At 63.0% G+C, this 57,671-nt stretch carries 51 protein-coding genes and 1 pseudogene (1 of these 52 running past the window's edge); 22 read left to right on the top strand and 30 right to left on the bottom strand.

Features of this window, described 5'->3' with window-relative positions; genetic code table 11:
- From BUB39_RS24310 to BUB39_RS24300, 3 genes are all read right to left on the bottom strand, one after another.
- A protein-coding gene (locus tag BUB39_RS24310) for a mechanosensitive ion channel family protein (protein WP_073058652.1) crosses the window boundary here: on the bottom strand, positions 1-925 show its 5' portion. 755 nt of this gene lie to the left of the window's left edge; 925 of the gene's 1,680 nt are visible here — the first part of the coding sequence; the start codon lies at positions 923-925; its stop codon lies off the left edge, out of view.
- A 541-nt stretch (positions 926-1,466) separates the two neighbouring features.
- Complete coding sequence (locus tag BUB39_RS24305; RefSeq protein ID WP_139251611.1) at positions 1,467-1,919, bottom strand: EVE domain-containing protein; 453 nt, start codon at positions 1,917-1,919, stop codon at positions 1,467-1,469.
- Between the two features lie 3 nt (positions 1,920-1,922).
- Positions 1,923-2,297, bottom strand: coding sequence for a VOC family protein (locus BUB39_RS24300; protein WP_073058650.1), 375 nt, complete (start codon positions 2,295-2,297; stop codon positions 1,923-1,925).
- A 110-nt stretch (positions 2,298-2,407) separates the two neighbouring features.
- Between BUB39_RS24300 and BUB39_RS24295 the strand changes: the two genes are divergently transcribed.
- Positions 2,408-2,812 carry a MarR family winged helix-turn-helix transcriptional regulator gene (locus tag BUB39_RS24295; protein ID WP_244540367.1) on the top strand — a complete coding sequence of 135 codons (405 nt, stop codon included), beginning with the start codon at positions 2,408-2,410 and terminating at the stop codon, positions 2,810-2,812.
- 213 nt (positions 2,813-3,025) lie between these two features.
- Here BUB39_RS24295 and BUB39_RS24290 read toward each other — a convergent pair whose 3' ends face one another.
- From BUB39_RS24290 to BUB39_RS24245, 12 genes are all read right to left on the bottom strand, one after another.
- On the bottom strand, positions 3,026-3,955 hold the full coding sequence (locus BUB39_RS24290) for a YihY/virulence factor BrkB family protein (RefSeq protein ID WP_244540366.1): 930 nt from the start codon (positions 3,953-3,955) through the stop codon (positions 3,026-3,028).
- 25 nt (positions 3,956-3,980) lie between these two features.
- Positions 3,981-4,265, bottom strand: a complete 285-nt coding sequence (locus BUB39_RS25600) for a hypothetical protein (RefSeq protein WP_175561945.1) — start codon at positions 4,263-4,265, stop codon at positions 3,981-3,983.
- 174 nt (positions 4,266-4,439) lie between these two features.
- Positions 4,440-4,619, bottom strand: a complete 180-nt coding sequence (locus tag BUB39_RS24285; RefSeq protein WP_073058647.1) for a hypothetical protein — start codon at positions 4,617-4,619, stop codon at positions 4,440-4,442.
- A gap of 119 nt (positions 4,620-4,738) precedes the next feature.
- Entirely contained in the window at positions 4,739-4,891 is a 153-nt protein-coding gene (locus BUB39_RS25595) for a hypothetical protein (protein WP_175561949.1), read from the bottom strand.
- Positions 4,892-5,196: 305 nt separating this feature from the next.
- A complete protein-coding gene (locus BUB39_RS24280; RefSeq protein ID WP_073058646.1) occupies positions 5,197-5,484 on the bottom strand; it encodes a hypothetical protein in 288 nt (95 codons plus the stop codon).
- A 334-nt stretch (positions 5,485-5,818) separates the two neighbouring features.
- Positions 5,819-6,658 (bottom strand): sugar phosphate isomerase/epimerase family protein, encoded by an 840-nt coding sequence (locus BUB39_RS24275; protein ID WP_073058677.1) that lies wholly within the window; start codon positions 6,656-6,658, stop codon positions 5,819-5,821.
- A 46-nt stretch (positions 6,659-6,704) separates the two neighbouring features.
- Positions 6,705-7,514: a sugar phosphate isomerase/epimerase family protein gene (locus BUB39_RS24270; RefSeq protein WP_073058645.1), complete on the bottom strand. Its 810-nt coding sequence runs from the start codon at positions 7,512-7,514 to the stop codon at positions 6,705-6,707.
- A 21-nt stretch (positions 7,515-7,535) separates the two neighbouring features.
- Positions 7,536-8,642 carry a Gfo/Idh/MocA family protein gene (locus tag BUB39_RS24265; RefSeq protein WP_175561948.1) on the bottom strand — a complete coding sequence of 369 codons (1,107 nt, stop codon included), beginning with the start codon at positions 8,640-8,642 and terminating at the stop codon, positions 7,536-7,538.
- 2 nt (positions 8,643-8,644) lie between these two features.
- Positions 8,645-9,544 (bottom strand): carbohydrate ABC transporter permease, encoded by a 900-nt coding sequence (locus BUB39_RS24260; RefSeq protein WP_073058643.1) that lies wholly within the window; start codon positions 9,542-9,544, stop codon positions 8,645-8,647.
- Positions 9,541-10,485, bottom strand: coding sequence for a carbohydrate ABC transporter permease (locus BUB39_RS24255; protein ID WP_084527957.1), 945 nt, complete (start codon positions 10,483-10,485; stop codon positions 9,541-9,543). The genes BUB39_RS24260 and BUB39_RS24255 overlap by 4 nt, the downstream gene beginning before the upstream one ends.
- Positions 10,486-10,505: 20 nt before the next feature.
- On the bottom strand, positions 10,506-11,813 hold the full coding sequence (locus BUB39_RS24250; RefSeq protein WP_084527955.1) for an ABC transporter substrate-binding protein: 1,308 nt from the start codon (positions 11,811-11,813) through the stop codon (positions 10,506-10,508).
- On the bottom strand, positions 11,788-12,927 hold the full coding sequence (locus BUB39_RS24245; RefSeq protein WP_073058640.1) for a LacI family DNA-binding transcriptional regulator: 1,140 nt from the start codon (positions 12,925-12,927) through the stop codon (positions 11,788-11,790). Before BUB39_RS24245 ends, BUB39_RS24250 begins: the two co-directional genes overlap by 26 nt.
- Before the next feature lie 554 nt (positions 12,928-13,481).
- Here BUB39_RS24245 and BUB39_RS24240 point away from each other — a divergent pair.
- The 10 genes from BUB39_RS24240 to BUB39_RS24190 all read left to right on the top strand — a co-directional run bounded on the left by BUB39_RS24240 (position 13,482) and on the right by BUB39_RS24190 (position 25,268).
- Positions 13,482-13,775 carry a YtcA family lipoprotein gene (locus tag BUB39_RS24240; RefSeq protein ID WP_073058639.1) on the top strand — a complete coding sequence of 98 codons (294 nt, stop codon included), beginning with the start codon at positions 13,482-13,484 and terminating at the stop codon, positions 13,773-13,775.
- Between the two features lie 51 nt (positions 13,776-13,826).
- Positions 13,827-14,828, top strand: coding sequence for a multidrug transporter subunit MdtN (gene mdtN, locus BUB39_RS24235; RefSeq protein ID WP_244540365.1), 1,002 nt, complete (start codon positions 13,827-13,829; stop codon positions 14,826-14,828).
- Positions 14,812-16,698: an FUSC family protein gene (locus BUB39_RS24230; protein WP_073058637.1), complete on the top strand. Its 1,887-nt coding sequence runs from the start codon at positions 14,812-14,814 to the stop codon at positions 16,696-16,698. Before mdtN ends, BUB39_RS24230 begins: the two co-directional genes overlap by 17 nt.
- Positions 16,695-18,206: a TolC family protein gene (locus BUB39_RS24225; RefSeq protein ID WP_175561947.1), complete on the top strand. Its 1,512-nt coding sequence runs from the start codon at positions 16,695-16,697 to the stop codon at positions 18,204-18,206. Before BUB39_RS24230 ends, BUB39_RS24225 begins: the two co-directional genes overlap by 4 nt.
- 30 nt (positions 18,207-18,236) lie before the next feature.
- Positions 18,237-19,355: a linear amide C-N hydrolase gene (locus BUB39_RS24220; RefSeq protein ID WP_073058636.1), complete on the top strand. Its 1,119-nt coding sequence runs from the start codon at positions 18,237-18,239 to the stop codon at positions 19,353-19,355.
- A 588-nt stretch (positions 19,356-19,943) separates the two neighbouring features.
- Positions 19,944-20,183, top strand: coding sequence for a hypothetical protein (locus tag BUB39_RS24210; RefSeq protein WP_244540364.1), 240 nt, complete (start codon positions 19,944-19,946; stop codon positions 20,181-20,183).
- Between the two features lie 99 nt (positions 20,184-20,282).
- Positions 20,283-20,588, top strand: a complete 306-nt coding sequence (locus BUB39_RS24205; protein ID WP_073058633.1) for a hypothetical protein — start codon at positions 20,283-20,285, stop codon at positions 20,586-20,588.
- Between the two features lie 93 nt (positions 20,589-20,681).
- A complete protein-coding gene (locus BUB39_RS24200) occupies positions 20,682-21,638 on the top strand; it encodes a class I mannose-6-phosphate isomerase (protein ID WP_073058632.1) in 957 nt (318 codons plus the stop codon).
- 12 nt (positions 21,639-21,650) lie between these two features.
- Positions 21,651-23,936 carry a glycosyltransferase family 4 protein gene (locus BUB39_RS24195; protein WP_073058631.1) on the top strand — a complete coding sequence of 762 codons (2,286 nt, stop codon included), beginning with the start codon at positions 21,651-21,653 and terminating at the stop codon, positions 23,934-23,936.
- 33 nt (positions 23,937-23,969) lie between these two features.
- Positions 23,970-25,268: a glycoside hydrolase family 130 protein gene (locus BUB39_RS24190; RefSeq protein WP_073058630.1), complete on the top strand. Its 1,299-nt coding sequence runs from the start codon at positions 23,970-23,972 to the stop codon at positions 25,266-25,268.
- A gap of 44 nt (positions 25,269-25,312) precedes the next feature.
- Here the strand turns inward: BUB39_RS24190 and BUB39_RS24185 are convergent, their stop codons facing one another.
- The 7 genes from BUB39_RS24185 to BUB39_RS24155 all read right to left on the bottom strand — a co-directional run bounded on the left by BUB39_RS24185 (position 25,313) and on the right by BUB39_RS24155 (position 34,531).
- Positions 25,313-26,287 carry a sugar-binding transcriptional regulator gene (locus tag BUB39_RS24185; RefSeq protein ID WP_073058629.1) on the bottom strand — a complete coding sequence of 325 codons (975 nt, stop codon included), beginning with the start codon at positions 26,285-26,287 and terminating at the stop codon, positions 25,313-25,315.
- Between the two features lie 43 nt (positions 26,288-26,330).
- Positions 26,331-27,050 carry an amidohydrolase family protein gene (locus BUB39_RS24180; RefSeq protein ID WP_073058628.1) on the bottom strand — a complete coding sequence of 240 codons (720 nt, stop codon included), beginning with the start codon at positions 27,048-27,050 and terminating at the stop codon, positions 26,331-26,333.
- Positions 27,051-27,061: 11 nt separating this feature from the next.
- The gene (locus tag BUB39_RS24175) at positions 27,062-28,045 is read right to left on the bottom strand and encodes an ABC transporter permease (protein WP_084527952.1); all 984 of its coding nucleotides are present in this window, start codon (positions 28,043-28,045) and stop codon (positions 27,062-27,064) included.
- A gap of 9 nt (positions 28,046-28,054) precedes the next feature.
- A complete protein-coding gene (locus BUB39_RS24170) occupies positions 28,055-30,592 on the bottom strand; it encodes an ATP-binding cassette domain-containing protein (RefSeq protein ID WP_073058626.1) in 2,538 nt (845 codons plus the stop codon).
- A 66-nt stretch (positions 30,593-30,658) separates the two neighbouring features.
- Entirely contained in the window at positions 30,659-31,705 is a 1,047-nt protein-coding gene (locus BUB39_RS24165; RefSeq protein WP_073058625.1) for a substrate-binding domain-containing protein, read from the bottom strand.
- Positions 31,706-32,156: 451 nt separating this feature from the next.
- Complete coding sequence (locus BUB39_RS24160) at positions 32,157-33,770, bottom strand: sulfatase-like hydrolase/transferase (RefSeq protein WP_073058624.1); 1,614 nt, start codon at positions 33,768-33,770, stop codon at positions 32,157-32,159.
- Positions 33,767-34,531, bottom strand: a complete 765-nt coding sequence (locus tag BUB39_RS24155; RefSeq protein WP_084527950.1) for a CDP-alcohol phosphatidyltransferase family protein — start codon at positions 34,529-34,531, stop codon at positions 33,767-33,769. The genes BUB39_RS24160 and BUB39_RS24155 overlap by 4 nt, the downstream gene beginning before the upstream one ends.
- Positions 34,532-34,816: 285 nt before the next feature.
- Here BUB39_RS24155 and BUB39_RS24150 point away from each other — a divergent pair, with 285 nt between their 5' ends.
- Positions 34,817-34,996, top strand: coding sequence for a hypothetical protein (locus BUB39_RS24150; protein ID WP_073058623.1), 180 nt, complete (start codon positions 34,817-34,819; stop codon positions 34,994-34,996).
- Positions 34,997-35,082: 86 nt separating this feature from the next.
- Here the strand turns inward: BUB39_RS24150 and BUB39_RS24145 are convergent, their stop codons facing one another.
- From BUB39_RS24145 to BUB39_RS25590, 3 genes are all read right to left on the bottom strand, one after another.
- Positions 35,083-36,618, bottom strand: a complete 1,536-nt coding sequence (locus BUB39_RS24145) for a serine hydrolase (RefSeq protein WP_210187130.1) — start codon at positions 36,616-36,618, stop codon at positions 35,083-35,085.
- Positions 36,619-36,917: 299 nt separating this feature from the next.
- Positions 36,918-38,342 carry an APC family permease gene (locus tag BUB39_RS24140; RefSeq protein WP_073058622.1) on the bottom strand — a complete coding sequence of 475 codons (1,425 nt, stop codon included), beginning with the start codon at positions 38,340-38,342 and terminating at the stop codon, positions 36,918-36,920.
- A 49-nt stretch (positions 38,343-38,391) separates the two neighbouring features.
- A complete protein-coding gene (locus tag BUB39_RS25590) occupies positions 38,392-42,630 on the bottom strand; it encodes an autotransporter domain-containing protein (RefSeq protein ID WP_073058621.1) in 4,239 nt (1,412 codons plus the stop codon).
- Positions 42,631-43,044: 414 nt separating this feature from the next.
- On the opposite strand from BUB39_RS25590, the gene BUB39_RS24130 reads away from it, so the two are divergent.
- The 7 genes from BUB39_RS24130 (at position 43,045) to BUB39_RS24095 (ending at position 49,600) form a co-directional block, all read left to right on the top strand.
- Entirely contained in the window at positions 43,045-44,616 is a 1,572-nt protein-coding gene (locus tag BUB39_RS24130; protein WP_175561946.1) for a winged helix-turn-helix domain-containing protein, read from the top strand.
- Positions 44,617-45,548: 932 nt separating this feature from the next.
- Positions 45,549-45,977: a YybH family protein gene (locus tag BUB39_RS24120; protein WP_073058618.1), complete on the top strand. Its 429-nt coding sequence runs from the start codon at positions 45,549-45,551 to the stop codon at positions 45,975-45,977.
- 231 nt (positions 45,978-46,208) lie between these two features.
- A complete protein-coding gene (locus tag BUB39_RS24115; RefSeq protein WP_073058617.1) occupies positions 46,209-46,712 on the top strand; it encodes a hypothetical protein in 504 nt (167 codons plus the stop codon).
- A 15-nt stretch (positions 46,713-46,727) separates the two neighbouring features.
- A complete protein-coding gene (locus BUB39_RS24110; RefSeq protein ID WP_073058616.1) occupies positions 46,728-47,093 on the top strand; it encodes a hypothetical protein in 366 nt (121 codons plus the stop codon).
- Between the two features lie 242 nt (positions 47,094-47,335).
- Positions 47,336-48,355 (top strand): DUF3616 domain-containing protein, encoded by a 1,020-nt coding sequence (locus BUB39_RS24105; RefSeq protein WP_073058615.1) that lies wholly within the window; start codon positions 47,336-47,338, stop codon positions 48,353-48,355.
- A gap of 95 nt (positions 48,356-48,450) precedes the next feature.
- Positions 48,451-48,996 carry a M15 family metallopeptidase gene (locus tag BUB39_RS24100; RefSeq protein WP_073058614.1) on the top strand — a complete coding sequence of 182 codons (546 nt, stop codon included), beginning with the start codon at positions 48,451-48,453 and terminating at the stop codon, positions 48,994-48,996.
- A 43-nt stretch (positions 48,997-49,039) separates the two neighbouring features.
- Positions 49,040-49,600 carry a hypothetical protein gene (locus BUB39_RS24095; protein ID WP_073058613.1) on the top strand — a complete coding sequence of 187 codons (561 nt, stop codon included), beginning with the start codon at positions 49,040-49,042 and terminating at the stop codon, positions 49,598-49,600.
- A 250-nt stretch (positions 49,601-49,850) separates the two neighbouring features.
- Here BUB39_RS24095 and BUB39_RS25840 read toward each other — a convergent pair.
- Positions 49,851-50,306: pseudogene (locus BUB39_RS25840) on the bottom strand (transposase); the annotation flags it as partial.
- Between the two features lie 202 nt (positions 50,307-50,508).
- Positions 50,509-52,350, bottom strand: a complete 1,842-nt coding sequence (locus BUB39_RS24080; protein ID WP_073058612.1) for a tetratricopeptide repeat protein — start codon at positions 52,348-52,350, stop codon at positions 50,509-50,511.
- A 216-nt stretch (positions 52,351-52,566) separates the two neighbouring features.
- Between BUB39_RS24080 and BUB39_RS24075 the strand changes: the two genes are divergently transcribed.
- From BUB39_RS24075 to BUB39_RS24065, 3 genes are all read left to right on the top strand, one after another.
- On the top strand, positions 52,567-52,815 hold the full coding sequence (locus tag BUB39_RS24075) for a hypothetical protein (protein ID WP_073058611.1): 249 nt from the start codon (positions 52,567-52,569) through the stop codon (positions 52,813-52,815).
- Between the two features lie 115 nt (positions 52,816-52,930).
- A complete protein-coding gene (locus tag BUB39_RS24070; RefSeq protein ID WP_244540363.1) occupies positions 52,931-54,595 on the top strand; it encodes an arylsulfatase in 1,665 nt (554 codons plus the stop codon).
- Between the two features lie 70 nt (positions 54,596-54,665).
- Entirely contained in the window at positions 54,666-55,706 is a 1,041-nt protein-coding gene (locus tag BUB39_RS24065; protein ID WP_084527940.1) for an HAD family hydrolase, read from the top strand.
- Positions 55,707-55,903: 197 nt separating this feature from the next.
- Here BUB39_RS24065 and BUB39_RS24060 read toward each other — a convergent pair whose 3' ends face one another.
- The 3 genes from BUB39_RS24060 to BUB39_RS24050 all read right to left on the bottom strand — a co-directional run.
- Positions 55,904-56,248, bottom strand: a complete 345-nt coding sequence (locus BUB39_RS24060; RefSeq protein ID WP_139251610.1) for a hypothetical protein — start codon at positions 56,246-56,248, stop codon at positions 55,904-55,906.
- Positions 56,249-56,546: 298 nt separating this feature from the next.
- Positions 56,547-56,939: a hypothetical protein gene (locus BUB39_RS24055; RefSeq protein WP_073058608.1), complete on the bottom strand. Its 393-nt coding sequence runs from the start codon at positions 56,937-56,939 to the stop codon at positions 56,547-56,549.
- A gap of 206 nt (positions 56,940-57,145) precedes the next feature.
- Positions 57,146-57,671 (bottom strand): Crp/Fnr family transcriptional regulator (locus BUB39_RS24050; RefSeq protein WP_073058607.1); only part of this gene is annotated, 526 nt, incomplete at its 5' end.

Here is a 57,671-nt window from a genome sequence, read left to right as displayed (position 1 = left end):
CCTGGATGGCGAGGACGAGGAAACCAATCACCTCCATGGGTAGTTCGAGAAGCCCGACGACGTTCTCGGCAAGGTTTTCGAACACCTCGGCCAGGGCGACGATGAGGATCAAGGCAACCGGCGTTCCGAAGCGAAGCCATGGGCTGGCCGAGCGTCGTTTTCGATCCCAGTTGATGCCAGCCCACATGATGAGCGGAACGAGCGGCAGGCATATGGCCATCAACACGGCCATAGCGATCCATTGCCAGACGGCATGGCCGGCGGCGACGAAGTTTGCCCATGCGGGCAGGGTGTCGCGGAAACGCTCGGGCACCCAGTCGCCGGGGCTCGACAGCACGTCCTCATAGATGCCCGCGAGCGCACCGGGCCGGTAGGGAACATCCTTCACCAGGTCGTAATAGGTGCGAAGCTCCGCGACCGTTTCCTTCGAGAAGAGATATTCGCCGGCGCGCGGACCTTCAGTGATCTTCACGATCTCGAGCTTGGTATTGGGGATCACCCAACGCGTGAGTTCGTTGTCCTTCCCCGTCGCGAGATCTCCGTCGCCCGGAACCTCCTCCAGGGGTGGGAGTTCGACCCGGTCGAGCACCTCGCTCAGAAGAGCCATGTCGATGAGAGTCGCGGCATCGTAGCCGAGGGCTGGGATCTCGCTGAAGTCGATGGTGTCACGTGCGCGCGCCAGCGCCCGGTCGATCACGTCGCGGCTCTCGCCACCCCGCCAGGCTTCAGCGCTGTTGCGGAAATCGCGGCGAAACGTGTCCAAGGTATCGCGAGGGCTGGACGTATCGGCGGCTCGAAGCGGGAAGGATTCGTCGATCGCGCTCGTCGGACTGGCCTGTGCCAAAGCGGCTGACGCACTGCCGAGAACAAGAACCCACACGATCATGACGCGGCAGAACAGTCGCAGGCAGTTCAAGCCGATCAAATTGATGTCCGATCTGGTGACTAGAGGACCTTAGGAAATCTCGTAAGCGTCGGCACGCCAAATGGTTCCAGCCGCTTATGGATACCGGTCTGGACGCATCGTTTAAGCCCCAATGACTACGATCAACATAGCTGCGGCAACTATAGATGCCAGCCCGATTTGATCGGTGTGGTGCCAGTGGATTTTCGGCGCCTTTTCCAAGGGAGCACGATCTCAATCCGCACGCGGTTGCGATCTCCATTAGCAATCTGCACCGCGGGACAGGCTGTGCAAGAACCCGGTTTGACAGGGACCGAATGCGGCCGATTCCAAGCCGGAACTGGCGCAGGACGGAAAGCGGCGATGGTCCGGGAGTCTGAGAGAACCGGCGGATCAACCACTAGGCTTCAAGGTCTCTCGCCCCCGATGAGCTCACCCTGGCCCGCCCGTTTCAACACACTCATTCCATATTGACTTCATCGGTCCGGCCGAAACTTGGGACGTCTCGGGGCCTCGCTATCCTTGACGGGACCTCGGGATGGGCGGCGGCCCGTGCGATTGTTCAGGGTTTCGGATGCCGGTTCTCGAAATCCGCCAGAACGCCCATCGCTTCCGCGATTCGCCGCATGTCTTCTTCATCAAGCTTGCGCTTCGGCCCGCGCACCACGATGCCCCAGTTGGAGGCGTGATCGCGAGTCAGTCGGAGGTCATTCAGAAGCGGTTTGATCGGAGCAGGCTTGGCGTCCGTCAGGTAGTCCACATTGACGCGATACGGATTGAAGTTCATCGCTTGCTCGGCCCGGTAAGGCGCATCTGACGTCACTTGCCCGATTGTCGTGAACGCCTGCACCGTTTGGCCTTCCCCCATGCCTTCGCGGGGGGAGTAGTAGACGATCCAATCGCCCTTCCTGAGAGACTTTACCGCTATATGCTTGCCGTGCCCGAGCTGTGCAAAGCCGCCGTCGCGTCCGCCGCGTGCGTGTTCTGCCGATGCGACACCCATCCAGAACGCCACGGCTTAGGTCTTCTCCTGCACGGTATGCGCGGTGATTGTGTAGCCAAACGGATCCTGGAAGGCGAAATAGCGCCCGAACGGCCCATCTTTCGGCGGGAAGGCGATCGGGACGTCGCGTGAGGCAAGGTGGTCGTGCAAGGCGTCGGCATCATCGCAGCCGAACCAGATGGCGATACCATGGCCGAGTATGTCGACGGCGTCGAGATCGACGACGGGCGTGCGCACCGCGAAGGGGATCGGCTTCGTGTCGAAAACCACGGCTCCGGGCGGTCCATTCGGAGCCGCCGTCAATCCGACGACCTCCGTATAGAACGTGCGAGCCGCATCAAGGTCAGCAACCTGGATGCCGATGAAGTCGGGTCCGATGAGGCGCGGCATTCCGGTTGTCCTTTCAGAGGGGAGATGCTAATATCAGGCGACTGATATAATGTAAGCCTCCTGATATGACAAGCCCCAAAACGACATCGATCCCCGTTGACCAACCCTTCTTGCCGCACGAAACGCTCGGCTATGCGCTGAAGCGCGCGCAGCAGGCGATGCGCCTGCATATGGACCGGCAGTTGAAGGAGATCGGGCTGAACGCGCCGCAATACAACGTGTTGGTGAGCCTCGAAGCCGAACCAGGCGCCTCGAACGCAAGGCTGGCACGGCGGGCGTTTGTGACCCCGCAGACCATGCAGGCCATGCTGGTGAAGCTCGAACAGTCAGGGCTGATCGAGCGGCGTCCTGACACGGAGCATGGACGCATTCAACGAACTGAGTTGACGGAGAAAGGCCGTTCGTCACTGGCGCAAGCACATCTGGCCGCTCAGAAATCGGAACGGCTGGCGCGTGAGGCTTCGACCCCGGATGCCGTCGAGATGCTCACAAGAGTTGCCGAGGCGCTTGAGTAGTTGGGTCGAAACAAGTGTAGAACGAGGCCGAGAAGAGCCGCGATCTGACATGAACAGTCGGTGGGTTGCGGCGCAGCTTCGAGAAGAATGGCCTCTTCTGGTTTGAGGCGGCAGGCCTACGACCCACCTCAACTGAATTTCAGGACGTCTGCTCAGCGGATCGTGGCTGTCGTGCCACCTCCAGGCTGGGTTTTTGCACAGGCTGGGGAGCGATCAATCCGCTTTGGCACCGATCGTATCGGCCATTTCTGCGCCCCGCTTGCCGAGAGGCTGGGGCGGACCGGTCGTCGAATCCCGCGCGGTCTGGTGCTCCATCTCGGCATTGATCTCGGCGCCCAGCAAAATGACCGTGGCTGACAGCCAGATCCAAGTCATGAACGCGATGATCGCGCCAAGCGGGCCATAGGAGCTGTCATAGCTGCCGAACCCGGCGACGTACCAGGAGAACAGGCTGGAGACGAGCACCCAGAGCAAGGCTGCGAGTGCGCTCCCCCATGTAACCCAGCGCCATTTCGGTTGCTCGCGGGATGGGCCGAACCGATAGAGTACGACAAGCGCAAACCAGACGGCAATGATCAGGACAGGCCAGCGGAGAAGCGAGAGCCAGAACTCCGAGCCGGTGTCCATCCGCAGGAACGAGAGCATGATCGGAACGGCGATCACCATGGCGATGGCGACAATGCCGGCGAAGATCGCGAGCATCGTAAAGGCAAGCGATTGCAGGTTCAGTGCTACGAAGCTGCGCCGTTCGCTTTCATCATAAGCGACATTCAAACCGTCGAACGTGGCCTTCATGCCGGAGTTCGCGCTCCAGAGGGCGAGGAGAACACTCAAGGCGAATTTGAGCCCGAGCGCGCCGCTTGAAGCCTTGATCCCGAGGTCGACCTGCGCGGCGACGAGATCGTAGGCACCGGCGGGTAGAATAAAGGCGAGCGATGATAGGTGCTGACCAATCGTGGAGTTGTCAGCGAAGAGGCCATAGAGCGCCACCAATGCGCTCAGGCCCGGAAACAGTGCCAGCAGCGTGAAGAAGGCCATACTTCCGGAGACCGAGAGGATGCGATCCTCGTTGGTCTGCTGCCATACGCGCCAGAAGATGTCCCGCCAGCCGCGTTTGGGGATTTCGCCAGGGCCCTTCGCCAATCGGCCGCGACCCGGCTCGCTCTTTTCAATCGATGTTTCGATTGCGCTCTCCTCGTGACTGCCGGAGGAGGCCGACAACACCCCATTTCTCATTCTTCACCCCTTGCAGCTTCAGCAGCGTCGGCCATCCTTGTTGTTCGCTCCTGATCATGCAGGATCGAGAAGTCGCGACGGGTCGGAATCCGGACGGAAGCAAACGGACGATCTTGACGGATCTGTCGACCTCCAGCCGTTCGTGCAGTCGGATGCGCACGGCTTCGTTCGCAAACGCGGCAACGGGGAGATCGATCCGATGAAGATCGAGCCGCATGCGGCAACCAGAGTCGTTCTTCGCCAACGAAAAGGCGCGCGCTGTAACACGTGTCGCCACCGAAATTCGCAAAGCGGCGGGCCGGCATTGGACGCGCTGGCGGCGCCAGAGAACCGCTACAGCGTGCGGCTTGCTCGGATCGTCGGCCGCGGCGCAGAGCAGGGCGGCGCTCGGTCAGTGAACCGGCGTGAGACGTTCCAGCGGCACGTCGATCGTGGGAATGCTTGGCTCCTGGACCGGTACGCAGCCGACCATGACGGTGCCGCTCGGCGTGGTGATGACAGTTTTGACGATCATCAGCGGTCCTCCGGTGATCATGCGGACGAGGTCGCCAACCTTCGGTATGTCTGCCATTGCAGCCATTTCTCCAGAGCAGATTTGTCGAGCTCTTCGACGGCGATCGCCCGGGGCGCGCTACCTGTTAGTGCCATCGTAGGAAGAGGATCAGACGGACCTTTGTCGAGGCAATCTCGTTAAGGCCAGAGTTCCATAATTTCGTTCGACAATTCATCGATCGCGCGAGCCGCTTCGGCAAACAAAACTGAAACCTCTTCCGAGGACATCGTCGCCGCGACCGGTGCTGCCTCAGTCAAACTGAGAGCACTGTCCTTGAACGCTGTTCCCATGCGCTGCTCCTCAACTGAATGGGAGGAGAGCTGCGAGGGCCCTTGCGGGCAAAGGATCGAGTGGGCTCGCCCTCTCGGTCTCTCTGGGGGGCAGCTAGACCACCTCGCATCCAGATATTGCCATGCACAACGCTTGCTGCAAAGCAAAATATGATCGAGATCTAGACGATATGCGGCTGGTCATCTTGGCGATGCCGCAGGCAGCGCAGCTCTGACGATATTTGATGGCGTAACGGCGCGGCGGGCGACAGCGGTGTCGCGCTTCTACGCGGATGCATAGGCGAACGACGTCGCGATCAGTCTCATCAAGCTGCGAGTTTCTTCGCGTTCAGCGTCAGTGTGACGATGACGCCTTCGCTCGACCAGTCGGTCACGATCATGCCGCCGAGTTGGCCGGTCACGCTGCGATTGATGAGCCTGCTTCCATAGCCTTCATCCTCTGGGGGCTGCACGGAAGGGCCACCGCGCTCCGTCCAGGCAATGCAAACCTCGCTGTCCGTGCTTGTGCCCGAGACGTCGAGCAGCCCGGAATCGACAGAGAGCGCTCCATATTTCAGCGAGTTGGTCGCCAGCTCATGAATTACCAGCGCCAATGTCGTGGCGGCCTGTTCGCCTATCCCATGCGTGGGACGGCAACGCGGATGCGCCCGCCAAAGGCCCCTTCATCATCATAGGGTGTCAGGAGCCCGCAATCGCTAATCACCGCGATGTGCGATCCCGTCAAATACGATCACCGGCAATCTTTCGACGACGTTTGTTCGCGACGGCGGGCTGACCGACGCAGCACGAACGATGCAGTCTGCGATGAGGGAACCGCCGCGCATCCGGTTCTCGTCGCACCCTCCGGCCGCCGCAACTGCCGGAGGGCACCGATGTATGTGGCTCAACCCGCTGCCGCGACTCTGGAACGCGGACCAGGCGGCGCGCTCAGGCGAGCGCCGCGCGAAGGTTCCCTAGAGCGACGCGATGGCCTTCGCGCCGGGCATCGAGGTCCTTCTTCGGCCAGCCGAAGTCGTTGTCCTCATGCTCGATCGAGATGATGTCGTCGAAGCCATCGGCGCGTGCCTCAGCCAGGAACGCCTTCCAGTCGAGCAGGCCGCGACCGGGCAGCACATAGCGGAACCAGGGATTGCCGGCGGCCTCGATGATCTCGCGATTGAGAACCGTGTCCTTGCCATGCAGGATGGCGATACGGTTGGCGAACTCTTTCCGGGCTGCCATCGGGTCGATGTCCTGCCAGATCAGATGCGAGGGGTCGAATTCGAGGCCGAGGCGCGGGTCCGGGACCAGTGAGAACAGCTTGCGCCAGCCGACCGGGTTGACGGCGATGAACTTCTTGTCCGGGCCCGGCCAGTTCTCGAGCACCAGCCGGATCGGCGAATCCTCCGTCGAGCGGAGCAGTTCCTTGGTCCAGTCGGCGAAGTCCCCATAGTTCTCGTCTTCGGAGATGTCGGGATTGCGGCCGGCGAAGAATACGAAGACGGGAACCTTCGCGTCCGCCGCCGCGCGGAGGAATGCCTTGGTGGTCGCCCGGAGTTCGGCACGCGACTCGGCATTGGGTTCGAGCTGGTTGCCGAACAATGTCACCGAGGAGACAGTAAGCCCCTTGGCGCGCGCTTTCTCGACAATCGGGCCCAGCTCGGCCGGCGAGGGGATATGGCTGCGGATGTCGATTTCGATCGCGTCGAAACCCTCGTCAGCCGCGAAATCGATGACTTCGTCGATCGGGCGGTCCCCGAGCGTTGATGTATAGAATCCGATCTTCATGTGATTATCTTCCACCCTTTGTGCGCTCCGGCGGGCCGGATTGTCCTCAGCGCCCGAGCCATCGGTCGAGCGCATCCTTGGTGTCGCGAACGACTTTCTCCACCGGTTCGGCCCAGTACTCCTCCCGGAAGATTTCGACCGAAAGATAGCCGTCATAGCCGATCTGCTGCCAGAGCTTCATGTCATGTGCGAGCGGCAGGATGCCGAGACCGACATGCAGACGGTGGCCATCTCGCAACTCCTCGACCGGCCGGTCCTCGCTGTCATTGACATGCACGATCAGGAGACGATCCCTGGGGATTGCGAGGATGTCTGCGTCTGAAATGCCGCCGCGGTAATAATGGAACGTGTCCATCATGACGCCGACATTCGGTCTACCGGCCCGGCGCATGATCTCCAGCGCCTCTGATGGCCCGCCCATCAGCGCCGTCCGTCCGATCGGCTCCAATGTCACGGCTACAGGCGCGACGGCGTCGGCAAGCTTCGCCGTCCGCGCGGCGGCTGCATCGAGCGCCGAGTCCTTGCTCATGCCCTCGGGGATCGCCTCGGCGCAATAGGTCAGCAGCATCGGTGCACCGAGTGCCTTAGCGACCTCGCCGCCGCGCCGATAGCGATCGAAGGCATCCGTCCCGGCCTCGAATGGCGCGAGATTGAAGGCCATCACGGAGGCTGGCGCGAGCTCCAGGCGGTCGAGCATGGCCTTGAGGCCGGCGAGCCCGCCGATGCGCGGCAGCGCCGGTTCGATGTGCCGGAGATCGAGTTCGACGCCGTCGAAACCGACGGCGCTGCAGGCGGCGAGGATGTCTTCGAGCCGTCGGTCGAGACCAGCGGTGATCGTATTGAAGCAGGTCTTCATGGGAATGTTCCGGTCCAGCACTCAGGCGGCGATGTAATGGCGATAGATGTCTTCGAGAATCGTCGCATCGTTCAGCGCGATTTCGCCCGGCGAGCCGAAGGGCGTTCGGTCGCGGACGGCTTCGAGGAAGTGGCGCGCTTCTTCGCGGAAGTGCCAGGCAGCGATCGGCTGCGCGATCGGCGTCCGGTAGGACGGCGTGTCGCCACCCTCATAGATCTCGATGCGCGGATTGCCTGGATTGGCAAAGAGCATCGGCGACCAGGCGTGCACCCAGCCGCCCTCAAAATAGACCTGCGTATGCTCCTCCCAGGCGTGGAACTTCGTCTGGGCGCTCTCGACCGTGACGCGCACGCCGCCGAGTTCGAGGATCACCACACCAGTGAGGCCGTCCCTGTCCAGCTCGACGGCCTTGACCACCATCGCCGCAGGATCGGTGACATCGAGCATGAACATCGCGAGATTGATGTTGTGGGTATATTGCTGGAGATACCCGATATATTTGCTGGCATATTCAGGCGGCAGCCATTCGGGCAGCAATCCATCACGTGGCACAGGCGGCATCGGCTCGTCGCTGGAGATGATCGTCGTACGGTCCCTGCCGGCGGTCCAGTTGCCGCAGAACCCATGGGCGCGCAGATAGAGCAGCCGACCCTTGTCGCCGCTGGCGCGCCAGTCGCGCACGGTCTGACGCATCAGGATGTTGGTCGGGTCGAACCGCTTCATATAGCCGACCATCAGGCGGCCACCGCCCTCGTGTTCGGCGGCGAGGATCGTCTCGGCCTGCTTCACGGAAACCGCCATCGGCTTTTCCATGAACACGTCCTTGCCGGCGCGCAGCAGATCCGCAGCGATCGCGCCTTGCAGCGCATAATCGGCCGAGACGGCCACCGCCTCGATGTCGGGATCGGCAGCGAGTTCGAGATGCGAGCTGTAAAGGCGCGGAATCCGATAGTGCTCGGCGACCGCCCGGCCAAGCTGCGGGCGGACTTCGGCGAGGGCCAGGAAGTCGCATTCCGGCAGGCTTGCGAAGTTTGGCAAGTGAATGTGCTGGGCGATGAAGCCGCAGCCGACATAGCCGAGACGGACCGGCCTTTGCCGCGCGGCCGTTTCGGCGGACGTGGTCGACATGATCATCCTTTCATGGCTCCGCCGGCCAGTCCCGAAATGAACTGCCGCTGCATCAGGAGGTAGATGACGATCATCGGCGCCATGCCGATGGTGATCGCCGAGAAGAGAAGGGGGTAGTTGGTCTGGTATTCGCTGATCGCGAAGACCTGCATGCCGAGCGGCAGCGTCTGGATCGACGCGTTCTGCAGGAAGACCAGCGCGAGAAAGAACTCGTTCCAGGCGCTGACGAAGGTGAAGATGGCGACGGCCCCGATCGCCGGACGCGACAGCGGCATGACGATGCGCCAATAGATGCCGAAGCGGCTGCAGCCGTCGAGGCGCGCGGCCTCGGAAAGCGCGGCCGGCAATTCAAGGAAGTAGTTTCGAAACAGCACCAGCGCGAGCGGCATCGCCGCCGCCGTGTAGGGCAGGATGACGCCGAGCCTTGTATTGACGATCGAGAGATTGATCGCGATCACATAGAGCGGGATGATGTAAATCTGGACCGGGATGGTCAGCATCACCAGAATGCTCAGCAAGATCACGTTGCGGCCGCGGAAGCGGAATGTGACCAGGCCGTAGGCCATCATCGAAGTCAGGATGATCGTCGCCGCCACCGTCGCCAGCGAAACCACAAGGCTGTTGACGATGAGCACGCTCATATTCGCCTTCTGCCAGGCCTCGATATAGTTCCCGAACGCGAACTCCGTCGGCCAGCCGATCGGATTGCCGAGGAAGTCGCCGTCGGTCTTGAGCGAATTGCCGAGGAAGATCACGATCGGGAAAATGACGCCTGCAGCCGCCATCACCAGGATGACGAGGCGCACGAGGTTGAGATGCCACGGCAGAACGCCGCGCTTGCGATAGAGCCGCTGCGGACGGGATGCGGCGGGGCTCGAGACCGCGCTGTTGGTCAGCGTCATCGGCTCTCCTCCTCGTCCTCGGGACGGCGCGACAGACGCATCACGACGATCGACACGATCGCGATGATCGCGAGCAGCACGGTCGCCTGCGTCGACGCATAGCCGAGGCGATGGAACTGAAAGGCCTGGAGATAGACCTGCATCATCGCAACCTGGGTCGAGCCGAACGGCCCGCCCTGCGTCATCACATAGATGAGGTCGAACACGCTGAAGGCGCCGAGCGTCGCGATGATCACATTGGTTGCGGTATAGCGCGAGAGCAGCGGCAGCGTGATGTGGACGAGCCGCTGCCACGCAGTGGCCCCATCGACCGAGGCGGCCTCCGTCAGGTCCTTCGGCAGGGCCTGCAGACCGGCGAGGTAGATCACCATGTGGAAGCCAGTCCATTTCCAGATATCGACCACCACGATCGACCAGAGCGCGAAGCGCGGATCGCCGAGCCAATCCTCGATCAGGAAGTTCAGGCCGAGCCGCGCCAGCATCTGGTTGATGGCGCCGAACTCGAACTGGAACATGAAGCCCCAGATCACGCCGATGGCGACAAAGGACAGAATGACGGGCAGGAAGAAGATGGTGCGAAAGATGTTCTGCCCGATGAAGGCGCTGTTGAGCGCCAGCGCCAGCATGAGGCTCAGCACCAACTTGCCGACGACGGTCGCGATCGCGAACTGGATGTTGTTGAGGATCGACGCCCAGTAGTCGACATCGGCCAACAGCGTCCTGAAATTGCCGAGACTGATGAAGCGGAGCCCTTCGCCGCTGCCGGGCACCCCGCTCGCGAAGCTCATGGCAAGCTGCAGGATAATCGGCAGATGCACGAAGACGAAGAACACCAGGAGGCCCGGGCCGATCCAGAGGAGCGGCTCGATCTTTTGAAAGAGGGAGGAGAGCAACGGCGGAGTATACGCCGCCCTCTGCTGTTCCATCGCAGCCCGGGCCATGGTGATGTGTCCTTCGCCGCCTATTTGAAGGCGTAGCCTTCAGAGACCAGGCGATCGAGCGTCGCTTGCGCCTTCTCGGCGACAGCGGCTCCGGTCGTCTGTCCGGCGACGCCCGCCTGCATGCCTTCCTGGAAGACGCGGGTGATTTCCGGTGGCCAGTTCCAGTCGAGATAGGTGACGAGGCCGTCGGAGAGCTTGATCAGCTTGGCGATCTGCGGAACGTCGCTGCCTTTGACCGCCGTGTTGACCGGCACGGTGCCGTTGTTGAGCTTCACCACCTCGGCATTGGCCTCATTGCTGGTCAGCGCGGCGAGGAGAGCCAGCGTCGCCGCCTTGCGGTCACCTTCCACCTTGGCCGGAACAGCAAGAACCGCAGCTGGGCCGCCGGGGAATTGCGACTTCACATCGCCACCGACGAGGTTAGGCATCAGCATGACGTCGAGATCGACCGCTGCAGGCTTGGCCGTGAGGATCTGCTGGATGAGCCCGTCATGCTGCATGAAGAAGGCAGCGCGACCAGACGAGAATTCGGCTACGGCATTGGGTGTATCAAGCGAGAACACCGAGCGGGTGATCAATTCGTCCTTGCCGAAGCGGAAGACGAGATCGAGCGCCTGCACGACGTCCGGATCGGTGAACTTGCCCTTGCCCGTCAGGATCTCGACTGTCCGCTCAATCGAGCGGTTCTTGCTGGTCTGGGCGAAGGTGGTGAAGAACCACACCGGCCACAGATAGATATTCTTGCCGGGATGGGTGAAGGTCTTGATGCCCTCGGCCTTGAGCTTGTCGCGGATCGCCAGGAAATCGTCGTAGCTCTTTGGCGCGGCCAGTCCATTCTTGTCGAGGACGGCCTTGTTGACGAAGATCGGGAAGCCGCCATACCAGCCATAGGGCACGCCCCATTGCTTGCCGTCGACGCGGCCGGTCTCGAGCGCTGCCGGCGCGAAGCGGTTCGTGTCTCCGACGAGACCGTCGAGCTCCCCAAGCGTGCCGTCGACCGCATAGCGGCGGAGATCCTGCCCGTTCAGCATCAGCATGTCGACAGGCTCGCCAGCGGCCAGCGATGCCGTCAGCAGCGCAACGAAGCGCTCGGAGGGATATTCGGTTGTCTTGATCGTGATGCCGGGATTGGCGGCCTCGAAGGCCGAGACAATCGCCTTATAGGCCTGGTCGGGTGGATTGCGTTGCAGGCTGACGACCGTCAATTCGCCCTTGTAGGCGAGCGGGTCGGCGGCCGCGGCGCGACGGGCGAAGGCTGGCGTCAGCGTAGCGCCGGCAAGCGCGGCGCTGCCGAGGAGATAGCTACGGCGCGTAATCCTCATGGTCATGGCGTTCCTCCCTTGGTGTTTCCAGGTTTTTCGCGGTTTTCCGCTTCTTGTCCGGGCTTTGCCCAGCTTGGGCCGGCTGCTGCCGGCAAGGTCCTGTGGATTGGCGAACCGCAAGGCTTGCGGTTAGCCAGACGCTGCGGCCGCCGGTTTCGTCGGCCGGGGGCGGCGTCAGGATCGCAGCCATGGCGGCTGCGCCCATCTCGTAAATCGGCTGAACGACTGTCGTGATGGCGGGCTGGAACACCCGCGCGAACGGGATGTCGTCATAGCCTAGCACTGAGACGTCGTCCGGGACGCGGCGGCCATGCGATTGCAGCCAGGCAATGGCGCCCATGGCAGCGAGATCGTTGGCGGCGATAATGGCGGTTGGTGGCCGGGGAAGCGCCATGAGCTTTTCCGCACCGGCAGCCCCAGCTTCCATGTCGAAGCCGCCGGGAAGGATCAGCTCCGGATCGAGGGGCTGGCCGAGTGTGATGAAGGCGGTCCTGAAATCCTCGACGCGTTCTTTCGCGACGGCGCGCGCTTCCGGCGGCGTGATCATGCCGATGCGACTGTGGCCGAGATCGACGAGATGCTGAGCCGCGGCAAGCACGGCCGCCCGGGCATCGACGACGATCGAGGTCATCGGCAGGCCCGAACGCTGCGGCCCGAACAAGACGATTGGGACATTGCGACGTGAAAAGGCCAGCATCTGGCTCTCGATCGCTTCGCTCGTGTCCATGATGCCAGGCGCCGCAATGAGGCCCGAAGCATGATTTGAGCGAATGAAGGCGAGATATTCGAGCGCCTTCTGCTCATTATAGTCGTCGTTGCAGAGGAACAGGCCATGGCCCGAAAGCCGAGCCGCATCCTCGATGCCGCGCACCAACTCGGGAAAATAAGGGTTGGTGATCGAGGGGATGATCACGCCGATCATCGGGTTTCTGAAGCCTCGCAGCGTGCGGGCATGTTGGTTCGGCTGATAGTCGAGATCGCGCATCGCCGCGCGGACTCGCCGCCGCGTTTCCTCGGAAATCCCCGCGCGCTCATTGACAACCGCCGACACTGTTTGGATCGACACACCGCAGGCGCGGGCGATATCGGCCATGGTGGCACTGATCGGCTTGTCGGGCATCGCGACCTACATGAACGTTCATATGATGGTTCACATGAACGTTCATGTTAGTCAACTGGCTTCGGCGTATTTAGGCAGGGGCGTATCCGCGCCGTCAGCCCCTGATGATGGAGCGGTGGCTAGTTGAGCATGCGGACGCACGCGATTTGGTTGTGCTTGCTACCGTCCGGGATGTCGGTTGCGGGCGTTGAGCAGTCTGCACAGTGACCGATTCTATTTGGGGTCGACCGGCCCGTCGGCTGCCCCTCTTTCGATCGCGGCTCGATCAGGAGGCAAGGTCTTTGTGACGGCGGCTGTGGTCCGCCGGTACCATCCCAGCCATCGCGGGGCGATTGCCGTGATTGGTGACGGCTATTGCTGGATGACCGGGTCTATCTTGCCGCCGAGGAGCACTGGAAAAGAGGTCCGAGTGGGGAGGGCACGTGTCGGAGAGGTTGCCGCATAACGCCATTTCCCATATCGAGTATTGGTTGAGTAGGCGCGTCAAACACCGCGTTACATTGTCGTACCGAGCGCTTCGAAGGGCCGATGCGCGAACTCTCAAGGTTCATCTGATGGGCGGCCCCGGCGTCTTCGGTTCCTATTTTCGCCCGATTGGGTTGATCCTCACATCGACGTTGTTGTCTGGCTGCGTGCTCCATGTTGGCGCGCCGTCGATCGCGTTGTTTGGCGCGTATTTCCCAGCTTGGCTCGCTTGCGCACTCGTCGGCATACTCGGTGCCGTACTCGTTCGCCTCGTTTTGATCCCGCTCGGGATCGACGACATGCTGCCGATCCGCCTGCCGGTTTATGTCGCTCTCGCTGCCGCCATCGGCTTTTCGGTTTCGTTGGTCGGCTTCGGGAGATAGCGCGTGCAAGGGAAGGGGGCGGCGCTCGCGAAACGAATCGTCGGAATTGCCGTGTCATTGGCGGTTGTCGCGGCGGCCGTGGTTCTCGGTCGCGATTATCTGGAGCGCGCCGATCGCAATCCGCTGTCCCAAGACGCGGTTCTGACGGCTAATGTTGCGCGAATTGCCTCGGCTGTTCCGGGGCGCATCGCTAGGATTGGCGTGACGGAGAATGGGTCGGTTCGAAAGGGCGACCTTCTGCTCGCGCTTGAGGCAGAGCCCTACAGCCTCGCGGTGGCGCAGGCCCGCGCTGATCTTGCGATCGCTGAGGCTGGCCTCGCGGACCAGCAGCGCACCGAGGCGGCGGAGCGCTCCAATGCGGTCATCGCCAGTGAGCAGGTAACACGCGCTGAACAGAATCTCTCTCTAGCCACGCAGACGCTGGCGCGGCTGCAGCAGCTGCGGCCGAAGGGTTATGTCAGTGCGCAACAGGTGGACGATGCCGCGACGGCGCGCCGCGACGCCGAAGTCAGTCTCAGGCAGGCCCGCCTGCAGCAGGACGCAGCAGAGAAACTCGTCGGCAATCCCGCCGCGGCCGCCGCGCTGGTTGCCGCCCGCGAGGCGGCCCTCGCTATTGCCGAACGCGCGCTCGCCGATACCGAAATCCGGGCGCCGTTCGCTGGCAAGGTGGTCGGGCTCACGGTCTCGCCGGGCGACTATCTTCTGACGGGTCAGTCTGTCTTCACTTTGATTGATACGGCCGCTTGGTTCGCTTCCGCCTCTTTTGTCGAAACGGAACTTCCCTCGATCAGCGTGGGAGACTGCGCCACCATCTACGCTCTGGCCGATCGCACGGTACCTATCCGGGGGCGCGTCGAGGGCACGAGCTGGGGCGTTGCCTCGGACCAGGTGGTCAACCTGCCCATCGCATTGCCGATTGTCCCAAAGAGCCTCGACTGGGTGCGCATTGCGCAACGCTTCCCCGTGCGCATCCGCGTTCTCGATCCGCCCGACAGCCTGATGCGCATCGGCGCTTCTGCAACGGTGACAGTGCATCATGACGCTGGCTGCTGAGCCCACCTTGCATGCGGTAGGCTGGGGCGCGATCGGACGCCAGGTGCTCGACGACCTCCTGCCACAGCCGGGCCGTTCCGCGATGACCTGGCGGGTGGCGCTGCTGGTGGCGCTCGTGGCCGGCGTCGCGATGCTCTACCGGATCCCGGAATCGGCGATCGGTTGTTATCTCATCATCTTCCTGGCCCGCCCGAATGGCGCGGAATGCGTGGCGCAGGCAATTGGCATCATCGTGCTCGCCAGCATTGTCGTCGTTGCGATGGCGCCCCTCATCCAATTCTCGGCGGAATCGGCGTTGGTGCGGCTCGTCATCATGGCTTCGATGGCGTTTCTGTTCGTCTTCCTGGGCGCAGCCTCACAGCTTGGCGAGCAGGGTTCGATCGTCGGCCTCGTCATCGTCTACATCCTGTCGCTGGTTGACCGCATTCCCGCCGGCGAGATCGTGACGCGAGGGCTGCTCTATGCTTGGCAGATGGCCTGCGTTCCGATGGCCATGATGATCGTCTTCAATCTCGTGCTCGGAACCTCGCCCCACCGCCTGCTGCGGGCGATGGTCGAGCGTCGCCTTCTGGCCGCGGCGGCGGCGCTGGAAGGGCGAGGCGAGGGCCTCGACGAGGAACTGGCCGAAGGCAATGCCGAGGTCAGCAAGCGGGTGCAACTCGCGACGCTCTTCCACACCGCACCGCGTCAGACGGTGGCCTGGCTCGCCGGAGCGGCGATGAACAGCTATCGCCTGCTGGCCGCGGTCGCTGCACTTCCTGGTGACACGGCGGCGGCGACTCGGACGCGTCTGGCGGTGCGATGCCGTGCCGCCGCAGCGACGGTCCGCTCCGGCGACCGTCCCGCCACCGTCGAACCCATCGCCGGCGAGGCGCCGATTGCGCGCATGATCGAGGTGTTGCTCAACGGGTTGGCGCGTGGCGATGGCGGCACCGATGCCCGGCCCGCGGCTGCTCCGTTCTTCGCCCGCGACGCCTTAACCAATCCCGACTATCAGCGCTACGCACTGAAGACGGCGGCGGCGGCGATGACCTGCTACCTCATCTATTCGCTTGTCGACTGGCCAGGTATCAGCACCGCGATGGTGACCTGTTTCGTCGCTGCATTGGGCACGACTGGGGAGACGATCCACAAGCTCGCGCTGCGCATCGCCGGCTGTCTGGTTGGCGCTGCAATGGGCTTCCTGACGATCCTCTTCGTCATTCCGCATCTCGAATCGGTCGGCGGCCTGATGGTGCTGGTGTTCTTCGCCATCCTGCCTGCGGCCTGGGTTTCAACGGGTAGCGAGCGGATCTCCTATGCCGGCGTCCAGATCGGCCTCGCCTTTCTGCTGACGGTCCTGAACGGCTTTGGACCAGACCTCAGCATGGAGTCGGGGCGCGACCGCGTCATCGGCATCCTTCTGGGCAATCTGGTCGTCTATCTCTATTTCACGGGTCTCTGGTCGAAGAGCGCCGCCGACGAGGCGCGCGAGCGGCTGGCGCGGGTCTTCTCAGCGCTCGCCCGGCTGGCTGCCCGTGACCCGGCGTCGCGCAGCGCGTTGCTCGCCGAGGCCGAGATCGTCTCCACCGAAGCTGCAGAGGCGCGGGAGCAACTGGCGCTGCTGCCCTTCGAACCGGCCACGCGGCGGCCATCCCCGGACCGGATCGCCAACGCCGTCCAACTGGTCGAAGAAGCGAGGGGGCTGCTGCCGGAGATCATGTTCGGGTCGGAGCCGGCGGACAATGCCGCCGCCCGTCTATCGGCGCTCGCCGGCAGGTTGGCCAAGGCGCCCGGCCTCGTGTCTGCGACGCCGCGCCCGACACAGGCCGATGGCGCCTTCGCGGCACGGCTCGACCGGATCGAAGCCCTCTCGGCGGGTGTCGCATGACGGATTGCGCGTCCCGGCGGCGGCTTCGTTCGGCCCTCTCCGTCGTCATGACCTTCGCAGTGGCGCTTTCGGGCTGCACCGCGCACATGCTCGCAGAGGCGCCGTCCGATCCGGCAAAGCCCTGGAAGCCGCCGGCGAGCGGCGGTTCGGACGTGGCCGCGGCCGGCTACGGGGTCGCACCGCGGCCGGAGGTTGCGGTGCTTCAGCCGACCCCCGGCATCTCTGCGGACAAGATCTATGATCTCCCAGAGCTCATCGACATCGCGCAGAACGAGAATCCGCTGACGCGCCTCGCCTGGCAGCAGGCGCGGCAGGCGGCGCTGGCCGCCGGCATGGTCGAGGCGACCTATCGCCCGTTTGTGGCGGCTATGGTCATTGCGGGCCGCCAGCAGGTGTCGCAGCCCCTGCAGGTGCCGGTCGGTGAGCAGGATTCAGTAACGACAACGGTTGAGGGCGTGTCGCCGCAGATCGCCCTGCAATGGCTGTTGTTCGATTTCGGCCAACGCGGCGCCCTGCACAAGGCGGCCAAGCTCAATGCCGACGCTGCCAATGTGCTGTTCAACGGCGCGCACCAGAAGATCATCTACGACGTCACGCGAACCTATCTGCTGTATGGCGCAGCACGCAGCCGTGTCACGATAACGGCGCGCAATCTCGACAACAGCGGCAAGATCGAAGCGGCGGCGCAGGCCCGGGTCGACAAGGGTATCGGCACGACGGTGGAACTGGCGCAGGCGCGGCAGGCCGTCGCGCAGGCCCGCTTCGGGCATGTCCAGGCCGAGGGCGCGGAGAAGGACGCTTACCAGGCTCTGCTCGCCGCCGTCGGCATCTCGCCGATGACGGTGATCAAGGTGCGCCAGCCGACAGGCCGCCAGCTTCCCGGCGACATCGGCCGTCCGACCGAGGACGTGATCAGGACGGCGCTCGCACAGCGCCCCGACGTGCTCGCCAGCTACTCGGCGATGAAGGCGAGCGAGGCCGGCATAGCGGCAGCGCAGGCGGAGTTTCTGCCCAAGGTCTATATGGGGGCGATCGCAGCCGGCGGTAACAACGACCTCAGCGCGAGCGGCCTTCCGACCATTGGCCAACAGGCTTCATCGACGGGCGTGGTCATCGGCGCCACCATGCCGATCTTCGATGGCGGCCTCAGAAAGGCGCAGCTCGAAAGCGCGAAGTCACTCGCCGCGGCAAGCGCCGCGACGTTCCAGAAGACACGCGATACCGCGGCTCGCGAGATCGTCGTCAGCGCCGATGCCTTGCGCTCGGCGCTTGCATCCTATCGGGCGGCGGCGGCCCTGACCCGCGCGGCGGGCGTCACCTATGATGCGGCCTTCGAGGCCTATCGGGCCGGTGTCGGTGACATCACCGCCGCGACGGCAGCCGACAGCGGCCTGATGACGGCGCGACTCTCGGAAATCGACGCCTATACCGCCACGCTGGTCGCAGCTGCCAATCTTGCTTTCGTGCTCGGCGCGATGACGTCGACCGATGTCGCGACTGCGCGCTAGTCTATCGGCAACAACAGGGAAGGGACGGCAATGTGCACCTCGCTCGGCTACAAGGACGCCACCGGCAAGGCCTATTACGGTCGCACATTGGAGCTGACCACGGACCTTCCCTACCAGGTGACCTATTTCCCGGCCGGCTTTGAGACCACTTCGGATGTTCCCGGACATCCGGCGCTCGCAATGACCGCAAAGCATGCCCTCATCGCCGTGACCATGCCCTACCGCATGCCGACGGCGGAGGCGCCCCTCGGCCTCGCTGACCTCAAGATACTCGAAGGGCTGAACGACAAGGGGCTGACCTTCAGTCTTCTCTCATACCCTCACGCCGGCGGCACCCAGAAGTCTGTAGACATGACGCAGGCCGTGCTCTCGGCCTCTGATCTCGGCCTTTGGGCGCTCGGCCAATTTGCGACCGCGGCGGAAGTGAAGGAGGCGCTCTCGGCACAGCCGGTGATGTTGCAGCCGCTCGGCCTCCTCGGCGGTGTCGAGTCGCCGTTCCACTATGTCGTGCACGACGCAGGCGGCGCCTCCATCGTCATCGAGTTCGACCGTGGCGAGATGACGGTCTACGACAACCCCGTCGGCGTCATGACAAACGGTCCCAAATTCGATTGGCACCTGACGAATCTCGACAACTACACCTTCCTCAGCAATGTCGATCGCTCGACCGGAACCTTCGGCGCACGAAAGGTCGTGCAGCCGGATTCCGGCATCGCGACGGCGGGCCTCCCGTCGTCGAACACCTCGGTCGGCCGCTTCGTTCGCGCGGCTTACTATGCGGAGTTCACCGAGAAGGCCGCGACACCCGATCTCGCTGTTCAGTCTCTTGCCCACATCCTGAACACGTTCGACCGGCCGCGTGGCGCTTCGATTGACTATCCTGACGGCGCCGGCGGACATCTCGAGGTGCAGGGCCTCGCGCAGTCCGACGAGACGCCATACGCGACCGAATACACCTGCTGGACCAGTCTTTCGGACCTCGACCGCAAGCTGTTCTTCGTGCGGGACTACCGAGCCCTCAATTTCTCGGCGTTCGATCTGACCCAGCTTTCCGAGCAGACGACACCTCTCTCCGTATCCCTCGATCATGTGCGGAGCCTTCCGCCAGATTTGACGGGATCACTGACCGTCCGCCCATCAGCTCGCTAGCTCAGTGTCGAAAGGGCCAGCTTGCTCAGGACAAGCTCCTTTCGCGACAGAGCTGAATCGCTGAATTCGGCGCCCCGACGGCTCAGCGATTCATCGGGCCTGAAATGCTCGCCAACTGTTTGCGCGCATGCGGCGGAGAACGGCTGCGCAACGAGGCCGCGTTGACGGGTGGCGCTGGAGCCTGCGGTCGTGACCGGTAGAGCGATTTCCAACGCAGCGACCTGGACAAATAAAAAATGGAACGATCGCCGGGAATATCTCTCTCGCTGAAAGGAGTTCATTGTAGAATCTGGGCGGAAGCCCCACATAGATTATTCGACCCAGCAATAAATACTATTCGGCATCATTGGTCCGGTCTCAGACGGTAGCGTCGGGCCGACGATCCGTCCTGCCCGCCTCGCATCCATCTTTCGGCTCAGCTTCAGGAGGTCGTGATCGCCGGTGTACAGAAGACCGCCAATGGCGAGGCTGCGAAGCCGAGGGCCGCGATGGCTCAAACGATTTCCGGCATGGTGACGCGGGGCGCCCTGATGCCTCCCGCCATGCCGAAGCAGCGTTGATCCGGCGATGACAATGCGCAGCCGGGAAATGACCGTATTTTTCGCGCGTCCGTTCCATCTGTCGGATATCGAAGGTGCCCAGCCATCCGGAACGTATCGCCTCGTCGTCGACGAGGAGGACGTTTCCGGCCTCAACTTCACGGCTTTCCGGCGGAAAGCCACCATGCTGCATTTGCCGGCGCTAGAACTTTCGGTGCTCTCCCGGCAGGTCGTCAGCGTAGATGCCGAAGAATTCGAAGCCGCTGTGGCGGCCGACCAGCACCGCTAACACGGAGTTACCGTGTCCTGCGAAAGGCCAGGTCAGATGCGCGCCTGCGATTGTTCGCGGGCGTGAGATGGCGTTTGTCGCCAAGCCAAGGAGCGCATCATGCAATATCTCGGTCGGATTTCAGGCAGCGGCATGCTCACCTGCAACGGCGAGGAGATCGTCCGTGCCTCCTATGACATCGAAGGATTCTTTCGCAAGCCCAAGAGCGTTATTGGCACTGGTGAGGTCCGTTTTCCCGCCGGAACCTGGAACCAGTTGGCCGGGCGAAAGGATGTGCAACTGCTGACCGATGATGGTCGCGTGCTCGATCTCGGCTTCGTCAAGACGCCGCCGCACAACGACGACACGACTTATATCGACGTGACCGGCGGCTTGCCGGCAACGCCCGGCCTCTGGCGCAGTTGACTGTCCGACGGTCCGATTTTCAACGACCTGCGGACAGGAACCCACGATCGCCGGCCGCCTTCGACCGACCATCAAAGATGAGGACGGGCGGCCGTGATCATTGAACATGCCTCGACTGATCTCGTGCCGAAGCCCTGGGGCACGCATGATCTGCGCCCATGGGCCGAGACCGGCGACGAAGTCGGGCGCGTCGGCGAGATATGGTTTCGGCGACGCGACCCGGCCTCGCCGGAGCCGGCTCTTCTTCTAAAGGTGCTGTTCACCACCGAGCGCCTCTCGGTTCAAGTCCATCCTGACGATGACTATGCGCGGCGTATCGGGCTTCCAAACGGGAAGACAGAAGCCTGGTATGTGCTCGCCTCGGAGCCGGGCGGAGAGGTCGCCCTTGGGCTCAAGCAATCGCTTACGGCGGCAGAGCTTCGGCTCGCGATCGTGGATGGTTCGCTCGCCGAAATGATCGCTTGGCGCGATGTCCATTCTGGCGACGCAATCTCGGTACCGGCCGGCACGATCCATGCCATCGGTGCCGGGCTTGTAGTCGCCGAGATTCAGCAGCGCAGCGACGCGACTTTCCGCATGTTCGACTATGGCCGTGGCCGTACGCTCCAGATCGATGATGCTCTGGCCGTGGCGGACGGGGGACCTGCGGCCGAGGCGCCTGCGGCCTATCCACTCGACGAGATCCGGACAGTCCTGGTTGTCAGTCCTTATTTCGTGTTCGAGCTGATCCAGCTGCCGCCGGAGACGTACTGGAACATTGAAGCTGGCCTCGAGACCTGGATTCTGGTTCTCGATGGTCACGGCCGCGTCGGATCGCTTCATGCATTCGCCGGTCGGGCTTTCTTCCTTGAAGGCGGCGAGGCGCCGATCGAATCCGGCCATGTCGGCGTTCGTGCGCTTGTTGCCTATGGCAGCGCGGTCCCGAGGGTTGACTTGCTGAGCATATCGGCCGCCCGGACACGACCGGTTCACCGGTGGCGACGCCGCGGTCCCGGCTGGCCGCGTCATCGACATCATCTCACCTTCGGCAATCGCGCCGTTCCCATCTGAGGAAGGCCCAGCATGACCCAAATCAAGCGACTGGCGTTTATCGGCAACTCGTTGCCGCGCCGCTGCGGCATTGCCACCTTCACCACCGACCTCCAGCAGGCGATCGCGCAATCGGCGCCCAGCATGGAGACCGTCATAGTGGCGATGACCGATCACGGCCATTCCTATGACTACCCGGCGACGGTCGGTCTGGAGATCAATGATCGCGAGGTTGAGGAATATGAGCGCGCCGCTGGCTTTCTGAACGCCAAGGGCGTCGATCTCGTCTCGCTGCAGCACGAGTTCGGCATCTTCGGCGGGGAGGGTGGCAGCCACATCCTGGCGCTTCTGTCCCGTCTGGCCATGCCAGTCGTGACGACCCTCCATACCGTCCTCGCGGAGCCGAGCGGCATCCAGCGCAGCGTCATGGCCAGCATCGTCGACGCCTCGTCAAAGGTGGTCGTCATGGCCGAGAATGGCCGCGATCTCTTGCGCAGTGTCTACCGTATCCCCGCCGACAAGATCGAGGTGATCCCGCACGGCATTCCGGATTTTCCTTATGTCGATCCCGACAGCGCCAAGGCGCGGCTCGGCTTCGGCGGCCGCTCGGTGATTCTGACTTTCGGCCTGCTCTCGCCCAACAAGGGCATCGAAATCATGATCGATGCCATGCCCGCGATCCTCGAGCGCCGGCCTGATGCCGTCTATATCGTGCTAGGGGCAACCCATCCGAATCTTGTCCGCGAGCGCGGCGAGGCCTATCGCGACAGCCTGATGCAGCGGGTCCGCAATCTCGGGATCGAGGACCACGTCGTCTTCCTCGATCAGTTCGTCGACCAGCCGACCCTGCTTGGCTTCATCTCGATGTGCGACGTCTATGTCACGCCCTATCTGAACGAAGCGCAGATGACGTCCGGCACGCTGGCCTACAGCTTCGGTCTCGGCCGCGCCGTCGTTTCAACGCCCTATTGGCACGCGCGCGAGTTGCTCGGCGAGGGACGCGGCCTGCTCGTCCCCTTCGGCGATTCCGCGGCAATCGGCGACGCGATCGCGGGCCTCTTGACCGATCCCGAACGCCGCCGGGCGATGCGCGAGCGTGCCTATGCGAGTAGCCGCTCCATGGTCTGGGACCGCACGGCGGAGCGCTATCTCGCTACCTTCGAGGGCGCGCGGCGCGTCCGGACGCTGAAGATGCTGACGCGTCCCGATCAAGGCGTCGCGCCCCGTGTCGAGCCGGCCACGCCCGAGATGCAGATCGGACATTTGCTCGCGATGTGCGACGATACCGGGCTGTTCCAGCATGCCGTCCACTCTGTGCCGGATCGCTCGCATGGTTATTGCGTCGACGACAATGCTCGAGCGCTGCTGGTCGCCTGCGCACTCAACGCGCCGGGTGAGCAGCGGCTCTCCGAGGTCCTGACATCGCGCTTTGCCGCCTTCGTCCAGCACGCCTGGAACCCGGATACCCGACGCTTTCGCAATTTCATGGGCTTCGATCGTCGCTGGCTCGAAGATCGCGGTTCGGAAGACAGTCACGGGCGGACACTTTGGGCTCTCGGCGAGGCAGCCCGAAGCGATGCCAGCGCTTCGCGTCGACGCTGGGCGGCCGCGCTGTTCGCCGAGGCCTTGCCTGTCGTGGAGGCATTCGGCTCGCCGCGGGCCTGGGCCTTCACGCTTCTGGGTCTCGACGCCTACGGGGCGACCGGGGTCGATGATCCGGCTGCCGAGCGACTGAGGGTTTGTCTTGCCGATCGTCTCCTGGCGATGGTGCCCGATGAGGCAGCAGAAGCGCGCGCATGGTTTGAGGCCGGCCTCTCCTATGACAACGCCCGCCTGCCGCAGGCTTTGATCCTGACTGGTCGCGCCACGGGGACGCCGGCCTATGTCGCCGCTGGTCTCAGGACGCTGCGCTGGCTGATGGCTCAACAGACATCGCCGAGCGGCTTATTCCGTCCGGTCGGCTCGGAGAGCTTCGGCGATATCGACAAGCGTCCGCGGCCTTTCGACCAGCAGCCGCTCGAGGCTGCGGCCACGATCTCGGCCTGCCTCGCCGCCTGGCGTGCCGACGGCAATCCCGAATGGCGGGGTGGCGCGCGGCGTGCGTTCAACTGGTTCTTCGGCGCCAATGATCTCGGCGTTGATCTGGTCGATCGCGATACAGGCAGCTGTCGTGATGGGCTCCATCCGGATCGACCGAACGAGAACCGCGGCGGCGAGTCTGTCGTCTCCTATCTGCTCGGCCTGGCGGAAATCCGCCAGCTCGGCCGCATCAGCGGAGAGCGCATGAAAGCCTCACCGTCCCTAACGCTGCGCGCCTGACGCTTCACCCCAGCCATCGAATTCGAGACCGCATTGTCACAGTTCACGTTTCTGAATCGGCAGGCTCCGTATCTTCGCCCGGACCCGGCCAGGGTCATCGTACGGCCCTTCCGGCCCGCAACGGAACCGCGCGACTTGAATCCCACGGAGAAGACGCGCGCCAATCATATCGTCGATCGGGTGATGGCCCTGTCCGCGGAGGCGGCGGCAGTCCAGCTCGCCGAGGTGCTCGACAATTTCGACGGGCGACACCGGAATCTCCTGTCGAAATTCGAGGCCCGCGCTGACGAAATGGAAGACGCCTTCGCGACGCATGAGAGCTTTTCCATCGTGCAGAGGCGGCTGATCGGCGCCTATTTCATGCATGAATACTCGTTTGAGGCCGCGGCGCTATTCAATCCGAGCATCGTCGCCCATCCCGACCAGACCGGCGTTGCCGCGGGAGAATGCCGCTTCATCATCAGCCTTCGTGCCGTCGGCGAGGGGCATGTCTCCTCGCTGACCTTCCGCTCGGGCATTGTCGCGGCCGACGGAACCATCACCATTGATCCGACGGGCCGCCTGGCATCGCTGCCCCGGATCGTGCGCCAGATCAGTGGTGTTCATGGCGATGACGTCGAATTGGCCTTCCGGCCCGAGGACGACCTGAGCGAGCGGGTCATCTTCCCCGTGACCATGGCCCAGTCGAACGGGATCGAGGACGCGCGCTTCCTCGCCTTCGATGAAGGCGATGGCACTACCGTCTATTACGCGACCTATACCGCCTATAGCGGCAGCGGCATTCGATCCGAATTGATCGAGACGCGCGACTTCCGCACGTTCCTCCTGACCCCGCTCTCCGGCGCGGCGGCCCGCAACAAGGGCATGGGGCTGTTCCCTCGCAGGCTCGACGGCAAATATGCGATGATCGCCCGGCAGGACAACGAGAACCTCTATCTGATCTATTCCGACGACCTCCATTTCTGGAACGGCGGTCAGGCGATCCTGAAGCCTATGTTCCCATGGGAATTCGTTCAGATCGGCAATTGCGGCGCGCCGATCGAGCTCGAAGAGGGCTGGCTTCTGCTGACGCATGGCGTCGGCCCGGTCCGCAAATACTCAATTGGCGCGGTGCTGCTCGACAAGCACGATCCGTCGAAGGTCCTCGCGCGATCGCGCGAGCCCCTGGTCAGGCCGGAACCCTCCGAGCGCGAGGGCTATGTGCCGAATGTCGTCTATACCTGCGGCGCCATGCGCCACGGCAGCCTGATCGTGCTGCCCTATGCCGTCTCCGACACGTTCTCCAACTTCGCCACGATCCGGATCGACGCGCTCCTCGGTAGCCTGGCGTGATGAAGCGGGTGTCACCAACACCAAACGACAACGAAGATACGTGATCATTCCATGCCCAGGATCAGCTTGGCCGTATTTTCGTCCGTGATCAGTGAATTCGCCAGCCGTCCCCTGAGGGCGGCCCGGATGGCGGGGGCGCGGTGAACGCCCGAGGCGACGATCGTCGTCGGGCGGTCCGCGGGTTGCGTGCGGACGAATGACGTCAAGCGATCATGGTAGGCTGCATCGACGATCTCGCCATCCGCAGAGATCGCGCAGCCGAGCAGTTCGCCGACGCCGCCTGCCTGCATCGCCTGTGCCGTCTCTGCGGCCGTTATGAAGCCGTCGTGATAAAGCGTGGCCTCAGCGCTCCAGTAGCCAATGCCCATGATGAGCAGGGTTGCCTCGTCGACAAGCGAGCGCAGCACGCCGTAGCCCGGCTGCGCTTGCAGGACCTTCCTCTCCTCGACCGTATTGGTGACGACCGGCACGGGGAGGGGGTAGCACTGCGCATTCAGCCGTTCGGCAAGCCGCGTGACGACGTCATAGTGCGTGGCGCGGCCGTCGCGCGTCAGATTTCCCATCAGCGAGACGCAGCGGTGTTGCGGCCGGTCCATCGGGGGCAGGCGGCGTGAGACCTCGCGCATTGCGCCGCCGCTACCCATGCCGATCGTGAGCGGCGCCTTTTGCTGGAGGATGACGTTCTCGAGATAGAATGTCGCTTGCGAGGCTACGGAAGGAATGTCCTCGGTGCTGCCGCTCTCGTTCAGGCAGACATCACAGTAGATCAGGCCGAACCGATCCTTGAGGCGGTCTGCCAGTTCGATGGCTTCGGCGAGCGGATGCACGAGTTGAAAGCGGATCAGCCGTTCCGAGTTTGCCAGCGCAACGAGGCGCTGAACGATCTGGCGCGAGATGTTCAACTCGGTCGCGATCTGCTCCTGAGTCCGGCCTTTGAAATAGTACAGCCAGGCGGCTCGGGCTGCGAGATCGAGACGCTTCTCGCCCGCGGCGTCGGGCCGCTCCGCTACGCTGGCCACTGTATGCCTTTTCCCGTCATGCTAGACGTCCGCATCCGATTTGCTAGAGCTTCAGAAGGCGGGCGATGTTCCCGCCGACGATCGACTGATAGCCTTCCGGATCCGAGGTCGAGCGCTCCATCTTCTTGAACTCGAATTCATAATCGACGAAGGGCGAGTCTGTCCCCCAAATGACCTTGTTTGGTCCGAGACGCTTCACCGCAGTCTGGATTTCGAAGATCGGCGCCCGCGACGTCTCGAGGTAGAGATTGTCGAATTCCGCGGCAAAGGAAATCGCCTGATCGACAGCCCAGAAGAAACCCATATGCGCCATCATCAGCGGCACGGTCGGGAAGCGCTTGGCCATGATCGCGAATTCGGGCGGGCTGTTGAAGAGATCGCTGGCGCCATGAACGATGATGGGGAAGCCAAGTTCGTCGGCAAGGCGGAACAGCGGATCGACCAGTTCCGGATCGGCAAGGTGGAAACCGTTGATCGTCGGATGCAGCTTCAGCCCTTTGAAGCCCCAGTCGCTGATGCATTGCCGGGTGATATCGACGGCGTTGCGCTCCCACGGATTCACCGCGCAATAGGGGATCAGCCGCTCCGGAAACTGGTCGTAGGCTTCCTTGACGAAGTCGTTGGTGAAATTGCCTTCGACGAAGGGGAACACGACCGCCTTGTCGACGCCGGTTGCGTCGAGCTTGGCCACGAGTTCCGCCCCGGTCTGACGCGCGCCCGGGCGGTCGCCGAGATGATTATGGGCGTCGATGATGAGGCTCATGGGGTTTCCTCCTAGGTTTTTCGTTTGAGAGCGCCGATCGCCATGGCGAGCAGGATGAAGCCGCCATTCAGGGCATAGCGATAGGGCGCGCCGAGACCGAGCAGCGTCAGCCCGTTGCCGAGAAAGGTAATGAACAGCGCGCCGATCAGCGTGCCCCAGATGGTGATGTCGGCGCGGCGTGAAAGCAGGGTGCCCAGATAGACCGCCGCGAAGGCGTCGAGCAGATAGGGTTCGGCGCCGCGCGGCATGGCGATGCTGGTGCGTGAGACCAGCGCGACGCCGGCGATGCTCGACAGCAGGCCGGCCAGCACGAAGCCGCCGGCGAAGACTGCCCGTACGTCGACGCCGGCGAGATAGGCGGCGCGTGCATTTCCGCCGACTGCCCTCGAGCGCCGGGCGAAGGTGGTTACTGTCGTCACGATCATCATGACCGCGAAGATAACTACGCCGAGCAGGACGAGCGCCGAGATCGGGCCGATCGACCCTTGGCCGATGAAGAAGAAGTTACGCGTCAGCCCGCGCGGCAGCGTGAACAGGATTTGCGGCTCGGCACCATTGGTCACCAGGAGTTCGCCGGAGCGGACGACGAACATCATCCCGAGCGTGCCGATGATGGCAGGGATGCCGACATAGGCGATGAGGAAACCGTTGATGAGCCCGATCAGCGTTCCGAAAGCCAGCGGCGCCGTGATCACCAGCCAGAGTGGTTGATGATGCAGCATCAGCACGGCTGCGAGCAGGCCAGCGCCATCGGCGATCTGCGCGATCGAGAGATCGACGCCACGCATCGCCATCACGACGCTGAGGCCGAAAGCCATGATGATGAGGATGACGCTCTGGTGGAGCACGTTGCCGATATTCGCAAAACTGGCGAAAGACGGCTTCAGCACCGCGAACAGCAGCAGCACGGCCAGCATCCCAAAGGCAGGTCCATAGGCGCGCAACTGCTCGAAGAGGAGCGTATCAACTGGGCGTCTGGTGGCGGCGGATTGCATGGTCGCACCCTAGAAAATGAGGACCTGCCCGATCGCGCGCCGCCTGATGAGGCCGAGCGAGATGGAAAGAACAAGTACGATGCCCTGGATGCCAGGCAGTGCCTGGTTGGAGACGCCCATCAGGATCAGGCCATTCGACAGCGAAGCGAGGAAGATCGCGGCAGCGACGGTCCCGATGACGTCCAGTTCCCCGGCGCGCGAAATCGTGCTGCCGAGAAAGGCTGCGGCGAGCGCGCTGATCAGGAAGTCGACGCCAGTGGCAAGCGCCGATGCGCCGTAGCTGTAGGCGGAAAGGATCACGCCTGCGAAGCCAAGCACCAGGCCGCCGAGCGCGCATGAGGCGAGCACATAGCGGCGTCGATCGATGCCGCGCAGCAGCGCCGCCGCCTCATTCTGGCCGACGGCGTACATCCTGAGCCCGAGCCGCGTCCGCTTGAGGACGACATGGAGCGCGAATGTCATCGCGACCAGCAGGATGAAGACGAAAGGCACCGGGCCGACATAGCCCTGGCCCAGGAAGAAGAAGGCCGGCAGGTTGGACAAAGTCAGCGCCTGGCCGCCATTGTAGAGCAGTGTCGCCCCCATGATGACGAACATCATGCCGAGTGTCGCCACGAAAGCGGGAATGCGGAAGATCAGGATGAGGGCGGCATTGATGATGCCGACGGCAAAGCCGAGCACGCCGCCGATCACGATCGCCGCCGCCGAGCCAAACCCGGCCAGCAAGGTTCCGGCGGCCACATTGGCAGCGAACTGGCTCGTGGCGCCGGCCGACATGTCGAAGCCGCCAGCGATCAGGACGACAGTCAGTCCGAGCGCGATGAAGGCGAGCACGCTGCCCTGCTTCAGCACGTCGAAGATGTTTCCAAGCGAGAGGAACTGCGGCGCCAGCGCGGCGATCACCGCCAGCGTCAGCAGCATGCCTAGGACCGTGCCCCAGCGCGCGAGAAAATCGGCCAGTGGCGAAGCGCGGCCTGCGCTGTCGGCTGCATTCAGGACATCGTCAGCCTTGTCCCCCTCGACGCTGCCCGACGCCCAGTAGAGCAGGGCCTCGGGTGTCGCTTCCGCCTGGTCGTCGATGACCCGAGCGATGCGCCCGCGCCGCATGACGATCGTGCGGTCGCACATCGCGGCGATTTCCTCGAAATCGGAGGAAATGAAGATGACGGCTGCGCCGAGGCGCGCCAGTTCGACCATCTGGCGGTAGATCTCGATCTTGGAACCGACATCGACGCCGGTGGTCGGCTCGTCGAACAGGAACACGCGGGCATCGCCGGTCAGCCAGCGGCCAACAACGATCTTCTGCTGGTTGCCGCCCGACAGATTGCGCGTGATCGGCTTGATCGAGGGCGGCTGGATATCCAGCCGGGTCACCAGTTCGCGCGCTGCAGCGCGCTCGCGGCGAAGGTTGAGCAGGCCGAATCTGGACCAGCGGGCGATGTTGGGCAGCGTAAGGTTGTCGCGAACGGTCAGCTCGGTGATCAGGCCCTCGTGGCGCCGATCCTCCGGGATCAACGCGAAGCCGTCGCGTTTCGCGCGCCGAGGATCAGCCGGATTGGATGGGCGCCCGCCGAGCGTCACCGTGCCGCCATCGCGCGGTAGCGCGCCGACAAGCGTCATCGCCAGTTCAGACCGGCCGGCGCCGACCAGCCCGGCAATGCCGAGGATTTCACCGGCACGCACCGTCAGATCGATTCCGCGAAGCGCGGTGCCTTGTGAGAGCCCCCGGACTTCGAGCAGAGGCGCGCCGATGGACACCTGCTCCTTCGGATAGAGCTGCGCAATCTCCCGGCCGACGATCATCTTGACGACTTCGCCGCGCGAGATGTCTGCAACCGGTGCCGTGGCGACCAGCTTGCCGTCGCGGAGGACCGTTATCCGGTCGACGAGATTGAGGACCTCGTCGAGATAGTGCGAGATGTAGATTATGGTTACGCCTTCGGCGCGAAGCTTGCGGATGATGTCGAACAGCCGCTCGGCTTCCTTGTCGCTGAGCGAGGCAGTCGGCTCGTCAAGGATCAGGGCCGTCGGATTGCGCATCAGCGCCGCGGCGATCGCGACCTGAGCCCGCTGGGCGACGGAGAGATCGCGGACGAGCGTGGTCGGCGAAAAGTCGGCAGCAACGCGGTCGAGCGCCGAGAGGACCTTGCGGTTCATGGCGTCGCGGTCGAGCAGGCCGCCGAGGCGCACGATCTCGTTGCCGAGCAGCGCATTGGACGTGACGTCGAACTGCGCGATCAGTTGCTGGTCCTGGTGGACGATTGCGATGCCCTTGGCCTCGGCATCGCGCACATCGCGCAGCCGAACCGTTTCGCCGGCGATCCGGATCTCGCCCTCGTCCGGCTGGTAGACGCCCGTCAGCACCTTGACCAAGGTCGACTTGCCGGCGCCGTTTTGTCCGAGCAGGGCATGGATCTCTCCGCGCCGGATCGAAAGCGAGACATCGTCAAGAGCGACGACGCCCGGAAAGGCCTTCCGGATGGAGCGGCATTCGATGGCGGCGATCGAATCCGCTGCCGCTGACGGCTGCAGAGCTGCGACGGTCATCTGGCAACAAACCTATGACTGTGGGAGGTCTGCCGGGGCGGCGACCCGCCCCGGCAAAGAATAGGCCTAGGGCAGAACAGGCCGAACCACGACCAGCGCGCCATCCTGCGGCCAGCGAGCCTCGACATCAGCCTTGGCGATGCCGGTGTCGTCCCACACGGTCGGGCCCCAGCGCTTCTCGGCTGCGGCGACGCCATTGGCATGGGTCGCGACATAGACCTCGGTGAAGATGGCGCTCGGGAAGTCCTTCTTGCCGCCAACGGCTGCAATGATGTTCTCGCCGGCGAGACGGCCGATTGCCGGCACGTCCTGCACCACGGTGGCGATGTAGGGGCTGCCTTCGTCGAGCAGCATCTGGAAGCCGATGCGGTCGCCATCGATCGACGCGATCTTGATTTCGTCGCGGCCGGAGCGGCGAACCGCCTCGACGGCACCCGAAACCAGCAGGTCATAGGCGCCCCAGACGCCTGCGATGCTGCCCTTTTCCGGGTTGGCGGTCAGCAGATCTTCCATCTGGGTCTGCACCTTGGCGGCGCTGTGCTCAGTCGGAACCCACTGCACCTTGACGTTCGGATAGTCGGCGAGGATCGCCTCGAAGACGCGCTTGCGCGTCTCGAGCAGCGGTGCGCCAGGCACCCAGAAGCCGATGACATTGCCCTTGTAGTCGATGCTGGAGAGCAGCGAGCGGGCGAGCATCGTCGCCATCAACGCCTCGTCGCCGCCGACATCGGCGATGGCGCCTTCCGTCTTTGAGCCGATCGAGGTGGTGATCACCGGAATGCCGGCCGCATTCGCCTTGGCAACGACGGGCGCCAGCTGCTGCGGATCGCCCAGCTGCACGATGATGCCGGCGACGCCCGAATTGATCAGGCTCTCGATGTTCTCATTGTGCTTGCGCGGATCAGTCCCGCCATCCGTCACCACGACTTCGGCCCCGGCGTCTTTCAGGACTGCGGTTGCGCCGGCGATGATGTCGCGATTGTAGTCGTTGGTGATCTCGCGCGCGGCGATGCCGATCTTCTTGCCGGCGAGATCTTGGGCCTCGGCCGAGCCGGCCGCAAGCGCAACCGATGCCAGCAGCGCAACCGCGGCCAGCCCTTTGAACAGTCTCATGGCGTTCCTCCGTTATCGATCGATTCAGACGGCGCTGATGCGCTTCTTCTTGTGTGAGCAATTGCTTGCATCAAAAGCAATTGCGCGACGCTTGTCCGTTGTCAAGCTTGCTATCGTCAAGATCGTCCGCGCTTTTGATCGGCTTACGCACAATTGATCGGGCTGGGCGGCATTTAGGCGGAGCAAAAGCGCTGAATATGGGCGATGCGGGCGCCCGTGCACTGCGAGCGATGACGACGACGTGCTGCGCTCCTTCGCGCCTACCCGGCGGCTAGCCCCTTGCTCAGGATACAAACGCACGGCCTGCTGCCATCTTTTCGGGATATCCGGCATTCCCTGGTAATGGGCGCATCAACTGTGGGCGGCGCACTGCGCAAACGCATCGGAGCATCGTCTCTACATCGATGCCTGATGGGATGGCCATCAGCCGGAAACACTGCCATGCCGTCGATCAGTTTGCGCCGGCGGGTGCGTCTGTGCTCAAGGCGCGAATGAACCGGTCGCGGAACTCGCTCATCGGCCAGGCGGGGACATCGCCTGCGGGAACAAGTCCGGCGGTCCAGCCCCAGTCGTTGAAATCCGCCACAAGATCGGGCGGCCCGATCAGGTGAATGGGCACGTCTCGGCTGTCGATGCCGGCAACGAAGGGCGCCGGCTGGTGATCGCCGAGGATCACCATCAGCGGCGCCCGGCCGGACTGGCGTTCGACGTAAGAGAGGATCACCTGCAGCGAATAGTCGATCGCCTGCCGGTATTGGTCACGCACACGATCATGGTCGCGCCAGACGGTCTCCGGTGGATCGCCCGTGGTTGCCCAGCGATCGAAGACCGTTCCGTCGCCGACATCGCTCCAGGGGATTAATTGCGGGACGGGTACCCATGGCGCATGCGAGGAGAGCAGCACGATCTGGGCGAAGAGCGGACCGGGCTGCGGCCCTCGCGGGATCAGCCGGTCGAACGCAGCAAGCGTATATTGATCCGGCATCGTCACAAAGTTGAACGGCTGGCCCCGATAGCCGAGATCGGCGGCCGCGAGGATGGTCTCGAAGCCCTGAACCGGTCCCTCCGGCCATGCCATGGTGATGCCCGGCATGATTGCGGCGGTTCGGAAGCCCGAAGTGACGGCGATATGATAGAGGCTCTCGCGGCGGCTCCCGAGCAGCGCGCGATAGCGCGTCTGGTTGGAAATCGTCAGTCCGGATTCGAGGGTACTGTGCGCCAGCCAGCTTTGCCCGCCTTCGACGGGCGAGGTCAGCCAGCCCGATCTCATCGCGAGGCCCGCGGCGGCGAGGCGCGGCTCGGCCGCCAGCAGCGTCGCACGATGGGTCGGGGCATAGAGTGAATTGTCGAAGCTGGAGCGACCATAGCTCTCGATGAAGACGATGAGAACGTCGCGGCCACCGAGGCGGTCGAAGAGGCCGGAGACTCCGGCGAAGGGGTCGCTTGCCGCTGCGGTGCTGAAGCGGACGAGATCGGCTCGCGTCTCTGCATAGGTTTCTGCATGCTGGACGGCAAGCCGCGTCGTCGAGGCCTGCGGCAGCAGATGAACCGGCAGACGGTTAGCGGCCTCGGCTGCGACGACGAGCACGGCGACGCTCGCCGCTGCCAGCGTGATGCGACGCGGCGCGAGCCCTGCCCATTGACTGCTCGCCCACCAAAGCGCGCCGGCAATGCCCGCCATCGTCAGCAGGACACAGGCGAGGATCAGAAGCACCAGCGGCAGGCCCAGCGTACTGATGGCCAGCCGGATACCGGCCTCGACGAGATGAAGGTCTACGGCCGGGTTGAAGGGGTGGGCGAAGGCGGCGAAGGTGGCGATATCGGCGAGCTTCAGGACAATCACGAGGACGAGCGTTGCCACCAGCGCCGTCCGCAACAGCCGCGTGCCGATCCAGAGATCGGGCAGGGCGGCCAGCAACAGCAGGATGGCAGGCAATTCGAGCGGCGGTCGCAGCGCCGTCCCCAGGGTGAAGCCGCTCGGTGCGTTAGGAGCGACAAGAACGAGGTGGAAAACCAACGCCGCGAGAACAAGGGCAAAGACACTGGACCGGTGCGCCGGCTTCACGGCTGCCGTCTCTGGACGAGCCAAAGGATGTCGATCGCGAAGGACCAGCCAAGTGCGAGCGTGGCCGTCGCCGCGAGAATTGTCGCCGGCATTCCACTGACGATCGGCGCGTTGAGCGCTATCAACGCCGCAATCTGCGCCACGCATATCGCCTTGCGGCGAAAGGCTTCGGGAAGAGGGCCATTCAGCCAGGGCATCGCCAGTCCGGCCGCGACATAGGCATAGCGCATCGACCCAAGCGCCAGAACCCAGGGGCCGAGCTTGCCAGAAGCAAAAACCAGCAAGGCGAGAATGAGCCCGAGCGCCGCGTCCACCTCCATGTCGAAGCGGGCGCCAAACGGCGAGGCGAGGCCGTCTCTGCGCGCCAGCCATCCATCGACCCCATCGAGCGCGAGCGCAATCGTCGCCACCGTCACGACGAGCCAAGCCGAGCCGTCCGGGATCGGCTCCGACGCGGCCAGCGGCGCGACAAGGGACGAGGCGAGCGCTGCGCGGCCGAGCGTTACCATGTTGCAGAGGCCCAGGCGGGGATGGGCATAGGCATTGCGCAGCCCGGCGACCGCCATGGCTGCCATCACAGCAAACAGACCAGTCGCGAGCACCGCTCCGGCAGGGACAACGCGTGCGGCAATTGATCCCGTGAGCATCGCCAATGGCAGCGCCCATGCAAACAATCGCACCGCCACCCCCGATGGGGAAGGCGTGTCGAGGAGGCGGCGCAGCCGTGATATCCGGTCGAGGGCGACCGTGGCAATGCTCATCGAACGATGAGTTAGCGCGCCAATGGCAATGTCAAGCTTAGGCGGCAGCGGTCGTATCGCACAAAACCGTCGCATTGTTGGGGAGCGGATAGGCCCCCTTAGGTCGATACCTCCGACTTGCGGTACCGAGCCGAATGTCATCTATCTAGCGGCAATCTGGCGTCGCCTCCTCACGTCGGGCGACAAGTTGGGATGCGCGCGCATTTGAACGGCCAGCCGCGTTCGAGCCGTCCCCGCGCTAAACGGCGCGCATCCCGTAGTCTCGAGGCTGAGCAGGAGTACACCGTGACCGAGCGATTTGAACGGCACCGCCAACCCTGGACGCCCGAGGAACTCGACAAGCTGAGGTTGCTCGCTGGCAAGGGTATGGCGCTCAAGGCGATTTCAAAAGCGATGACGCGCAGCGAGGAATCCATCAAGGCCCGCGCCAAACTTGATAGCATCGGGATCGCCAAGCTGCGCTAGTCCGAGCGACGAGACGCTGACGTTCAGGTGTCTGTTGGTTGCGGCAACCGTGTTTCGGCTGTCTCTTCCGCTCCCTAGCTTGCTCGTCAACGCCTGACGAACGCGCCGAAGCCATTCTGATCGAGGTAGCCGATCTTCATTTGGCCGGCTGGTCCAAAGGTGACAGATGAAACCGAGCCGTCCGACTCGTTTTCACTGGAGGGGCGGATGCTGAACGTATCGCCGTCCCAATGGCTCAGTGGGTAGCTCTTGCCGACAGGTCCGATCGACAGTTCGAGATGATCGCCGACCTCCTTAATCGTCGCATCCCCGAAATAAGGATTGGCATAGGCGCCGGTATAGCGCGAAAGGCTTGCGGCCGCTGCCGGGTGTTCGGGTTGCGGTTTGCCGACGAGATCACCAGCCGGCGCCATGTTGGCGCTCAGTCGCGGGCCGAACAGGGCGAACCAGTCCTGCGTCACCGTTCCGAACTGGACGAGATCCATGAACGCCGCGCCGATCGACTCCGCCGCGCCAGTCGGCGATGCGTTGGTGAGAACGACGATCCCGACATCGGCCGACGGAAGCAGGCCATAATAGGTGCCTGCACCGAGCCCGAACGCGCCCGAATGGCTGATCAAAGTCCGGCCCGTCGGCGTGATCCCGACGCCGAACCCATAGCCGTAGAAGCCGGGCCGGGCATCGACGGCATAGGACGGCGAGGAGATCATCTCGGCAGTGATGGCCGGTAGCAGCGCGGCCTCGGGAATGATCCGCTTGCCGCCGAATTCGCCGTTCTGCAGGATCATCGCCATCCAGCGGGCGAGGTCGTTCACCGAGGAACTGGCGCCGCCGGCGGGCGATTGCGCATCGGGCTGCCGTTGGTATTTCGGTTGGTAGTCATTGCCGACTTTCACATGACCGAAGGCGCGGTCCGTCCGCTTCTCAAAGTCGGCAAAGCGAGAGCTTGTCGACGCCATGCCGAGCGGTTCGTAAAGGGATTCCTCGGCTAGATCCTCCCACGACTTCCCCGAGGCGACAGCAACGGACTCGGCCGCGGCCGTCAATCCGAAGTTGGTATAGGCGTATGTATCGCGAAAGCTGCTGAGCGGGATGAGGCGGAGGCGCTCCAGAACCGCGCGCCGATTGAAGCCGAGGTCCTCGAGATTGTCGCCGGCATGTTCCGGCAGGCCTGAGCGATGGCTGAAGAGGTCGGCGATCGTGACATGCTGCGTCACCCACGGATCCTGCAGCGCGAACCATGGCAGATGGGCGACGACCGGCGTATCCCACGCGATGACGCCAGCGCCGACCTGATGGGCCACCACGCTGCCGGCGAGCGATTTCGATAGCGACGCGACCTGGAACACCGTGTCTGGATCAACCAGAGCGGGCTCGCCGACCTTCCGGACGCCGAAGCCCTTGGCGTAAACGGTGCGGCCGCCATGGACGACCGCGATGGCCAGACCCGGAATGCCGCTCTTCTCCAAGATCTCCTTTGCGATGCCATCGAGGCTCGCGACAGCCTTGTCGATCTGGCCAGCCGGGATCGCGACGCCCGAAACCTGCGGCGGCAGCGGATCGGCAAGAACCGGAGCGGCGAGGAGGGCGAGCAGCGCGGTGATCCCGAGGCGTGCCGCCATCAGCATCCGGCCGGCGACACGCGCTCTTAGGGATACGCGAGCCCCATTGACGTCGTGCTGCCCGCGTCGCGGCAACACCTGCGGAAAGTCACGCGACAGATATCCATTTGATATCGCTGTGTGGGTTTTCATCACTGTCCGGTCCTTCTCGATGCTTGTCGCGCGAAGCGTCCAGTCGGTTGCGTCATTCCGCTGAGGTTGGAGCCATTTCGAGGCGTTGGAAAGTGCATTCCGGCCATCGTCCTGATGAGGCCCGCGCATCATGCGGCGAGCACTCGCGATCACCGTTCCGGCCGCCGTCACGACGCTCGCGCCAGGACCGAGTTGCGAAACGAGTAGCCGAAATAAAGCAGCAGCGCGCCGGTCACCCAGACGAGAAACAGCAGATGCGTCTGCCGGGGCAACTCGATGATCAGATAGAGGCAGAAGGCCACGCTGGCGACCGGAACGAGGGGGAACAGCGGAACCTTGAAGCCACGTTTCAGGTCGGGTCTCGTGCGCCGCAGGATCATGACGCCGAGCGACACGACGGCAAAGGCCGTTAGCGTGCCCATGCTCGTCAGATTCACGAGCACATTCAGCGGCACCACGCCGGCCAGGACAGCGATGAATACCGCCACGATCCAGGTATTGTGCCGCGGGGATTGCGTCACGGGGTCGAGCCTGCCGAAGACTTTGGGTAAAAGGCCATCCCGGCTCATGGCGATCAGGATACGGGTTTGGCCGTACATCGCAGCCAGCGTCACGCTGAAGATCGAGACGATGGCGCCGATCGAAAACAGCACGGACGGCCACGCGGCGCCCGTGACGTTCCGCAGGATCACGGCGAGGCCCGCGTTCTGCCCTGAGAATGCAGTCCACGGCTGGGCGCCGACCGCCGCGATCGCCACGAAAAGGTAGATGGCCGTCACGACCAGCAGGGAAATGATGATAGCCAGCGGCAAGGTCCGCGCGGGATCCTTTGCTTCATCGCCGGCGGTCGAAACCGTATCGAGGCCGATATAGGAGAAGAAGATCATCGAGGCTGCCGAGCCAACACCGGCCCAGCCGAGCGGCATGAACGGGATCAGGTTTTCACTCTTGAAGGCCGTCAGCGCGATGATGCCGAACAGCGCGAGCACGCCGAGCTTTACCACCACGAGGACCGCGTTGACTGCCGTCGATTCCTTGGCGCCGCGGATCAGCAGCATGGCGCAGATGGCGATCAGCGCCATGGCTGGCAGGTTGACGACGCCGCCTTCGCCCGGCGGCTGGCTTATGGCCTCAGGCATCTGCCAGCCGGTGACATCGCCGAACAGTTCGTTGAGATACTGCCCCCAGCCGACAGCGATGGCAGACGCCGAGACCGCATATTCAAGCAGAAGGCATGCACCAACAACGAAGGCGCAGAACTCGCCGAGCGTTGCATAGGCATAGGAATAGGCCGAGCCCGAGACAGGCATGGTCGAGGCCAATTCGGCATAGCAGAGCGCGGTCAACCCCGCCGTGATGCCCGCGATGACGAAGGAGAGCATCACGGCCGGCCCCGACACCGGCACGGCCGCGGTCAGGGCGACGAAGACGCCGCTGCCGACCGTCGCGCCAATCCCGAGCATCACAAGCGGGAACAGGCCGATCGACCGGCTCAGCGAACCATGCGCCGCATCGGCGGCGGCCTGCTCTGCCATGGACCGCACCGGCTTGCGACGAAACAGCGATAATCCGAGCGTCGCAGCCGAAGCCATGAACCTCTCCCTGCAGGTTGTGCAGTTCTCTCGACGGCCTACATCGCAATCAGAACTGCACGGCGAAATTGGCCTGTGCCGAGTTCTCGTAGGCGTCAGACCCGTACTGGCCGGAGTAGGAGACGCCGAGGGTGGCGCTCTTGCCGACCGCGAAGTCGAGGCCGAGTTCGGTCACGAGCGCATTTTCGGCGATCGGCGTGCCCGAAAGCGCGACGGCGGAGGCCGGATCGAAGCCGAGCGTCGTGTCCGGAGTGACATCGCCGAACGCATGCCGCCAGCCGAGCGTGCCGCGCGCCGTGACGCCTGTTGCCAGCTGACCCGATGCGCGCAGGCCGAGCGTCGTATAGGTCGTGTCGAACGTCGTCGAACCGGTCATCGCCGCCGTGCCGCTCTCGCTCACATCGCCGTCTATATGCACGTAAGCGAGATTGGCGAAGGGCTCGAACGCCGCCTTGCCATAGGCGAACCTGTACGCGCCTTCGGCGAAGACCTGCGCCGTCGGCGCGTTGTAGCTGCCCTCGGCAGCGCTGGAGAGACCGACCACCGCGAGCTGTCGCGCCGTCTCGACGTCGTTCCAGGAATAGGCGGCGCCACCGCGAAGCGCCAAGCCGGACTGGCCCTGCCAGCCGCCATAGAGCGCGACGTGATAGCTGTCGCTGGACCCGGACGCAGCGATATCGGGCGAGGAAAACCAGCTCTGGCTGTAGCCGCCGGCAAGGCCAAGGCGCCAGGTGTCGTCGACCGTGACGTCGACGCCGGAGATCAGGCCGCCGATCGAGGAGCTGACATCGGCCGCGTTGCCGTTGCCATCTGCAGAGCCCCAGCTGCCGAGGGCCCGACCCCACATCGCATAGGCCGTTCCGGTCGGAACCTTGGTGACGCCGGCCACAGCCGGGGTCGCTTCGCCACCGATCGCGCCGCGCAGCCGGTCATTCACCGCATCGCGCAGGAAGTGCGACTGCTCGGAGAGGACGCCGAGGGCCGTGGCATGGAACGAGGCATTGGCAAGGCTGGTAAAGGCCGCGCTGGCATCGGCTTCGCCGGCGCCGACGACCTGTTGCCAGGCAGGGCTCCACGCGTCCGCATCGAGCGCGTTCGCTACAGCGATCTCGTTCGGTGTCGTCGCAAGATCCGAAAAGCGCTCAGCGCTGCGGGCGGTCGAGAGATAGCCGTTGGTGCCGTCCTCGCTCAGCGTGAAGCTGATGAACGGGAAGTCTGCAACGGCCACCTCCGGCGACTGCACGGTCAAGCCACCGCCCGTGGTCAGGATCGTATAGGTCGTGCCGGGCACGACGGGCGAATCTGCCGTGTTGTAACGCTCGATCTCGAAGCGCGAGGAGAGTATCGTCGCCTTGCCGCCGACCTCGATCCGGTCGCTCGACGTGCCGTTGATCTCGACGTGATAGTCGGACTGCGGCTCCATCTCGAGATCGCCGCTGACATGCACAGTTCCAATCGAGTTGCCCGGCGCGATCGTCCCTCCCTTGAGATCAATATTGCCGACGACATTGCCGGCACCGGCCAGGATGCCGTTGGTGTTGACGACGACATCGCTGGTCAGCTTGCCATTGACGGCGAGGGTGCCGCCATTGATCGCCGTCCCGCCGGCGGAATCATTGCCCGTCAGGCTGAGCCGGCCGCCATCGTTCTTGGTGAGCGTGCCCGGGCCGGTCAAGTTGCCGGCATAGGTGCCATCGAAGCCCTGCGCGAACACCACCGACGCCTGGTTGAGGATATCGCCCTGCAGGCTGTTGGTATTGCCCTGGAGGGTGCCGCCCTCGACCGTGGTGCCGCCCGTATAGGTGTTGGTACCGGTCAGTGTCAGCCGCCCACCGCCGGCCTTGATGACGGCGCCAAGGCCGGAGATGGCATTGACATAGTATCCGTCCCACGACTGCTGGAAGCGCACGGATCGCGCGACCGTGTTGTCTACGTTTGTATCGAAGATGATGTTGCCGCGGATCGAGCTGCTGCTCCCCTCGAGCACGCCACCATTCACATAATTTGGCCCATTGTAGCTGTTGACGTCGCTGGTCAGCGCGAGGGTTCCAGGCCCGACTTTGGCAAGGCCGGCGCCGCTGACCGGACCGGCGAGCTCAAGCCGCTGACCAGGGTCGACATTGAACGTGCCGTTGAACTTGCCGAGCGAGACCCCGCGTTGGGTCTTGAAGCTCTGCGATGCGCGCAGCGCGCCGCCCGAGAGGTTGATATTCGTACCCGAGGCTCCGAGCGCCGCGTCGGCTTCGACCCGTATCGTTCCGCCGACGATGTCCGTACCACGCGAATAGGTGTTGGTGCCGGCCAGCCAGAGCTCGCCCGGACCGCTCTTGACGAAGGTTCCGGCACCCGAGATCGGCCCCGACCAGATGACCGGATGCAGGGCGACGTTGACTCCACCGCTGCCATCCACGTTCAGCGGCCGGCTGATGGTGAAGTCGGCCGGGACGACGTCGGTCGTCCCGACGCTGCCGCCGCCGGAGACGGTGATCTGCCCGAGCGCTGTGCCGAGATTGTCGTCAGTCGTGAACCTGAGAACACCGCCGGTCACCGTCGCGCCCGTGAATGTGTTCGAACCGCCGAGTGTCACTTCGCCGGCGCCTGATTTCACCAGCGGGCTGCCACTCACCACGCCGTTCACGATCAGTTGCCCGCCGGTGCCGGCATAGAGCCCGCTGCCCGCAGCAGAGCCCATCGTGATCGCATTGCCGATGCTCGCCGTACCGCTCTCGACGCCGAGCAGGCCGCCATTCAGCGTGACGGCTGTATATTGGGAAAGAGCCTTCGACGCGCCGATCAGGAGCGCGCCCTGATTGACCTCGGTTGCACCAAGGTAATAATTATACCCCGTCAACGTGAGTGCGCCGGCCCCGGTCTTGCTCAGGGCTCCATTGCCCGTAATCTGGTGACTAAAGCTGCTGTCGGTCGCCTGGTCGAACACCAGCGAGGCATCGTTGCGGATATCGCTGACGAGACTTGTCGTGTTGCCCTGCAGCGTGCCAGCGTTGACGATGATCAGGCCGGCATAGGCATTGGCTCCGGTCAGGACCGTGGTCCCTGAGCCATTCTTGACGATGTAGAAGCCATCGCCGCGCCCCCCGGTAATGCCATCCTGCGTTGCGATTACATCGCTGACGCGCTGGATCTGGCCGAGGCCAGGCGCTAATGTCAGAAAGCCCGAGCCCGAATAGAAGATGCCGCTGCCATAACCCTGGCCCGAGCCTGCCTGCACGCCGTTTGTGTAGCGACCGCCCGCACCGCCGGCGACGGAGTTGCCTGCAACGTTGAGCGTTCCGGCCAGCGTAAGGCTGCCTTTCGGATCAACATAGACCGCACCTCCGAGACCCGCGCCACCGCCGCCTGCCCGGCTTCGGGCGGTGCCTCCGCCGAAGCCTCCCTGGCCGTCGCAACAGGCCTGAGCGCCAGCGGCACCCCCGCCACCCCCAAATCCACCGGCACCGCCGCTGAAATTGTTGATACCACCGCCGCCACCGCCGCCTCCGGTCGAACCGGCCTCCGCCGTATAAGAGCCGACCCCGGAGGAGCTGCCGCCGTAGCCACCCCCGCCATAGCCGCCGGGGCCGCCATAGCCCAGGGCCCGGCCATTGCTGCCATCGCCGGTCGAGCCTCCACCGCCGCCGCCGCCATACGAACCAAGCGCACTATAAATGCTGCCTCCCTCGCCGCCGGTAGCATGGTTGCTGGCGAAAGCGACGTTCGACACTATGACATTGGCGCCCGGACCGACATAGAGGCCACCACCAAGAGCCGCCCCGCCACCGCCGCCGCCGCCGCCGAGCCCGCCATTGGAGTTTCCGGCGTAGGAGTCGCCGCCTTTGCCGCCGACTGCCTTTGTGTCGGCGATGGTCAGATTGTTGATGGCAACCGAGATTGGACCCGGCTGGATGTTCGGGTTCGGCTCGACCGAGAAGCCGCGATACTGACCGCCCCCCGACAGCGTGTAGTTGCCGCCATTGATGGTGACGTTCTTCGACAAATAAGTGAGATTCGACGTCAGCGTGATGTTCGACGTGAAAGTGATCGTGTCGCCGTTCCTGGCATTGGACACGGCGCGGTAGAGGCTATTCGAATCGGAAACATTCCAGTTGTCGGCGAGCGCCGGACCGGAGACCAGCATGCCCGCTGCGGCCGCCGACAGGATCGCGGCAGCCGTCAACAGGCTGCGTCGACAGCGTATCAACCATCCGTCCTGTTGCAGACTTTTGCTCGGGGCATCCAGCATCATGAAGCCCGTGCGATGCTGGATCGGGTGGGTTTTGGAATGCGGCATGATGGGCTCCGATCGCAGGCAGGCTGGGTGCAGAGGGGAAGGACTGGACGGCCGAACACTTCGTCGGTGCGGCCTTTCTTGGTTAAGACCGGCCCTATAGCAGGCGATTGTTTGTCTGATATTTGAAAACGCCATCCCCTCGGAGGTCCAGATCCTGATCTGACCTGTCCTCGTGATGCCGACGATGCACCCGGTGGTATCGACTTCCGTTCGGTCGGCGGGCTCGGGTAGCGCGCCAGCGGCGCAACTAAGTGCCCCGACGAAGTGCGCTGTCCCCTCGACCCAATCTCGAGCTTGGGACATTCTGGGAGCTTATGTTTCGGATTGTGGCTGCCACGTCGACCGGCAGTGGGAGGAATTCGGATGGGACGTGGGATGCCGCAGGCCGGTGGCTTGGAATTGGATGACGTTGTCTTGGACGATACCTGCCTGTTCGCCCATCGGGCGGGGGAGCAGATCAGGTTTACGCGTAGCGAGCGCGCCCTTCTTCTCGCGTTATCGCGCAACCCGCACCGCCTGATGCAGCGCAGTCAATTGCTGGATGCGATCGCGCTGACCCAGACGGATGCGTCCGACCGCAACGTCGATTTTCTCGTCAACCGCCTACGGACCAAGCTCGGGGATAGCGCAAGGTCGCCCCGTTTCATCGCCACGCAATATGGCGAGGGCTATGTCTGGATCGCCAACGGGCGGCCGGCCGCTGTACCGAGGCACGATCCCGCCCCAGTCAGCAGACTGCTGGCAATCGTCGCTGTCGTTCCGCCACAGGACGGGCGCCTTGCCGAATTTGCTGACGCCGTCACCAAGGAGATCCGCGATCGGATCGCGAACCGGCTCGGTGCAGGCGAGACAGTGATCGTCATGGGGCGTGAAGAGGGTGTAGCTGCACAAGGCGTGCGTTATGTCCTGAAGGTGAGCTTCAAGGACAACGGGGCGCGGCTGGATTGCACCGCCACCCTGAGAGAGTGGCAGTCACGGCGCATTATTCGTGCTTTCCCGCTCCAGTTCGACCGTGACACCGCGGCCGCGCTCATGCCGGAGGTCGAACGCGCCTCGATCGATATTGTCGAGGCATTGCAACACAATCTCGGTGAGGCTTCTGCGGGGCTTGGCGGGCCCGTCGACCAGCCGCTCGAAATCCGCATGCGCCGGGCGTCAACGCTGTTGTCGGCGTCCAATCCGCGATGGCTGGAAAAGGGCCGGCAACTCCGAGAGGCGCGGGCGCAGAATCCGGCCAGCGCGGACATCGCCCTACAGTGGTGCCTGCATCTGTTTGCGCGCCTTGTCCTCTCCAATCCCTTCACCGGCATCGGCCGCGATGAGCGCGACGAGATCGAGAGCGAAATCGAAGCCGTCGTTCTGGATTGCCTGCCCCTCGTCGAGACCAATCCGCTCTTGATGCTGGCCGCTGCCAAGCTGCTCTATTTCGTTGATCGCGGCCATCTTGAGCTGGCCGAGGATCTCGCGGAGCGGGCCTTCGCCCGCATGGCGGATTCGCCCGCCGCGTTGCCGGTGTTGGGCCAATTGCGCCAGGCACGCGGTGACTTCGATGCCGCGCTGGCCTTCTTCGACCGCGGCATCGAAATGGCAGATCCGGCTTCCGAGTTCGAGCTCCATATGCGTGTCCTGAAATGCATCGCGCTCCTTGCGGCGGACGACCGCGAGAGGTTGAAAGCCGCGACGGCTGTCTTCTCCTTCGACAGTCCGCACAACACGCCCGATCTCATCGTGCTCTGTGCCGTGCTGGTCACACCACCGGGCCAGAAGCTGCCACAGGCAATCAAAAAGGTGCTGCTAGCCGCTGGTTCCGAAGGCGCGCACCACGCGATCGCCTACACCTATATGACCTCGGCGCGTCACCTTGTCTCCGTGCAGGCACGCGCCAACATCATGCGAGGGATGATCGCTCACTTTACGGAGCTCTTCGGCAAAGACGTCGTTGCGCCGTTCATTCGAACGGGAACGGGCCTGATCGCCGCGAACTGAGCAAGCGATCTCCCTGTTCTCCATGCGCGTCCGAGCGGGGCAAATCGCCGTCGGCTGGGACGAGCACGTCCTATGAATGCCGCTGCATACCCCATCAGCGTCTGTCGACGTTCCGGTATATGTCGGGATGAGCCAGACTAGACCGGACTTCTCCGGGAGAAGCCGGATTGGCGCGCCAGACTGCTGCATGACTACATGCCATAGCCACCCGAAATACTTCCAAACGGCATCAGTGCCCCGTCATTTCAGCACCGTCTCCGGCAGCCGCTCGCCCTGCACCTCGATCTTGGCCAACCCGGCCCCGATCTCGGCAAGATCGGCATGGGAAAGCTCAACGCCCGTGCCGCCGAAATTCTCCTCGACGGGGAGAGCTTCCTGGTCCCGGGAATGAGCGCGGGCCAGGGTTTCTGCGCGAAGAGCCAGGCGAGCGCGATCTGCGCCCGCGTCGCGCCGTTGCGAGTGGCGACGATCTTGATCACGTTGACCAGCGCCATGTTGGCCTTACGCGCCTCCACCGAGAAGCGGGGGACCTGGACGGCATGCCCCAGCGTGCGCGGGCGAAGTCGCGGCAGTCCGGTGTGTTGCGGACGAACGGCGCGAGGTCGTCAGGGAATGCCAGGCTGAGGCTCAAGGTTGCCGGTCGAATAAAGCAGGGCTCCCGCAAAGGTCCGGACCGCCTCGGGGTTCGACATCATGCTGCGGAGATTGCACATACGTGGCAGCGCGCATCCACAGCCGCGACGGACACCCCAACGAGGTCGTGTTGACAAGGGAATTCCGAAACGCCGTCTGAGCGGCTCAAGGTGTTCTTTTATGGAGGCTATGTCGTTGCGTGGTGCTGTTCTGGGTCTTGCTGTCCGAAACTGGTTTCTGCTGCGTGAGTTCCATATGAATGATTGCGGTTCTCCGTAAACAGTCCATGGAGCATGAACATGTCTGAAGGAGATGTGCTATCCGTCATTCGGGACCAGGAAGACGCAACTGCCCGAGGGGATGCTGGCGCTAACGTCAATGCGATGAGCAGTGATGTCGTTATGTTCGATCTTCCTCCACCGCTCGTCTATCGCGGCGAGCAGGCACGGAACATTGAAGCGCTAGAAGCCTGGTTCGCGACTTGGAGCGATGGTGTTAAAGTCCACCTAGTTGATCCTCAGTTCATTATCGAGGGCGATCTTGCCGTCGCATTTGGGCTGTCGCGAATGACTGGCATCAAGACCGATGGCACAAAGGTCGACTCTTGGAGCCGGCGAACCATCGTGTTGAAGCGCAACGCCGGCATTTGGAAAATCGTCCACGAGCATTCAAGCTTTCCATTGGCAATGGATGGCAGTGGACGCGCAGTAACTGACCTCCTTCCTTAATTCATGGAGTGCTGAGGTCACACGGCGGGTCGGTTTCGCCGTATGCGAATACACTGCCAATTGAATCGACTGCTGATCGCTTCTCTCGTGGTGGGCGATCATCGATCGCTTTGAGCAGCGGGTTGCGGACGTCGCTCCGAATGATTGAAAGTATGGTAGAGGTGTGGTAATCGATAGTCGTGCCTTAGTTGCCTTTCTCGCTCTTATTTTATAATTCGGGTGAGCAAATATATGGCGCAAGTATCAAATCGACAGCTGTTCTTCCGCGCCCTGTTGGTTGGCGTCATCTTGACGCTCGCCGGATGCACGGTTGCGCTCACGCCTGCCTATGATGCCGGGATCGTCAGTGGCGTGAACGCTGCCAACGAGCAGGCGCTCATCCTCTTCAGCGAGGTATCGGGAGGCGCGAGCGCCGCGCGCTATCCCAAGCTCGCGTCCACCTACGACGAGATCATCGGCAAGTTCGACGCCTTGCGCCTGCGTGCGGCGGCGCGTGATGTGCCGGACCTTGGGCGTCGGTTGTCCGGGAGGCTCTCCGAAGTATGCAGTGATGATCCGGATGGCTGTGCAAACTCCTCTCCGGGCGCCCTTCAGGCCATTGTCGACAACCTTCAGAGGATGAAGCAGGAGAACCGGCAAAACGGCATCAACGCGCTGGAAGTCGCGGCCTTCAAGAATGCTCACGAGACTTCGGTGGAGCAGGTTCTGGTTGTTGAGACCGCGCTGCAACGCTGAGGAGGGACGCTGTCCATGGCGACTATCAACATCGACCAATTGGCTGGTGACATCGTGGACGCCCTCCGCGGAGAGATCACGACCGGCTTTCAGGCAATCTCCACATTCGCACGCAATCAATCCAGGCGCCTTGCGGCTCAGGCTGCACTAATCGCGGAAGGCGGGATCACCGGACAACTCGATGCTGAGATGTTGCGATTCTTCGACGACCAGCTGAAAACCATGGCGCGGAATTTCGCACGGGCCGTGGCCGAACGCACGATGATCACGCTGCAGCGCGCTTGGAATGCGATCACCGACGTGGTTTGGGGCGCCGTGAACGCTGCGCTCGGTACGGTTGGGATTGGCGGGCTACCGATGCCGGCACTTGGAACTCGCTGAATTCCTGGACTTGGACGGGACATCTCGAAAGAAGCGGGCGAATTGCCCTTCTGCTTTGCGCAAGACTGCGGGGGAATATTCCGAAGAAGGTTCGGCGCTCACAGCAACTCTTTCGTTGCTCGAAGTAAGACATAGGTGAGATCTCGGGATCTCTGTCGTCTGCTGATTTCTGTGCGGTCTGTGGGGAGGCCGGCCCCTAAGCTTCGAGTCATCAACTGGCCTGAGCCTGGAGGTCTACGCAAATGAGGATCATGCCGCTTTCCGCCGTGGCGCTCCTGCTCGCCGGCGCGATATTGGTTCCCGTTGTTGCTCACGCGCAGTCATGGACCGTGACAGGGTTTCTGCACGGCAAGAAGGACAAGCCGGCGGAGGACCTGAGCGGTATTGCCTGTGAGCCGGAAGAAGACGACGCGCGTCTGTGCCTTCTGATCGACGACGAGACTCAATTCGCACAGTGGGTGACTCTGAAAGGTGGCGCGATCGTCGCGGGGGCGTTGCTGCCGTTGATCTCCGATCACTTTGACGGCAAGGCGGTCGAACTGGACGGCGAAGGCGCGGCCTTCGCCGATGGCGCATTTTACGTGATCGGGTCGTTTGGAGCACCTCGAACCGGCGCGCCGGACCCAGAAAGCGCCGCCCGTTTGAAGGCCGATAGTCACTTCTTCCGAATCGTCCCCGAAGGCGACAGCTGGCAGATCAGCGATGCGGCGAGCCTGCGTTCGATAATTCTCGCCGATCCTGATCTCAAGCTTTTCGCCGACCACGAACTTGCCGACAATGGTTTGACCATCGAAGGCGTGACGGTCTCCGGCGATACGGCCTATATCGGTTTCCGCGGCCCGGTTCTCGGCGTCGACAAGAGCAAGGCCGCGATCCTGTCGCTGCCGCTGTCGACTCTCTTTAAAGGAGCACCGCTCCCGGCGGGCACGGAGGTCCACAAGATTTCGCTCGGCATCGGAAAGGGTGTGCGCGACCTCGCCACGGTTGGTGACGACGTCCTGATTTTGGCGGGACCGGTCGGCAACGAGAAGAAAGACCATATGGCTGAAGGAGCTTATCGATTGTTCCGCTGGAGCCCGGGGTCTGACCAAGCAAGCGAGCTCCTTCAGCTTCCGCTTTCGATCCATGGAAACGACAGCCCGGACAAGCCGGAGGCGGTCCTACCGCTCGGAGTCGCGGATGGTCATCTCGATGTTCTAGTCTTGTCTGACGGCCCTGAGAATGGAGCGCCCAAGAGTTACCGGCTCGATTGGTCTGAGTAAAGCGACTCGAATTCATATATGTGTAGTCAGAATTACATCGCAACAGGTGCCACAATTATATCAGTAGTCGTCAAAGCGAAGTAAGGGGGAAAAAGATGGCAGCTGAATTGAGCTTACTTAATCCCGGGTTTGGTGCTCTGTGCAAGACACTGCTGGAGACCTGCAGTCAACACGGTGCCGAGATGCGTCCCAACGAGGGCGTGAGGGATCCGTGGCAGCAGGCCCGGTATTGGCGGCAGTCGCGCTCGAAGGAGGAGATCACTGCGGCGATTGCCAGGCTGAACAACAGCGGAGCGAACTATATTGCCGAGATCCTCGATGAAGTAGGTGCGCAGCACGGAGATCCGGTTACGAACGCACTTCCTGGCGCAAGTTGGCATCAGTGGGGTCTTGCGCTCGATTGCTTCTGGCTCGTCGGCGGAGTTGCAGAATGGAGCACGTCGAGGACGGTGAATGGCATCAACGGCTATCGTCTCTACGCTGATCAGGCCGAGCAACTAGACCTTACGGCCGGCGGACGCTGGAGGTCCATCAAGGACTGGCCGCATGTTCAAGCAAAGGGCCCCGTCAGCCCGCTCAACAAGTTCACGTGGGCAGAAATCAACGACGAAATGGTCCGCCTGTACCCGAGGAACCCTTAGCGAATGTTTGGGCCGCATCTTTGGTCCTTCGAAGGGGAAATTCATGAGCACAGTTTTCAACCACTGTCGTGCCAAAGTCCTAAATCGGGGAAAGCCGCCTGTATCGTTTCTCGAAGAGCTGGTCAGTTGGGGCGCTGGCGCTCCGGAGGAGATATTCCTGCGCAACGACAGGCACGATGTCTATTCGAGCGTGCGTGACGAACTGGGGCCATGGACCGACACGCTGGATCGCAAGGCAACTATGCTGGAGGTGCTGCGAGTTCTCGCTGGTTTCGAGAGTTCCTGGGATTGGAACGCCGGCCGCGACACGACCAACCCATCGTCCAACCAGCCGTGTACCGAAGAGGCCGGCATATTTCAATGTTCAGGCAATTCCATGGATATCGATCCGAGCCTAAGGCATTTGCTCCAAACCGTGGCTGCAAGATCGGATTGTGACACGTTCAGGGCGGTCATGAAGGCAAACCATGACTTTGCCTTCGAATATACTGCAAGGCTGCTTCGGTTCACGGTAAATCACCATGGACCGATTAAAGGAAAACATGTGAATCCATGGCTCAGCCGAGATGCCGCGGGCGAATTCAGGCAGATGCTGGCATCGTGACCGTGTCGGTGCGACGCCGGTCCAAGCCGGCTAAACTGTTTGCGACCTCAAGATGCCGTATCGCTCACGCTGAACCGTTCGGTGTTTGCCGGAGGCTGCAATCATCGAATTCGGGGCGGCCGAAATCCGGATCTGAAGGTCGGCGCAAGGCGCGCCGACGGCGCTAGGACCGGGTGAGGCAATCCTGGACCGGCCCGGAAGGCTTGCCCCGAACAGCCATGATCTCGTCCATCTCGCGCGTCACTCGAAGCCGGAGAGCGAGGTGTCGACGACCAGCGCCAGGCACGGCTTTCATGACGTCGCGCAGGGCGGCATCGTCAGGACGGACGCTTAGATAGCGCATACTGGTGCGATCGACGCTCAATGCCTTGCACGCCCGACGCTGGCTCACCCCATGCTCGGCACAGGCATGGGCCACGGCTTTACGCCTCAGATCGAGCGTCACCATTTTTTGAGGCGACATCCTTCAGGATAGCGTTGTCCAGCATCTGCTCGGCGAGCAGCTTTTCAGGCGGGCGTTCTCATCCTCAAGCGCCTTCAGACGGCGGGCATCCGACACGTCCATCCCGCCATACTTTGCCTTGAATTTATAGAAGGTCGCCGAAGAGATGCCGTGCTTGCGGCACACGTCAGCGGTCTTGGCCCCCGCCTCCTGCTCTTTCAGCATGCCGATGATCTGCTCTTCCGTGAACCGTGAGGCTCGCATCGTCCATCTCCGGGATCGACGGACTCTACGCAAATCTGGAGGAGCATCAGGGCATCAGATCAGAGGAACATACTGAACCAGACCGCCATCTGACCCAGCCTTCATCTTCAAAGTGGTCGATAGAGAGGGGCTATGGCGACAGTGAGAATTGGAAGCTCGAGAATATCCTCGTCGAGGGGTGCCCCGCTCGTAACTCTCCTGGTCATTTTGTCGGCGCAGTCCATCCGGCATTTCTAAGACCGGTCATCACGGCATCCAGGATTGGGGGTATCGGCCGGAAATTGCCATAGATTCGCTCCGGTTCCCGGGCGAGCGCCGGTGACATCTCGGCCATTCGCGCGAGTGATTGATGCGCCGCCGGCAGATCGCCGGTCGCTGCCTGGGCAATAGCGAGGAAGGACATTCCAGTTGGATCGCCGGTGGCGGAGCGCTCTGCCGAGGCCAGCATTTCGCGATACTTGCCGTCGAGAAGCTGCCGGATGGTGATCATGTCATAGTACCACCCGGGTGGGCTGATGGATCGCTCGACCGCGCGGTTGACGTAGGGCAACGCCTCCTCCCAGCGGCCGCGCAACGCTAGCCGCCATCCCAGCTGGGCGATTGTATCGGGATCGTTGGGGTTGATCGCCAGGGCGTGGCGCTGAGTCCGCTCCGATTCATCAAACTGACCGAGATGGTACTGAACGGCAGATAATGCCTGCAGTGCGACGATGCTTTCCGGTGCGATCTCCACGGCCTTCGATGCCATCGCGAACGCCCGGTCCATCTCACGGGGGGCATCGGCAGCGCTTACAAACCCATAACGAGCGGCGTCGAGATGCATCCAGCCAAGCATCGCCCAAGCTGTTGCGTAGCCCGGATCATTGAGGGTTACCTGCTCAAGGCATGAAAGAACCGGTTCGTGAACCTTCTCGTCGAAGGTGCGACGATACTGATAGGCGCGCAGCACGCAGTCGTAGTCCGACATGGAAGATGCAACTGGGGTCGCCAGCTGCGCGGACGCGCTGCGGTTCACGATGCCATAAGTCTGCCCGAGCTCAGCGGCCACGCTGGCAGACAGCTCGTCCTGGACCTTCAGTAGAGCGCCTGGCGTCCGTTGCCTGTCATAGACCTCGCTCCACAGCACCCGGCCGGTCCCCGCGTCCAGCAGTTGTGCATTGATGCGTGTCGTAGCACCGTCTGAGCGAACGCTGCCCTTCACCAGATAGGCGACGCCGAGTTTCCGGCCGACGTCGATGGGATCGGCGTCGGCGTCCTGCCGGAAGCTCGCCGCCACGGAGTAGAGGCGGAAACCCTCGAACCGCATCAAATCGGTGATCAGCTCTTGGGTCATGCCGGCTGCGAGGAATTGATCGTCCTCATTGTTGCTCAGCGAAGCCAAGGGAAGGACGACGAGGGGGATGGTCCGGCTCGCTGCCGGATCGGGCGCCGGCGGAACGCGTTGCCAGGCAATGATCGCGGCGGTTGCAAGGCCCAGCAGGGCGAATGCGACGCCGGCGCGTGTCGGCCAGCGTGAAAGCAACTCCGCCGCGCCAAGCTTGGCGCCTTCCCGTCCTTTGCTGGGGCGGCCAGCTGCATCAACCAGGTCGGCTGCGGGATCAGAAGCTGGGGCAACGATCGGCGCCGCCAAAGTCGAAGCAGCCGGAAGCACTGGTTGCGTCACGTTCTGCCATTCGAAATGCGGGATGTAGCCGCCCTTCGGAATAGTGATGCGGATCGCATCGCGCCCGCCAGCGCCAATATAATAGCTATCGAGATCCCGCCGCAGCCGCCGGGCTTCCAGCCGCACGACAGGATCTGTTTGGGACTGGAATTCTTCGTTGCGGCCGAACACAGCAAGGGCAATCGTGTAGCCCTTTAGTCCTCCGCCGCGCCCTTCCAGTGTTTCCTCAACAAGATATCGCAGGAATGTACGGCGACGCTGGCTCCCATGGAGTTCCGGGCTCGCCAGCATGTGTTCGACCTGGGCGCGGATGACCGCAGCATCAGGCCTGCCGGAATCGAGCCGGTTGCCCGGACCAGATGACCCCAGAGTCGACTCCATCGCGGTTCTCGCATCAATACCGACTTCGGCCGGCGCTTATCAGCTTATTCCGATTTGACCGAAACGACCATTTCCCCGATCGGCGGCCCCCCCGGAATACAGGCGTCCCTTCAGGCAGGCCGTGTCCCCTGCTCAGGTTACGAACATGTTCGTCGCTTCCGCGGCTCGCGCCGCCGTGCACCCTACTCGCGCTGGGGCAGGGGCTGGCAGGTTCAAATGCCGAAATGGAGCGGGCAGGCTGCAAGGCTGACGGACGTCGTCGCCAGGTTTCACGACCGGGAACTGGAGATCTGGCGGCGCTGCGCTCACGACCCCGCATTCCACGAGGTCTGCCAGGACTATCAGGAAGCCGTGGAAGCGTCCCGCTATTGGGCCTCTCCCGATCATCCGGATGCAGGGAAAGTCGAGGAATACCGTGCCCTGGTCGCGGATCTCGAAAGTGAAATTCTCTCAGCCCTCGGTTGAGATATCGAAAGAGGAGAGACTAGAGATGATCGGCATATCCGTCAGAGCCGGATCACCGAGGCGTCGGGACTGGATGAGATCCAGCTTGATGGCGATCGGGATCGCGGCACTTGGAATGACAGCACCTGCGAATGCCCAGGAGGCGCCCATCTCAAAACCCAATATCCTGTTCATCATGGGCGACGACATCGGCTACATGCAGCCGAGTATCTACCATCGCGGGCTGATGGTCGGCGAAACGCCGAATATCGATCGGATCGGCAAGGAGGGGGCGCTCTTTACTGACTACTATGCGGAGCAGAGCTGCACCGCCGGCCGGAACGCCTTCTTCACCGGCATGCATCCGCTCCGCACCGGCATGATTCCGCCGCAGCTTCCGGGCAGTCCGTCTTATCTGAGGCCCGGCACGCCAGCTCTCGCCAAGTTCCTGCTCGATCTCGGCTACAATACCGGCGAGTTCGGCAAGAACCATCTCGGCGATCACACCGATGCTTTGCCGACCGCGCACGGCTTCCAGGAATTCTGGGGCTATCTCTATCATCTTGACGCCATGCAGGGCGTGAGCTTCCCCGACATCAACAAATCGCCATTGCAGCAGACCGTGGCGCCCCCCTGCATGAATACGCCGATCCCGGGACTTCCGGAGGTTCCGGGCGCGGTCGACCCGAAGACCACGACCTGCCTCACCCCGCCGCGACCAGTGATGTGGTGCAAATCGGCCGACGGCTCCTCGGCGAAGCAATCCTGCGAAGACCAGGGTCCACTGACGCTCGAACGTTCGGAAACGGTCGATGAGGAAATCTCCGCGAAAGTCGTGGACTTCCTCGACCGCAATGACCCGAGGAAGACCAGCAAGCCGTTCTTCGTCTGGTACAACCCGGCCCGCATGCACATCACCACGGTGCTGCCGCCGAAATATGAGGCGATGATCGGCGAGCCCGGCGGGAAGGACTGGGGTCTCAACGAAGCCGGCATGAAGCAACTCGACGACAATATCGGCACTGTCCTCGACAAGCTCTCCTCGATGGGCCAACTCGACAACACGATCGTCGTGTTCACGACCGATAACGGCGCCGAGACGATCACCTTCCCCGATGGCGGCACCACGCCGTTCAAGGGCGGCAAGCTCACGACCTGGGAAGGTGGCATGCGGGCGCCAATGCTCATCCGCTGGCCGGGACACATCAAGCCTGGCACGGTCATGACCGATATGTTCGCCTCGCTCGACTGGGTCCCGACCTTTGTCGACATCGCCGGTGGACCGAAGGGTGACGGCCTCAACCAAGAGATTGAGAAGGGGGCTTATCCCGGCATCGTCAAGACCAAGCTCGACGGCATCGACCAGCGCAACTACCTCGAGGGCAAGCAGCCGGATTCGGATCGGGATACCTTCTTCTACTATTCCGGCAAGACGCCGTCGGCCGTCCGCTACAAGAACTGGAAAATGTACTTCAACATGGTGTCTGACTCGCCGGCCGGCTTCGTCAACGGCGTACAGCCCTATTCGTGGACCCAGGTCGTCAATATCAAGCGCGATCCGTTTGAAACATCAGTCGGCGATCAGCAGAAGACGTTGCTTGGTATGGGCGGCACGATCGGCTCGCCGTCGACGGCCTATATCTATGACTGGAACATGCTGCCGATCGGCCAGTCCCTTTGGCTGAGGGAACTGGAGAGCTATGTCGACTTCCCGCCGATGCAGGCTGCGGCGAGTTACAATCTCGACCAGGTCATCCAGCAGGTCCAGGACATGAAGTCGAACCATGTCGGCGCCGATTAGCGGCGCCTGAGGACCGCGCGGGCGGCGAACCCTGCCGCCCGCGTCACGCCATCAATCGGGAGAGGGCCAGATGACACTATCCTATGGCCGGCTGGTATTCTGTGGGGTCGTGGCGCGCGCGGTCGCCGGCGCGGCTCTCGCGGTTATGCTCGTGACGGCGGCGCAGGCGCAGCCCGATCCTTTGCCTTCCTGGAACGAGGGCACGGCCAAAGCCGCCATCGTCGACTTCGTCAGGAAGACCACAGATGTGGGGAGCCCCGACTTCGTGCCGGCCGAGGACCGTGTCGCCACCTTCGACCAGGATGGCACGCTCTGGGTCGAACACCCTGTCTATAGTCAGCTCGTCTATATCCTCGACCGGGTGGGCCCGCTGGTGAAGGCAAAGCCGGAGCTTGCCAAGATCGAGCCGTTCAGGACTGTGCTCTCCGGCGACCGCGAGGCGATTGCCAAGCTGTCGCTGCATGATCTCGAAAAGCTCGCCGCGGCGACGCTGACTGGCATGTCGGTCGAGACGTTCGCCAAGGAGGCTAAGGCCTGGACCGACAGTGCCAAGGACAAACGCTGGCAGCGTCCATACACGGAACTGACCTACCAGCCGATGCAGGAGGTGCTCTCCTATCTGCGCGCCAACGGCTACAAGACCTATATCGTCACCGGCGGCGGCCAGGACTTTGTCCGCATCTATTCATACAAGACCTACGGTATTCCGCCTGAACAGGTCGTCGGCAGCGCCGGCGCGGTGACCTTCAGCTATGGCAAGGACGGCAAGCCGGTGCTGACCAAAGACCCGAAGCTGCTGGTCAATGACAACAATGCCGGCAAGCCGGAGGCCATCCATCTGATGATTGGCCGGCGCCCACATGCCGCCTTCGGCAACTCGACCGGCGACCGCCAGATGCTCGAATACACCGCCGCGGGCGACGGCGCGCGCCTCGCGATGCTCGTTCTGCATGACGACGCTACCCGCGAATATGCTTACGGCCCGGCCGCAGGTCTCCCCGACACCAAGGTTGGGGCGTTCACTCAAGAGCTGTTCGACGAGGCCAAAAAGGAAGGCTGGACGGTGATCAGCATGAAGAGAGACTGGAAGAAGATCTTCTCGTTCGAGTAGCGATCGCAAATCCGTACCCGTGCCAGTCGTGTACTCGGGAACGCAACTGGGTTGATTGTCTTGAGGGGCGACCCTCGATTCGAGTGGCCGACCACATGAACCCTCTGGCGGGACTGCGGTCTGGACAGACTGGGCGGAACAGCGGGATCGTAGTGGCGCGCGGTGCGACGTGCAAGTCTACCCGCGAGATCGTGCTATCAGCTGTTGTCCATGACCATTTCCACGAGCTTGGCGATCTTCTCTCGCGTGAGGTCACCCGAGTTCGAGATGTAAGGCTCCTCGTCCGGTGCGTAGACGAACTGGACGCCTTTTGACGAGCCGCTGTCGCCGGCCTGCGCCACAATGACGTTCCCGAATGCCGTCGAAATCGACGTTGCCGGTCCGTCACCCAGCTTGAAGGATACCCCAACAAACCGGTGGTCCTGCGCGCTGATCTGCGGGGCGAGTGAGAACTGCCCGTCCGGCAACGCAGCCTGAAGCTCCTTCAGGAACGGGATGACATGCTGCTCCATGGCCGTCTTGCAGTGTTCGACGTCGGCCATCCGCGTGTCCGCGTTCGTCACGGCCTTCTGGACCTGCCTGTCCTTTTCGGCCGTCGCGGCAGCGGTCTTGGCCATGAATCGTTCGGCCAGCTCGTTTGCGTGCATGTCACCCTCATATGTGGATAATCGCGCCGCTCAGGTGCCGATCGACGTCAGCTCATCAATGCGCTCACAGCAACAATAGGCGCTGACGGCAAACGTTCCCCCGGCCGAGATTACTTTGGCCCTTCAGCGGCCGCCGGCTGACGATTTGCTCAAGATCGCGGTGTGCGCGGGGCGAACCAGCCCGGATGGGGCGCTACGCGTCCAGGCCCTCAGCGATCCGTTGTGAGGCGACAAAGTCCATGCCGCAGGCCAACCGCTTCGTTGTCGGCGTCTTGAGATTCAGAACGCGCCAGAACGGAGTAATCGCGTCAAGGCTGGCGCCGTTCAGGTGCTGCAGCCACGCTGCCTCGGCTACCGTGCGCAGGTGATATCCAGTCGTCACCGGGCACGTCACTTCGGCGCCATTGGCCGCTGCGAGTTGAGCCTTCATCATTTTGACATCGACAGCTTTGCCCTTTGGCACCGATCGCAAGAAGTCGTCGACCATCTTCGCGGTGGGCAGCAGCATCTGCTGGCCGTTGCGGATCTTGTAACTATGAGGCGTGGGCTCGTTGAGCTTGGCCGTCCAATCTTCGTACCGCATCATAACACCTCATCTAGTGGCCCGGTCCTATCACCCGTTGGCCGTGGCGCTGTACTGATAGCGTCGGATGAGCGTCGGACGGGCAGAAGTGCAAGACTGAATTGCGCCGTCCGGCGGCCCAATGGCGACGATACAGCCTTAACGGAGCGTGACAGGTTGCCAGGGCAATATCGAGCCGGGTTGTTGCGGCCCGCGTTCTTGACATCTGCTTAGGTCGCCCGCCGCAGTCGCCGGTGTAGGTAATTCTCATCGAAACCTGCGATCTGCACCAGTTTGACGGGGTTCTCGATATGCAGGCTGCCGCGCTGGAAAGACATCGCACCCGTAAGCCGCAGCTCCTTCAGGATCCGGTTGAGGTGAACCGGCGTCATGCCCAGCGAGTCCGCAATCAGCAACTGGGACAAGGGCATCGTCAGCGTCGGTTCGGATATCAGACCAATATTTCGCGCCCGGAGGTAAAGTTCGCACATCAAATGTGCCACCCGCTCCAGGCTCGTGCGACGACCCATGCTGGTAATCCAGGCACGCATCGTGCCTTCGTCGACGAGCTGGGACACATACATCGCCTTGGCCACCTGATGGTGACTGTCCAGGATCGCATCCATATCGGCGCGCTCGATCGTGGCCACCAGGGCCGGGCCGATTGTCTGGATGCTGTGATCCATCTCCGCCAGCAAGGCGACATGCAGGTCACATGAGTCACCCGGCATCATGAATGCAAGGACTTGCCGCGTT

Source organism: Kaistia soli DSM 19436, from assembly GCF_900129325.1.
Classification (GTDB): Bacteria; Pseudomonadota; Alphaproteobacteria; order Rhizobiales; family Kaistiaceae; genus Kaistia; species Kaistia soli.
The sequence above is the reverse complement of the archived record's forward strand: the minus strand, read 5'-3'. Positions and strand labels throughout refer to the sequence as shown.

Coding starts and splice junctions, on each gene's coding strand:
- BUB39_RS24300 (WP_073058650.1), bottom strand. CDS start 2,297: ATGCCGCGCCTCATCGGACCCGACTTCATCGGCATCCAGGTTGCTGAC.
- BUB39_RS25600 (WP_175561945.1), bottom strand. CDS start 4,265: ATGCGGCTCGATCTTCATCGGATCGATCTCCCCGTTGCCGCGTTTGCG.
- BUB39_RS24285 (WP_073058647.1), bottom strand. CDS start 4,619: ATGGCAGACATACCGAAGGTTGGCGACCTCGTCCGCATGATCACCGGA.
- BUB39_RS25595 (WP_175561949.1), bottom strand. CDS start 4,891: ATGGGAACAGCGTTCAAGGACAGTGCTCTCAGTTTGACTGAGGCAGCA.
- BUB39_RS24275 (WP_073058677.1), bottom strand. CDS start 6,658: ATGAAGATCGGATTCTATACATCAACGCTCGGGGACCGCCCGATCGAC.
- BUB39_RS24270 (WP_073058645.1), bottom strand. CDS start 7,514: ATGAAGACCTGCTTCAATACGATCACCGCTGGTCTCGACCGACGGCTC.
- BUB39_RS24265 (WP_175561948.1), bottom strand. CDS start 8,642: ATGTCGACCACGTCCGCCGAAACGGCCGCGCGGCAAAGGCCGGTCCGT.
- BUB39_RS24260 (WP_073058643.1), bottom strand. CDS start 9,544: ATGACGCTGACCAACAGCGCGGTCTCGAGCCCCGCCGCATCCCGTCCG.
- BUB39_RS24255 (WP_084527957.1), bottom strand. CDS start 10,485: ATGGCCCGGGCTGCGATGGAACAGCAGAGGGCGGCGTATACTCCGCCG.
- BUB39_RS24250 (WP_084527955.1), bottom strand. CDS start 11,813: ATGACCATGAGGATTACGCGCCGTAGCTATCTCCTCGGCAGCGCCGCG.
- BUB39_RS24245 (WP_073058640.1), bottom strand. CDS start 12,927: ATGCCCGACAAGCCGATCAGTGCCACCATGGCCGATATCGCCCGCGCC.
- BUB39_RS24240 (WP_073058639.1), top strand. CDS start 13,482: ATGGGCGGCCCCGGCGTCTTCGGTTCCTATTTTCGCCCGATTGGGTTG.
- BUB39_RS24230 (WP_073058637.1), top strand. CDS start 14,812: ATGACGCTGGCTGCTGAGCCCACCTTGCATGCGGTAGGCTGGGGCGCG.
- BUB39_RS24225 (WP_175561947.1), top strand. CDS start 16,695: ATGACGGATTGCGCGTCCCGGCGGCGGCTTCGTTCGGCCCTCTCCGTC.
- BUB39_RS24220 (WP_073058636.1), top strand. CDS start 18,237: ATGTGCACCTCGCTCGGCTACAAGGACGCCACCGGCAAGGCCTATTAC.
- BUB39_RS24210 (WP_244540364.1), top strand. CDS start 19,944: ATGACCGTATTTTTCGCGCGTCCGTTCCATCTGTCGGATATCGAAGGT.
- BUB39_RS24205 (WP_073058633.1), top strand. CDS start 20,283: ATGCAATATCTCGGTCGGATTTCAGGCAGCGGCATGCTCACCTGCAAC.
- BUB39_RS24195 (WP_073058631.1), top strand. CDS start 21,651: ATGACCCAAATCAAGCGACTGGCGTTTATCGGCAACTCGTTGCCGCGC.
- BUB39_RS24180 (WP_073058628.1), bottom strand. CDS start 27,050: ATGAGCCTCATCATCGACGCCCATAATCATCTCGGCGACCGCCCGGGC.
- BUB39_RS24175 (WP_084527952.1), bottom strand. CDS start 28,045: ATGCAATCCGCCGCCACCAGACGCCCAGTTGATACGCTCCTCTTCGAG.
- BUB39_RS24170 (WP_073058626.1), bottom strand. CDS start 30,592: ATGACCGTCGCAGCTCTGCAGCCGTCAGCGGCAGCGGATTCGATCGCC.
- BUB39_RS24165 (WP_073058625.1), bottom strand. CDS start 31,705: ATGAGACTGTTCAAAGGGCTGGCCGCGGTTGCGCTGCTGGCATCGGTT.
- BUB39_RS24155 (WP_084527950.1), bottom strand. CDS start 34,531: ATGAGCATTGCCACGGTCGCCCTCGACCGGATATCACGGCTGCGCCGC.
- BUB39_RS24145 (WP_210187130.1), bottom strand. CDS start 36,618: ATGGCGGCACGCCTCGGGATCACCGCGCTGCTCGCCCTCCTCGCCGCT.
- BUB39_RS24140 (WP_073058622.1), bottom strand. CDS start 38,342: ATGGCTTCGGCTGCGACGCTCGGATTATCGCTGTTTCGTCGCAAGCCG.
- BUB39_RS25590 (WP_073058621.1), bottom strand. CDS start 42,630: ATGCCGCATTCCAAAACCCACCCGATCCAGCATCGCACGGGCTTCATG.
- BUB39_RS24120 (WP_073058618.1), top strand. CDS start 45,549: ATGTCTGAAGGAGATGTGCTATCCGTCATTCGGGACCAGGAAGACGCA.
- BUB39_RS24115 (WP_073058617.1), top strand. CDS start 46,209: ATGGCGCAAGTATCAAATCGACAGCTGTTCTTCCGCGCCCTGTTGGTT.
- BUB39_RS24110 (WP_073058616.1), top strand. CDS start 46,728: ATGGCGACTATCAACATCGACCAATTGGCTGGTGACATCGTGGACGCC.
- BUB39_RS24105 (WP_073058615.1), top strand. CDS start 47,336: ATGAGGATCATGCCGCTTTCCGCCGTGGCGCTCCTGCTCGCCGGCGCG.
- BUB39_RS24100 (WP_073058614.1), top strand. CDS start 48,451: ATGGCAGCTGAATTGAGCTTACTTAATCCCGGGTTTGGTGCTCTGTGC.
- BUB39_RS24095 (WP_073058613.1), top strand. CDS start 49,040: ATGAGCACAGTTTTCAACCACTGTCGTGCCAAAGTCCTAAATCGGGGA.
- BUB39_RS24080 (WP_073058612.1), bottom strand. CDS start 52,350: ATGGAGTCGACTCTGGGGTCATCTGGTCCGGGCAACCGGCTCGATTCC.
- BUB39_RS24075 (WP_073058611.1), top strand. CDS start 52,567: ATGCCGAAATGGAGCGGGCAGGCTGCAAGGCTGACGGACGTCGTCGCC.
- BUB39_RS24070 (WP_244540363.1), top strand. CDS start 52,931: ATGACAGCACCTGCGAATGCCCAGGAGGCGCCCATCTCAAAACCCAAT.
- BUB39_RS24065 (WP_084527940.1), top strand. CDS start 54,666: ATGACACTATCCTATGGCCGGCTGGTATTCTGTGGGGTCGTGGCGCGC.
- BUB39_RS24060 (WP_139251610.1), bottom strand. CDS start 56,248: ATGGCCGACGTCGAACACTGCAAGACGGCCATGGAGCAGCATGTCATC.
- BUB39_RS24055 (WP_073058608.1), bottom strand. CDS start 56,939: ATGATGCGGTACGAAGATTGGACGGCCAAGCTCAACGAGCCCACGCCT.